58 protein-coding genes and 1 tRNA gene (1 of these 59 cut by a window edge) are annotated in these 56,506 nt (G+C 60.6%); 4 read left to right on the top strand and 55 right to left on the bottom strand.

Annotated elements, in window-relative coordinates:
* The 5 genes from bluB to CIW50_RS15600 all read right to left on the bottom strand — a co-directional run.
* Positions 1-203, bottom strand: the start of a protein-coding gene (bluB, locus tag CIW50_RS15620; RefSeq protein WP_283808842.1) for a 5,6-dimethylbenzimidazole synthase. 478 nt of this gene lie to the left of the window's left edge; 203 of the gene's 681 nt are visible here — the first part of the coding sequence; its start codon is at positions 201-203; its stop codon lies beyond the left edge, outside the window.
* 4 nt (positions 204-207) lie between these two features.
* The gene (locus CIW50_RS15615; RefSeq protein ID WP_149532151.1) at positions 208-1,683 is read right to left on the bottom strand and encodes an RluA family pseudouridine synthase; all 1,476 of its coding nucleotides are present in this window, start codon (positions 1,681-1,683) and stop codon (positions 208-210) included.
* Positions 1,680-3,011 carry a replication-associated recombination protein A gene (locus CIW50_RS15610; protein WP_149532150.1) on the bottom strand — a complete coding sequence of 444 codons (1,332 nt, stop codon included), beginning with the start codon at positions 3,009-3,011 and terminating at the stop codon, positions 1,680-1,682. Before CIW50_RS15610 ends, CIW50_RS15615 begins: the two co-directional genes overlap by 4 nt.
* Entirely contained in the window at positions 3,008-4,420 is a 1,413-nt protein-coding gene (locus tag CIW50_RS15605) for a DegQ family serine endoprotease (protein ID WP_149532149.1), read from the bottom strand. Before CIW50_RS15605 ends, CIW50_RS15610 begins: the two co-directional genes overlap by 4 nt.
* Positions 4,421-4,485: 65 nt before the next feature.
* Positions 4,486-4,890 (bottom strand): winged helix-turn-helix transcriptional regulator, encoded by a 405-nt coding sequence (locus tag CIW50_RS15600; protein ID WP_149532148.1) that lies wholly within the window; start codon positions 4,888-4,890, stop codon positions 4,486-4,488.
* Between the two features lie 119 nt (positions 4,891-5,009).
* On the opposite strand from CIW50_RS15600, the gene CIW50_RS15595 reads away from it, so the two are divergent.
* Together CIW50_RS15595 and CIW50_RS15590 are read left to right on the top strand one after the other, a co-directional pair.
* Positions 5,010-6,023 (top strand): zinc-binding alcohol dehydrogenase family protein, encoded by a 1,014-nt coding sequence (locus CIW50_RS15595; RefSeq protein WP_149532147.1) that lies wholly within the window; start codon positions 5,010-5,012, stop codon positions 6,021-6,023.
* A gap of 365 nt (positions 6,024-6,388) precedes the next feature.
* Complete coding sequence (locus CIW50_RS15590) at positions 6,389-7,834, top strand: OprO/OprP family phosphate-selective porin (RefSeq protein WP_246664287.1); 1,446 nt, start codon at positions 6,389-6,391, stop codon at positions 7,832-7,834.
* 100 nt (positions 7,835-7,934) lie between these two features.
* Here the strand turns inward: CIW50_RS15590 and CIW50_RS15585 are convergent, their stop codons facing one another.
* The 33 genes from CIW50_RS15585 to CIW50_RS15425 all read right to left on the bottom strand — a co-directional run bounded on the left by CIW50_RS15585 (position 7,935) and on the right by CIW50_RS15425 (position 28,977).
* A complete protein-coding gene (locus CIW50_RS15585; RefSeq protein WP_149532146.1) occupies positions 7,935-8,729 on the bottom strand; it encodes an SDR family NAD(P)-dependent oxidoreductase in 795 nt (264 codons plus the stop codon).
* Between the two features lie 136 nt (positions 8,730-8,865).
* The gene (gene rplQ / locus CIW50_RS15580) at positions 8,866-9,282 is read right to left on the bottom strand and encodes a 50S ribosomal protein L17 (RefSeq protein WP_149532145.1); all 417 of its coding nucleotides are present in this window, start codon (positions 9,280-9,282) and stop codon (positions 8,866-8,868) included.
* A gap of 123 nt (positions 9,283-9,405) precedes the next feature.
* A complete protein-coding gene (locus tag CIW50_RS15575) occupies positions 9,406-10,437 on the bottom strand; it encodes a DNA-directed RNA polymerase subunit alpha (RefSeq protein WP_149532144.1) in 1,032 nt (343 codons plus the stop codon).
* Between the two features lie 99 nt (positions 10,438-10,536).
* Positions 10,537-10,926 carry a 30S ribosomal protein S11 gene (gene rpsK / locus CIW50_RS15570; RefSeq protein ID WP_068731453.1) on the bottom strand — a complete coding sequence of 130 codons (390 nt, stop codon included), beginning with the start codon at positions 10,924-10,926 and terminating at the stop codon, positions 10,537-10,539.
* A 108-nt stretch (positions 10,927-11,034) separates the two neighbouring features.
* Positions 11,035-11,403, bottom strand: coding sequence for a 30S ribosomal protein S13 (rpsM, locus tag CIW50_RS15565; protein WP_116661812.1), 369 nt, complete (start codon positions 11,401-11,403; stop codon positions 11,035-11,037).
* Between the two features lie 180 nt (positions 11,404-11,583).
* On the bottom strand, positions 11,584-12,501 hold the full coding sequence (locus CIW50_RS15560; protein WP_149532143.1) for an adenylate kinase: 918 nt from the start codon (positions 12,499-12,501) through the stop codon (positions 11,584-11,586).
* Complete coding sequence (gene secY / locus CIW50_RS15555) at positions 12,498-13,829, bottom strand: preprotein translocase subunit SecY (RefSeq protein ID WP_149532142.1); 1,332 nt, start codon at positions 13,827-13,829, stop codon at positions 12,498-12,500. The genes CIW50_RS15560 and secY overlap by 4 nt, the downstream gene beginning before the upstream one ends.
* Positions 13,830-13,979: 150 nt before the next feature.
* Positions 13,980-14,465 carry a 50S ribosomal protein L15 gene (gene rplO, locus CIW50_RS15550; RefSeq protein ID WP_149532141.1) on the bottom strand — a complete coding sequence of 162 codons (486 nt, stop codon included), beginning with the start codon at positions 14,463-14,465 and terminating at the stop codon, positions 13,980-13,982.
* A 115-nt stretch (positions 14,466-14,580) separates the two neighbouring features.
* Entirely contained in the window at positions 14,581-14,775 is a 195-nt protein-coding gene (rpmD, locus tag CIW50_RS15545) for a 50S ribosomal protein L30 (RefSeq protein ID WP_149532140.1), read from the bottom strand.
* 23 nt (positions 14,776-14,798) lie between these two features.
* Positions 14,799-15,371 (bottom strand): 30S ribosomal protein S5, encoded by a 573-nt coding sequence (gene rpsE, locus CIW50_RS15540; protein WP_068731465.1) that lies wholly within the window; start codon positions 15,369-15,371, stop codon positions 14,799-14,801.
* A gap of 87 nt (positions 15,372-15,458) precedes the next feature.
* A complete protein-coding gene (gene rplR / locus CIW50_RS15535; RefSeq protein WP_149532139.1) occupies positions 15,459-15,821 on the bottom strand; it encodes a 50S ribosomal protein L18 in 363 nt (120 codons plus the stop codon).
* Positions 15,822-15,832: 11 nt separating this feature from the next.
* Positions 15,833-16,366: a 50S ribosomal protein L6 gene (gene rplF, locus CIW50_RS15530; RefSeq protein ID WP_089268177.1), complete on the bottom strand. Its 534-nt coding sequence runs from the start codon at positions 16,364-16,366 to the stop codon at positions 15,833-15,835.
* 13 nt (positions 16,367-16,379) lie between these two features.
* Positions 16,380-16,778: a 30S ribosomal protein S8 gene (gene rpsH, locus CIW50_RS15525; RefSeq protein WP_089268176.1), complete on the bottom strand. Its 399-nt coding sequence runs from the start codon at positions 16,776-16,778 to the stop codon at positions 16,380-16,382.
* A 12-nt stretch (positions 16,779-16,790) separates the two neighbouring features.
* Complete coding sequence (rpsN, locus tag CIW50_RS15520) at positions 16,791-17,096, bottom strand: 30S ribosomal protein S14 (protein WP_149532138.1); 306 nt, start codon at positions 17,094-17,096, stop codon at positions 16,791-16,793.
* A 43-nt stretch (positions 17,097-17,139) separates the two neighbouring features.
* Positions 17,140-17,700, bottom strand: a complete 561-nt coding sequence (gene rplE / locus CIW50_RS15515) for a 50S ribosomal protein L5 (RefSeq protein ID WP_149532137.1) — start codon at positions 17,698-17,700, stop codon at positions 17,140-17,142.
* Positions 17,693-18,007, bottom strand: coding sequence for a 50S ribosomal protein L24 (gene rplX / locus CIW50_RS15510; protein ID WP_068731477.1), 315 nt, complete (start codon positions 18,005-18,007; stop codon positions 17,693-17,695). Before rplX ends, rplE begins: the two co-directional genes overlap by 8 nt.
* Positions 18,007-18,375: a 50S ribosomal protein L14 gene (gene rplN, locus CIW50_RS15505; RefSeq protein ID WP_068731479.1), complete on the bottom strand. Its 369-nt coding sequence runs from the start codon at positions 18,373-18,375 to the stop codon at positions 18,007-18,009. Before rplN ends, rplX begins: the two co-directional genes overlap by 1 nt.
* A gap of 41 nt (positions 18,376-18,416) precedes the next feature.
* Positions 18,417-18,665, bottom strand: a complete 249-nt coding sequence (rpsQ, locus tag CIW50_RS15500) for a 30S ribosomal protein S17 (protein WP_068731481.1) — start codon at positions 18,663-18,665, stop codon at positions 18,417-18,419.
* Positions 18,666-18,675: 10 nt separating this feature from the next.
* The gene (gene rpmC, locus CIW50_RS15495; RefSeq protein ID WP_068731483.1) at positions 18,676-18,885 is read right to left on the bottom strand and encodes a 50S ribosomal protein L29; all 210 of its coding nucleotides are present in this window, start codon (positions 18,883-18,885) and stop codon (positions 18,676-18,678) included.
* A gap of 4 nt (positions 18,886-18,889) precedes the next feature.
* Positions 18,890-19,303 (bottom strand): 50S ribosomal protein L16, encoded by a 414-nt coding sequence (rplP, locus tag CIW50_RS15490; RefSeq protein WP_089268171.1) that lies wholly within the window; start codon positions 19,301-19,303, stop codon positions 18,890-18,892.
* Between the two features lie 32 nt (positions 19,304-19,335).
* Positions 19,336-20,034, bottom strand: a complete 699-nt coding sequence (rpsC, locus tag CIW50_RS15485; protein ID WP_068731624.1) for a 30S ribosomal protein S3 — start codon at positions 20,032-20,034, stop codon at positions 19,336-19,338.
* A 19-nt stretch (positions 20,035-20,053) separates the two neighbouring features.
* Positions 20,054-20,434: a 50S ribosomal protein L22 gene (gene rplV / locus CIW50_RS15480; protein ID WP_149532136.1), complete on the bottom strand. Its 381-nt coding sequence runs from the start codon at positions 20,432-20,434 to the stop codon at positions 20,054-20,056.
* A gap of 5 nt (positions 20,435-20,439) precedes the next feature.
* Positions 20,440-20,718 carry a 30S ribosomal protein S19 gene (gene rpsS, locus CIW50_RS15475; RefSeq protein WP_089268170.1) on the bottom strand — a complete coding sequence of 93 codons (279 nt, stop codon included), beginning with the start codon at positions 20,716-20,718 and terminating at the stop codon, positions 20,440-20,442.
* 12 nt (positions 20,719-20,730) lie between these two features.
* Positions 20,731-21,564, bottom strand: a complete 834-nt coding sequence (gene rplB / locus CIW50_RS15470) for a 50S ribosomal protein L2 (RefSeq protein ID WP_149532135.1) — start codon at positions 21,562-21,564, stop codon at positions 20,731-20,733.
* A gap of 12 nt (positions 21,565-21,576) precedes the next feature.
* Positions 21,577-21,876 (bottom strand): 50S ribosomal protein L23, encoded by a 300-nt coding sequence (locus CIW50_RS15465; RefSeq protein ID WP_068731492.1) that lies wholly within the window; start codon positions 21,874-21,876, stop codon positions 21,577-21,579.
* Positions 21,873-22,493, bottom strand: coding sequence for a 50S ribosomal protein L4 (gene rplD, locus CIW50_RS15460; RefSeq protein WP_149532134.1), 621 nt, complete (start codon positions 22,491-22,493; stop codon positions 21,873-21,875). The genes CIW50_RS15465 and rplD overlap by 4 nt, the downstream gene beginning before the upstream one ends.
* Before the next feature lies 1 nt (position 22,494).
* Entirely contained in the window at positions 22,495-23,217 is a 723-nt protein-coding gene (rplC, locus tag CIW50_RS15455; RefSeq protein ID WP_149532133.1) for a 50S ribosomal protein L3, read from the bottom strand.
* Between the two features lie 52 nt (positions 23,218-23,269).
* A complete protein-coding gene (gene rpsJ, locus CIW50_RS15450; protein WP_013166261.1) occupies positions 23,270-23,578 on the bottom strand; it encodes a 30S ribosomal protein S10 in 309 nt (102 codons plus the stop codon).
* Positions 23,579-23,661: 83 nt separating this feature from the next.
* Positions 23,662-24,852: an elongation factor Tu gene (gene tuf / locus CIW50_RS15445; RefSeq protein ID WP_149532132.1), complete on the bottom strand. Its 1,191-nt coding sequence runs from the start codon at positions 24,850-24,852 to the stop codon at positions 23,662-23,664.
* A gap of 39 nt (positions 24,853-24,891) precedes the next feature.
* The gene (fusA, locus tag CIW50_RS15440) at positions 24,892-26,964 is read right to left on the bottom strand and encodes an elongation factor G (RefSeq protein WP_068731500.1); all 2,073 of its coding nucleotides are present in this window, start codon (positions 26,962-26,964) and stop codon (positions 24,892-24,894) included.
* A 30-nt stretch (positions 26,965-26,994) separates the two neighbouring features.
* The gene (gene rpsG, locus CIW50_RS15435) at positions 26,995-27,465 is read right to left on the bottom strand and encodes a 30S ribosomal protein S7 (protein ID WP_092152014.1); all 471 of its coding nucleotides are present in this window, start codon (positions 27,463-27,465) and stop codon (positions 26,995-26,997) included.
* Positions 27,466-27,480: 15 nt separating this feature from the next.
* A complete protein-coding gene (rpsL, locus tag CIW50_RS15430) occupies positions 27,481-27,852 on the bottom strand; it encodes a 30S ribosomal protein S12 (RefSeq protein ID WP_068731626.1) in 372 nt (123 codons plus the stop codon).
* A gap of 726 nt (positions 27,853-28,578) precedes the next feature.
* Positions 28,579-28,977, bottom strand: a complete 399-nt coding sequence (locus CIW50_RS15425; RefSeq protein ID WP_149532131.1) for a RidA family protein — start codon at positions 28,975-28,977, stop codon at positions 28,579-28,581.
* Between the two features lie 110 nt (positions 28,978-29,087).
* Between CIW50_RS15425 and CIW50_RS15420 the strand changes: the two genes are divergently transcribed.
* Positions 29,088-29,684, top strand: coding sequence for a TetR/AcrR family transcriptional regulator (locus CIW50_RS15420; protein WP_246664286.1), 597 nt, complete (start codon positions 29,088-29,090; stop codon positions 29,682-29,684).
* Positions 29,685-29,709: 25 nt separating this feature from the next.
* Here the strand turns inward: CIW50_RS15420 and CIW50_RS15415 are convergent, their stop codons facing one another.
* From CIW50_RS15415 to CIW50_RS15345, 15 genes are all read right to left on the bottom strand, one after another.
* Positions 29,710-31,743 carry an ABC transporter ATP-binding protein gene (locus CIW50_RS15415; RefSeq protein WP_149532130.1) on the bottom strand — a complete coding sequence of 678 codons (2,034 nt, stop codon included), beginning with the start codon at positions 31,741-31,743 and terminating at the stop codon, positions 29,710-29,712.
* A gap of 125 nt (positions 31,744-31,868) precedes the next feature.
* Positions 31,869-33,923, bottom strand: coding sequence for an FAD-dependent oxidoreductase (locus tag CIW50_RS15410; protein WP_149532129.1), 2,055 nt, complete (start codon positions 33,921-33,923; stop codon positions 31,869-31,871).
* A gap of 258 nt (positions 33,924-34,181) precedes the next feature.
* Positions 34,182-38,381 carry a DNA-directed RNA polymerase subunit beta' gene (rpoC, locus tag CIW50_RS15405; RefSeq protein WP_149532128.1) on the bottom strand — a complete coding sequence of 1,400 codons (4,200 nt, stop codon included), beginning with the start codon at positions 38,379-38,381 and terminating at the stop codon, positions 34,182-34,184.
* Between the two features lie 125 nt (positions 38,382-38,506).
* The gene (gene rpoB / locus CIW50_RS15400) at positions 38,507-42,622 is read right to left on the bottom strand and encodes a DNA-directed RNA polymerase subunit beta (protein WP_149532127.1); all 4,116 of its coding nucleotides are present in this window, start codon (positions 42,620-42,622) and stop codon (positions 38,507-38,509) included.
* Between the two features lie 431 nt (positions 42,623-43,053).
* Complete coding sequence (rplL, locus tag CIW50_RS15395) at positions 43,054-43,431, bottom strand: 50S ribosomal protein L7/L12 (RefSeq protein ID WP_149532126.1); 378 nt, start codon at positions 43,429-43,431, stop codon at positions 43,054-43,056.
* 54 nt (positions 43,432-43,485) lie between these two features.
* Positions 43,486-44,004, bottom strand: coding sequence for a 50S ribosomal protein L10 (gene rplJ, locus CIW50_RS15390; protein WP_116661788.1), 519 nt, complete (start codon positions 44,002-44,004; stop codon positions 43,486-43,488).
* 659 nt (positions 44,005-44,663) lie between these two features.
* Positions 44,664-45,305 carry an Isoquinoline 1-oxidoreductase subunit gene (locus CIW50_RS15385; protein WP_149532125.1) on the bottom strand — a complete coding sequence of 214 codons (642 nt, stop codon included), beginning with the start codon at positions 45,303-45,305 and terminating at the stop codon, positions 44,664-44,666.
* Positions 45,302-47,467: a xanthine dehydrogenase family protein molybdopterin-binding subunit gene (locus CIW50_RS15380; RefSeq protein WP_149532124.1), complete on the bottom strand. Its 2,166-nt coding sequence runs from the start codon at positions 47,465-47,467 to the stop codon at positions 45,302-45,304. Before CIW50_RS15380 ends, CIW50_RS15385 begins: the two co-directional genes overlap by 4 nt.
* Before the next feature lie 3 nt (positions 47,468-47,470).
* On the bottom strand, positions 47,471-47,935 hold the full coding sequence (locus CIW50_RS15375) for a (2Fe-2S)-binding protein (protein ID WP_149532123.1): 465 nt from the start codon (positions 47,933-47,935) through the stop codon (positions 47,471-47,473).
* Between the two features lie 168 nt (positions 47,936-48,103).
* Entirely contained in the window at positions 48,104-49,057 is a 954-nt protein-coding gene (locus tag CIW50_RS15370; RefSeq protein WP_149532122.1) for a 2-hydroxyacid dehydrogenase, read from the bottom strand.
* Between the two features lie 100 nt (positions 49,058-49,157).
* The gene (rplA, locus tag CIW50_RS15365) at positions 49,158-49,850 is read right to left on the bottom strand and encodes a 50S ribosomal protein L1 (protein ID WP_149532121.1); all 693 of its coding nucleotides are present in this window, start codon (positions 49,848-49,850) and stop codon (positions 49,158-49,160) included.
* Positions 49,851-49,856: 6 nt separating this feature from the next.
* Positions 49,857-50,285: a 50S ribosomal protein L11 gene (gene rplK, locus CIW50_RS15360; RefSeq protein WP_068731528.1), complete on the bottom strand. Its 429-nt coding sequence runs from the start codon at positions 50,283-50,285 to the stop codon at positions 49,857-49,859.
* A 125-nt stretch (positions 50,286-50,410) separates the two neighbouring features.
* Positions 50,411-50,941 carry a transcription termination/antitermination protein NusG gene (gene nusG / locus CIW50_RS15355; protein WP_149532120.1) on the bottom strand — a complete coding sequence of 177 codons (531 nt, stop codon included), beginning with the start codon at positions 50,939-50,941 and terminating at the stop codon, positions 50,411-50,413.
* A gap of 12 nt (positions 50,942-50,953) precedes the next feature.
* Positions 50,954-51,145, bottom strand: coding sequence for a preprotein translocase subunit SecE (gene secE / locus CIW50_RS15350; protein WP_116661783.1), 192 nt, complete (start codon positions 51,143-51,145; stop codon positions 50,954-50,956).
* Between the two features lie 248 nt (positions 51,146-51,393).
* A complete protein-coding gene (locus CIW50_RS15345; RefSeq protein WP_149532119.1) occupies positions 51,394-53,535 on the bottom strand; it encodes an SGNH/GDSL hydrolase family protein in 2,142 nt (713 codons plus the stop codon).
* A gap of 332 nt (positions 53,536-53,867) precedes the next feature.
* Here CIW50_RS15345 and CIW50_RS15340 point away from each other — a divergent pair, with 332 nt between their 5' ends.
* On the top strand, positions 53,868-55,019 hold the full coding sequence (locus CIW50_RS15340; RefSeq protein ID WP_149532118.1) for a GGDEF domain-containing protein: 1,152 nt from the start codon (positions 53,868-53,870) through the stop codon (positions 55,017-55,019).
* A gap of 69 nt (positions 55,020-55,088) precedes the next feature.
* Here the strand turns inward: CIW50_RS15340 and CIW50_RS15335 are convergent.
* Positions 55,089-55,164 (bottom strand) — tRNA-Trp (locus CIW50_RS15335).
* Between the two features lie 151 nt (positions 55,165-55,315).
* A complete protein-coding gene (tuf, locus tag CIW50_RS15330) occupies positions 55,316-56,506 on the bottom strand; it encodes an elongation factor Tu (RefSeq protein ID WP_149532117.1) in 1,191 nt (396 codons plus the stop codon).

Genomic DNA, 56,506 nt, shown 5'->3' with positions numbered 1-56,506 from the left:
TGGCTCAGGCCCACCGAAGGCGCGAGGCACGCAGTATCGAGCAGGCGATCGAGAAAGCCCGCAGGCAGTGGATCGGACTTGAAGCGCCTGATATCGCGACGCCACACGAACAGATCATGCAGACGCGCGCGAAACGGGGCGTCGAACTCCGGCGCCTCGGTTGTTGCCGGCGTCGCGCACGGGATGTTGTCGGAGCCCGACAACGCCCTACTCTTCCGGCGCGTTCTCGATCGGATCGAACCGGTCGTGTTCAAGACCGAGCAGATTCCACGACTGCAGCATATGCGGCGGCAGCGGCGCCGTCGCGTCGATCACGCCGCCACGCGGATGCGGGATCACGATGCGGCGCGCCAGCAGATGCAAACGCTTCTGAATGCCGCCCGGCAACTGCCAGTTCTCGATGTTGAAATATTTGGGATCGCCGACGATGGCGTGGCCGATATGCGCCATATGCGCGCGCAACTGATGTGTACGCCCGGTCACCGGCTTGAGCGACACCCAGGCGAGCTTCTGTGCCGAGGTTTCCACGACAGCGTAATACGTCACCGCGTGGCTCGCGCCTTCGTCACCATGCTTGGCGACGCGCATGATGGTGTCTTCCTCGTTCTCTTCCTTGGCGAGATAGGTCGAGATACGGCCCTGCTTCGGCTTCGGCACGCCGGCAACCAGCGCCCAGTAGATTTTCCGCGCGGAGCGTTCACGAAATGCACCAGTGAGCTTGGTCGCAGCAAAACGTGTCTTGGCGATCAGCAGGCAGCCCGACGTTTCCCGGTCGAGACGGTGCACCAGGCGCGGCTTCTGTCCCTTGGCGTCGCGCATCACCTCCAGCATCATGTCGACATGTCGCGTCATGCCCGAGCCGCCCTGCACGGCAAGACCGGCGGGCTTGTTCAGCACCATGACGTCGTCGTCCTCGTAGATCGTCATCTCCTTGAGCGCCTGCAGAGTCTTGTTGGCGGCCTCCGAGAGTTCGCCGACGACTTTCGGCGCATCGAGCTTCAACGGCGGAATACGGACGGTCTGTCCCTCTTCGAGCCGATCCTTGCTGTCGGCGCGCTTGCCGTTCACGCGCAGCTCGCCTTTGCGGACGATGCGCTGGATATGGGAGAATGACAGGCCGGGGAAATGCGCTTCGAGAAAGCGATCGACGCGCATGCCGTTCTCGTCAGGCGTGACGATGACGTTCTGCACGGCGGTAGGCAGCGGCGCCGGCGCCACTTCCGGCTTTGCCGGCTCTTCATCGAGATAGGCCACAGGCGGCCGCGGTTCGCGCAGCGGCGCATTGCCGTAACGTGGCGCGGGCTTGCCGCCCGGACGCGAACCGGACGGACGCGCGCTTGGTGGACGCTTGCTGCCCGATCGCTCGGACCGTTGCGGCGCATCGAAGCGCTCGGCTCGTTCCGCACGCTGAGGGCGTTCGGATCGCTCGATCCGCTCCGGCCGTTCGGACCACTCCGAATGCTCACTGCCGCGTGCGCGCGGCGGACGCGCGCTCATCGGACGATCGCTGCTCACCCGGCCGGCCTTGCCGAACGACGGCCGGGCACCCTTGGACGCCGCGGCCTTGGGGGCAGCCCCCTTCGCGGGCGCGCTTTTGGATGGGCCGCCCTTGCCACGCGGCGCCTTGCTGCGCTCACCACCGGGACCACGTTTGGCGAGAGGCTTCTTGTCGCGACGGCTCATGATTGTCTCTCGTTCCTCAGTCTGGTCCAGTAATCCAGCCGCTTGCGAATCTCGCGTTCGAACCCGCGTTCCGGCGGATCATAGAAGGTCTGCCGCCCCAAGGCTTCCGGGAAATAGTCTTGCCCGGAGAAACCTTCTGGCGTGTCGTGGTCATATTGGTACCCGTCGCCATAGCCCTCGGACTTCATCAGCTTGGTTGGCGAGTTCAGGATGTGTTTTGGCGGCAGCAGCGAGCCGCCCTCCTTCGCCGTCCGCATCGCGGCCTTGTAGGCCATATAGGCGGCGTTCGATTTCGGCGCGGTAGCTATGTAGATCACCGCCTGCGCGATGGCGAGTTCGCCTTCGGGGTGGCCGAGAAAATCATAGGCATCCTTGGCTGCGTTGCAGATCACCAGCGCCTGCGGATCGGCGAGACCAATATCCTCCACTGCCATCCGCACCACGCGGCGCGCCAGGAACAGCGGATCCTCGCCGGCATCGAGCATGCGGCACAGATAATACAGCGCCGCGTCGGGATCGCTGCCGCGCACCGATTTATGCAATGCAGAGATCAGATTGTAATGACCATCGGCCGACTTGTCGTAGATCGGCGCGCGGCGCTGCAGGATGTCCTGCAACTGCGCGGCGCTGAATACTTCGTTGGTCCGCGCGGCGCGCCAGACTTCCTCGACCAGCGTCAGCGCGGCGCGGCCATCGCCATCGGCCATGCGTACCAGCACCGCACGTGCCTCATCATCGAGCGGCAGCGCACGGCCTTCGACCTTCTCCGCATGCGCGAACAGTTTCTCAATCGCAGCAGCGTCTAGCGACTGAAACACCAGCACACGCGCGCGCGACAACAGAGCAGCGTTGAGTTCGAAGGATGGGTTCTCGGTGGTGGCCCCGACCAGCACTACGGTGCCGTCTTCCATTACAGGCAAGAACGAATCCTGCTGCGCCTTGTTGAAGCGATGCACCTCGTCGACGAACAGCAACGTGCCCTTGCCCATCTCGCGGCGCGCGCGCGCGGCTTCGAACACTTTCTTCAGATCGGCGACGCCGGAGAACACCGCAGAGATCTGCTCGAACTGCAGCTCAGTCGCATCGGCCAACAGACGCGCCACGGTGGTCTTGCCGGTGCCGGGCGGTCCCCAGAAGACCAACGAGCCCAATGTGCGTGTTTCCAGCATGCGCGTCAGCGCGCCATCGGGCCCGAGGATATGATCTTGCCCGACCACATCGGACAGCACACGCGGCCGCAGCCGTTCGGGGAGCGGACGCGGCGCGTCCTGCTCCAGCCCGGCTGCGGCAAACAGATTTGCAGAAGGCGTGGGTTGTTTCGGGCTCATCCGCCGAGTGTGACGTTGATCTGCTGACCGCCGCGCACCACCACGATGCGCCACAGCCGCGCGCCTTCGCGCGTCACCTTGTCGAGATCGCTGGTCTTGCCGATCTTGGTACCGTTGACCGCGACGATCAGGTCACCCTTCTGGAAGCCGACGCCAGCCGCCGTGGCGGTGTCCGTCAGCTCGGTGATGACAACACCTTCCGTGCTGGAATCCAGCCGCAACTCGTCGGCAACGGCCGGCGAGATATTGGCGACCTTGGCACCCTGGAATGGCGAACGCGCCGTCAGCGTGATCTCATCGCGGCCGGTGTCGGGTGCAGCTTCGAGCGCAACGGTCAGCTTCACCGGCTTGCCACTGCGTTGTGCATCCAGCTGCGCGGTGCCGCCGAGCGGCCGCGTCGCGAAGCGATATTCGAATGCATTCGGATCCTCGATGGCCTGGCCATCGATGGCGGTTACGAGATCGGAGACCTTGAGACCGGCCTTCGCAGCCGGGCTGTTCGCGGTGACGTTGACGACCAACGCACCCGAAGGCGTCTTCAAGCCGAGCGTTTCGGCAATCTCGGGCGTGATGTTCTGCAGCCGCGCGCCGAGCCACGGGCGCTTCACGGCCTTGCCACCGCTCTTGGCGGAGGCAACGACGACGCGCACCATATTCGCCGGGATCGCAAAGCCGATACCCTGCGAACCGCCGGAGCGCGAGAAGATCGCAGTATTCACACCAACCAGCTTGCCGGTCATATCGACCAGCGCGCCGCCAGAATTGCCGGGATTGATTGCAGCGTCAGTCTGGATGAAGAACTGATAGTCGGTGATGCCGACCTGCGTGCGTGCCAGCGCCGAGATGATACCGTGGGTCACGGTCTGGCCAACGCCGAACGGATTGCCGATCGCGAGCACGACATCGCCGACCAGCAGGTCATCGGAGTTGGAGAAATCCAGCGTCGGGAATTTCTCCTTGCTGTCCTTGATGCGCAGCACGGCCAAATCCGTGCGGCTATCCTTCAGCACGATCTCGGCTTCAAATTCGCGCTTGTCCGCCAGCGAGATCTTGACCTGATCGGCCCCTTCGATGACGTGGTTGTTCGTGACGACGAGGCCCGATGCGTCGACCATCACACCCGAACCGAGCGAACGCTGCATCTGTTCCGGCTGCATACCCTGGCCGCCGAAGAAGCGACGGAACACCGGATCGTCCAGCAGCGGATTGCGGTTCTGCACCGTCTTGGCCGCATAGACGTTCACCACGGCCGGCTGCACCCGCTGCACGATCGGCGCGTAGGACAGCTTCATTTCAGTGGGCGAAGTCGGGACCCGGCGATCCTGTGCAAGAGCCGGCGCGAATGCGGACGACAGGACAATGGCGCACAGAGCGGAAGCGGTCGCAGCATTGCGGAAAAATGGGATCATCGGGGCCTCTTTGAGGAAATCGCGGCGAATATAGGCTGCTGAGCGGGGCAATAGAAGGGCAGGAACTAGCTCGCGTCCGCCGGCACATCCTTCTCCACCGCCGCTTTCTTGCGCGGCTGGGGCGCTGCGGCAGCGACCGACTTCTGGCGCATCTTGTGCGCGTCACCCCACGCCTTGAGGGCATCGATCACCGGGCGCAATCCGAGCCCGGTTTCCGACAGCGCATATTCAACCCGCGGCGGGACCTCGGCATAGACCGTCCGGACGACCAGCCCATCCTCTTCGAGCGCGCGTAGCTGCTTGGTCAGCATGCGCTGGGTGATCCGTGGCATCAGTCTGCGCAGCTCGCCGAAACGCAGCCGCCCCTGCTGCAAATGATACAGGATCACGCCCTTCCATTTGCCATCGATCAGATCGAGCGTCACCTCGACTGGACAGCCCGGCCCATTGCCGAAATCACGCCGCTTCACTGCAAATATCCAATAGTATCCATTCGGTGACTATATCCCTGAAATGACAGTACTTGCAATTATTGTCGCCTCGGGACACGTCTTCGGGACATTCCCGCCAAGAGCATGGAGCGCACCCAATGAAGGCAGTCGGCTATAGCAAATCCCTCCCGATCGACGCAGTTGACGCGCTGGTCGATTTTGAGGCTCCGAAGCCCCAACCGACTGGCCGCGACATCCGCGTGGCCGTGAAGGCGATCTCGGCCAATCCCGTCGATTTCAAGGTGCGCAAGCGCGCGGCGCCGCCGGCCGGCGAAACCAAGATCCTTGGTTTTGACGCCGCCGGTGTCGTCGATGCTGTCGGCCCCGACGTCACGATGTTCAAGCCGGGCGACGAGGTGTTCTATGCCGGCTCAATCCAGCGCCAGGGCACCAATGCCGAGTTCCATCTGGTCGATGAGCGCATTGTCGGCCGCAAGCCCTCCTCGCTCTCCTTCGCACAGTCTGCGGCGTTGCCGCTGACCGCGATCACAGCCTGGGAATTGCTGTTCGATCGGCTTGGCGTCGCACCGGGCAAAAGCCTCGATCCCCGCACGCTGCTGATCATGGGCGGCGCCGGCGGCGTCGGTTCCATCCTGATCCAGCTCGCGCGCCGCCTTACCGGGCTCACGGTTGTAGCGACGGCCTCACGGCCGGAGACGATCAAGTGGTGCCAAGATCTTGGCGCGCATGCTGTGATAGATCACAGCAAGCCGCTGAAGGAGCAGATCGACGCATTGAAGCTGCCGCCGGTCTCACTCGTCGCCAGCCTCACGGGGACGGAGCAGCACTACAAGCCACTCGCTGATCTGATCGCACCGCAGGGCAAGCTCGGACTGATCGACGACCCCGTTGAATTCAACATATCCGCGTTTAAAGGCAAGGCCGTCTCGGTGCACTGGGAATCCATGTTCACGCGATCGTCATTCCAGACGCCCGACATGATCGCGCAGCATTACCTCCTCAACGACGTTGCGGATCTCATCGACAAGGGTGTGTTGCGCACCACGCTCGACAAGACCTTCGGCACCATCAACGCAACGAATCTCAAACGCGCGCATGCGCTGCTCGAATCCGGCAAGTCGCACGGCAAGATCGTACTCGAAGGCTGGTGATCACGAAACTGTCACCACGAAATTCTCGCCTGGAGACACCTATGACAACAGAGCGCATCCATGGATGCGCTCTTCTTATATAATAGCTAATTTAAATAGCTAATTATCTAAATCGCATGTGATCTAAAAACGACAGTACGGGCCTGTTCACTACAATGCGATGCGGGTTTTACAGAACTGTCGCAAAGCTTGCCTAGGTTGCCCGCGAGCTCAACAGTAGCTCGCTTGTAAAAATGAGAGCGGCCACGGGCGAGAGTCTTCGGACGTTCTCTCTCACAAGATCACAAAACACAGATCCATACGCGTCTTCACCTGCGGAGCAATTCGCGGGGCGTGTAGGGTTTTGTCTCCTACAGGGGTACTCTATGTCTTTCACGACACATAAAATCCTGGGCACGCTCGGCGTGATCGGCGCGCTGGCCGCAGGCCCGGCGCATGCGCAGTCATCGAATGATGAGATCGCCGTATTGAAAGCGCAGCTCCGCGCGCTGGAAAAGAAGCTCGATAACGTACAGAAGCAGGCCAACACCACGCAGAAGCAGACGGAATCGGTCAAGCAGAGCTTCGCGAATGCCAACGCTGCCATGCACAAGAAGGCTGTGCCCTTCATCAACGCGAACCTGACGATGCCCGGCAACCGTCCGACCTTCTGCACCGACGACGGTCTGAATTGCATCGCCATCACCGGCCGTCTGCACCTCGACACTGCCGCCTATTCGTTCTCGCCGAAGTCGGCCGGAACCAGCCCACAGAGCGTGAATGACGGCATCAATGCCCGCCGCGCCCGCCTCGGTCTGATCGGCACCTTCAACAAGGATTGGGAATACGGCGTGATCGTCGACGCCGGCGGCACCACGGACGGCGACGTCGTCCTCAACAACGCCTATGTCGCCTATAAGGGCGTCAAGGGCCTGTTGATCCAGGGCGGTTACATCGACGTCCCCTACACGCTGGACGAAGCCACCAGCTCGAACAACATCATGTTCATGGAGCGCGCCGCTTCGCAGGTTCTCGCTACGAACCTTGCCGCAGGCGACAACCGCGCCGCGTTCGGTGGTCAGGTATTCGGCGATCACTACTGGGTCGGCGCTTACGTGACCGGTCCGACCACGGGCCTGAACGTCAATCACAGCCAGCCGCAGCCGCTCGGCGCAACCTTCCGCGCAGTCGGCCTGCCGATCAACAATGAGATCGCAACCGTACTCGTCGGCTTCGACGCCTTGTATCTCGCCCAGACCGGCGGCACGACCAACAATACGTTGGGCATGAGCGATCGCATTGAAGTTCGTGTCGATCCGGCGACCAGTTCGCTGCTGAACACTGGCACCATGAACTCTGTCGACAGCGCCCGCGTGTTGAGCGGTGAAGCCGCTGTAAAGTACGGCAGCTTCATGGCTTCGGGCGAATATTTCGACTACAGCATCCAGCGCAGCAACGGACTCGGCGATCTGAGCTTCAATGGCGGCTATGGCCAGGCCAGCTACGTCATCACCGGCGAACAGCACAAGTACAGCACGTCAGCCGGCGCATTCGGCGGCATCAACCCGGCTCGCCCGGTTAACTTCACGACCGGAGATCTCGGTGCCTGGGAACTCGCCGTGCGCTACAGCTACGCCTCGCTGAACGACCTCAACGTCCGTGGCGGCGAGCTGAAGAACACTACGGTCGGCGTGAACTGGTACGTGAACCAGAACATGCGCTTCATGTTCAACTGGATCCACGGCACCGTCGACAAGTTCGCCCCCGGCAGCACGGTGAACACCGGCGCCGATTACGATGTCTTCGCGATGCGCACCCAAGTGGCCTTCTAAGCGTCAGGCGCTTCGAACCTCCGGGTTCGGGCTACGTGCCTGCGGCTCTTAAGAACAAAGGCGGCGCTTCGGCGCCGCCTTCCTCTTGCGAAGCGTATGCTTACGCAATGGTCTGCACGATCCCGCCTTCGGCACGCAGCGCTGCGCCGTTGGTCACGGATGCCTCCTTCGACGAGACATAGACAACCATGTTCGCGATCTCCTCGACGGTGGCGAAGCGCTGGATCAGCGACGTCGAGCGGTGCTGTTTAACGAAGTTGGAAGCAGCCTCTTCGACCGATTGCCCGTTCTGTTTGGCGAGATCCTTGACGAACGTCTCCACGCCTTCCGACATGGTCGGTCCGGGCAGCACGGAATTGACCGTCACAGCCGTGCCCTTGGTCAGTTCGGCTAGGCCGCGCGAGACCGCGAGCTGCGCGGTCTTCGTCATGCCGTAATGGATCATCTCACCGGGAATGTTCAGTCCGGACTCCGATGAGATGAAAACGATGCGGCCCCAGTTGCGCTTCAACATGCCCTGCATGTAGGCGCGCGACAGACGGATGCCTGACATGACGTTGACCTCAAAGAAGCGCGTCCAGTCCTCATCGGGAATGTCGAAGAAGCCCTTGGGCTCGAAGATGCCGGCATTGTTGATGAGGATATCGACCTCGGGGAGTGCCGAGGCGAGCGCGTTGCAGCCCTCCGCTGTCGACACGTCGGCAGCGACGCCCTTCACCTTGGCCCCGGGCACGGCCTTGGTGATCGCAGCGATTGCTGCGTCCACCTTGCCCTGACTGCGACCGTTCACAACAACCTGAGCGCCAGTGGCGGCCAAACCCTTGGCAATGGCGTGGCCAATGCCCGAGGTCGAGCCCGTCACGAGTGCCGTCTTGCCCGTCAGATCGATTTTCATATGCGTACTCCCGTTTGAATGACGGAGCTGATATCGGAACGCGGATTGAAAGATGCAACTGCATCCAAAAGACGAAAGCACAACAAAAAAGCGGCGCACAAGGCGCCGCTTTTCCGAAATTCTGATGTGAAGTGGCTTACGCCGCTTCGGACGCGCCGCCCTGCACCGGGCCCGAATCCTTGCCCTTGGCGTCTTCGTCGCGATCGACGAACTCGATCAGCGCCATCGGGGCGTTGTCGCCGTAGCGGAAACCGGCCTTGATGATGCGGGTGTAGCCACCCTGACGATCAGCGTAGCGCTTGGCCAGCACGTCGAACAGCTTGCGGACCTGATCCTGGTCCTTCATCTCGCTGATGGCCTGGCGACGCATGTGGAGGCCGCCCTTCTTGCCGAGGGTGACGAGCTTCTCCACGATCGGGCGGAGCTCCTTGGCCTTCGGAAGCGTGGTGACGATCTGCTCGTGCTTGATCAGCGACGCGCACATGTTGGCGAACATCGCCTTGCGATGCTCTGCGGTGCGGTTGAGCTTGCGATGAACCTTGCCGTGACGCATTGGAATATTCCTTGATTTCAGTTTGCCGCGACGGTTCGTCGGACATCATGTTGCAGGTGGGCTGCCTGCGTTCGCCCATAACGCCATGGCCGGGCTAGATCCCGGCCACGTCGCTCGTGATGCTTAGTAGTGGTCTTCGAAGCGCTTGGCCAACTCGTCGATATTCTCCGGCGGCCAACCGGGCACTTCCATGCCGAGGTGCAGACCCATCTGGGCGAGCACTTCCTTGATTTCGTTCAGCGACTTGCGGCCGAAGTTCGGAGTACGGAGCATTTCTGCTTCCGACTTCTGAACGAGATCGCCGATGTAAACGATGTTGTCGTTCTTCAGGCAGTTTGCCGAACGTACCGAGAGCTCGAGCTCGTCGACCTTCTTGAGGAAAGCCGGGTTGAAAGCGAGATCCGGGATGACTTCCTGAGCAACTTCCTTGCGGGGCTCTTCGAAATTCACGAACACGTTGAGCTGGTCCTGCAGGATGCGCGCGGCATAAGCGACCGCATCATCCGGCGTCAACGCGCCGTTGGTCTCAATGGTCATCGTCAGCTTATCGTAATCGAGGATCTGGCCCTCACGGGTGTTCTCGACCTTGTACGACACCTTGCGAACTGGCGAGTACAGGCTGTCGATCGGGATCAGGCCGATCGGCGCGTCTTCCGGACGGTTATGCTCGGCAGCGACATAGCCCTTGCCGCCGGCAACGGTGAATTCCATGCGGATCTCAGCGCCCTCGTCGAGGGTGCAGATCTGCAGGTCGGGGTTGAGAACGGTCACGTCGCCGACAGTCTGAATGTCGCCGGCGGTCACGACGCCCGGGCCCTGCTTCTTCACGACCATGCGCTTCGGGCCTTCGCCCAGCATCTTGATCGAAATGTCCTTCACGTTCAGCACGATGTCAGTGACGTCTTCACGCACGCCGGCGATCGAGGAGAATTCGTGCAGCACGCCGTCGATGTGCAGCGCCTGCACGGCAGCGCCCTGCAGCGAGGACAGCAGGATGCGGCGGAGTGCGTTGCCGAGGGTCTGGCCGAAACCACGCTCAAGTGGTTCGGCAACCAGGGTCGCAAAACGAGAAGGATCGCTGCCAGGGGTTACCTGCAGCTTGTTCGGCCGGATAAGTTCTTGCCAATTTTTCTGGATCGTCACTGTGTCACCCATGCCATCAAACTCACTGGCGTTGGAGATCGCGGATCAGTCCGCGTAAGTCGCATCGCAAAAGCAATCGCGGGCAGCCGAGCCACCCGCGATCAAAAAGTATTAAACGCGCCGACGCTTGCGCGGGCGGCAACCGTTGTGCGGGATCGAGGTCACGTCGCGGATCGAGGTAACCGTGAAGCCCGCGGCCTGCAAAGCGCGGAGAGCCGATTCACGGCCCGAACCCGGACCGCCAACTTCGACTTCCAGCGTGCGCATGCCATGTTCCTGTGCCTTCTTCGACACGTCTTCAGCAGCAACCTGCGCTGCATACGGGGTCGACTTGCGCGAGCCCTTGAAGCCCATCGTGCCAGCCGACGACCAGGCAATCGTGTTGCCCTGCGCGTCGGTGATGGTGATGGTCGTGTTGTTGAACGACGAATTCACGTGCGCGATGCCCGATGCAATGTTCTTGCGCTCGCGACGGCGGATACGTCCGGCTTCCTTTGCCATGTCTAACCTTTCTAGAGATCTCAACGCCGCCGTAATGCCAGCGGCTACACCAAAAATAATCGCAGAAGCGGACGTGACGCCCGCTTCTGCAAATTCGAATTCGAAAGCTTACTTCTTCTTGCCGGCGATCGACTTGGCCGGACCCTTGCGGGTGCGCGCATTGGTATGCGTGCGCTGGCCACGAACCGGCAGACCGCGACGATGACGCAGGCCGCGATAGCAGCCGAGGTCCATCAGACGCTTGATGTTCATGCCCGTCTCACGACGGAGATCGCCTTCCACGAGATAATCGCGGTCGATGACTTCGCGGATCTGCAGAACTTCTGCGTCCGAGAGCTGATTGACGCGACGATCCACGGGGATCTTCACCTTCTCCAGGATGTCGGCAGCATTCTTCTGGCCGATACCATGGATGTACTGCAGCGCGATCAGCGCGCGCTTGTTGGTCGGGATGTTTACACCGGCGATACGGGCCACAAGTTCTCTCCTGTCACCAGTCCATCACGAACCGGCATTATCGTCATTTTGTCGGGCGGGCATTCACAAACGCGAACACGACGCCCGTCCCCTGGATTTCAGTGGGGCCCGGCATCGTTGGAATCTTCCGACTGGATGAGGGCCTTATTAAAGTATTTGACTTCGTTTCGTCAACCGCCTCTAGCGTTTAGACCGCTTTTTAGCGGCCTTCTTGGCTGACTTGACCGCTTTGCCGGCTTTCTTCACCGGCTTTTTGGCCGATGTCTTGGATTTGGCCTTTTTGACAGATTTCGCGGGCTTTTTAACCGCTTTTACCGCCTTTTTGGCCATTTTCTTAACTGCCTTCTTAGTAACCTTCTTGGCTGCCTTGGCCTTCTTGGCGGCCTTTACCGGCGCCTTCTTGGCTTTCTTGGCAGCTTTCTTCGCAGTCTTGGCCGGAGCCGATTCCCGCTTGGTCGCAGCAGCCTTCTTGGCAGGCTTGCGGGCGGGCTTCTTCGCCGATGCATCGGCGGCGAGAATCGCTGCCAAGACGCGGTTGATCTCTGCCGTCACCTCTTCGATGGTCATCATGCCATCGATGGTCACCAGCTTCCGCTTCTCCGAATAGTAATGCACCAGCGGCTCGGTCGAGGTGCGATAGCTCGCCAAGCGCTTCGACAGCACTTCCGGTGTATCGTCGATGCGCACTGTCTCTCCGCGCTCCATCATCTGTGCGACACGAGCTTCGACACGCTGCAGCAATGCACTCTCGTTGACGCGCAGTTCGACGGCGGCATCCAGGTGAAGCCCTTTGGACTTCAGCAACGCATCCAGCGCTTCAGCCTGCGGCACCGTGCGTGGGAAGCCGTCGAGGATGAACCCGTTGGCGGCATCCGGCAGCTCGATACGATCCGAGATGATCCCAATTACGACCTCGTCGGGCACCAGCCCGCCGGCAGCCATAATGTCCTTGGCCTTGAGGCCCACTTCGGTCTCGGCAGCGACAGCAGCGCGCAGCATGTCACCAGTGGACAGCTGAACGATGTTATGACGCTCGACGAGACGCTGTGCCTGAGTTCCCTTGCCCGCCCCCGGCGGCCCGAGAAGAATCAACCTCATTTGCGCCGGCCCCTCAGCTTCGACTTGCGGATCAAACCTTCATACTGGTGCGCCAGCAGATAACCCTGCACCTGGGCCACAGTATCCATGGTGACGCTGACCACGATCAGCAGCGACGTGCCACCAAAGTAGAACGGCACGGACGCGTAGGAGATCAGGATCTCGGGGATCAAGCAGACTACGGCCAGATAGGCCGCGCCGAGCACCGTGATGCGCGAGAGCACGTAGTCGATATATTCCGCGGTGCGCTCACCTGGGCGAATGCCCGGGATGAAGCCGCCATGCTTCTTCAGATTGTCGGCGGTCTCGGTCGGGTTGAACACGATCGCCGTGTAGAAGAACGCGAAGAACACGATCAGCGACACATAGAAGATCAGGAACAGCGGGCGGCCATGTCCGAGCTGCGTGGTGATCCACTGGAACCACTCCGGCCCCTTGCCCGCATTAAAGCTGGCGATGGTGGCTGGTAGCAGCAGCAGCGATGACGCGAAGATCGGCGGGATGACGCCCGAGGTGTTGAGCTTCAGCGGCAGATGTGAGGACTGACCCTCGAACATCTTGTTGCCGACCTGGCGCTTCGGATACTGGATCAGCAGGCGCCGCTGGGCACGCTCCACGAACACGATGAAGGCGATCACGACCACAGCCATCACGATGACGACCAGGATCAGACCGGTCGACAGGGCGCCCTGACGTCCGAGTTCAAGCATGTTGGCGATCGCCGACGGAAGCTCCGCCACGATGCCAGCCAGAATGATCAGCGAGATGCCGTTGCCGATGCCGCGCGAGGTGATCTGCTCACCCAGCCACATCAGGAACATCGTGCCGCCGGTCAGCGTGACCGAGGTCGAGATCAGGAAGAACATGCCAGGTTCGCTGACGACATTGCCGGCGCCCTGCAGACCTGCAGCAATAGCGTAGGACTGGAAAGCGGCCAGGATGACAGTCAGGTACCGGGTGTACTGGTTCAGCGTCTTGCGGCCCGCCTCGCCCTCTTTCTTGAGAGCTTCAAGCTGGGGGGACACGGTCGTCAGGAGCTGAATGATGATCGACGCCGAGATATACGGCATGATGTTAAGCGCAAAAATCGCCATGCGATTGATGCCGCCGCCCGCGAACATATTGAACATGCCAAGGATGCCGCTGGCCTGCTGCTTGAACACCTGTTCCCATGCGGCCGGATCGATACCGGGCAACGGAATATAAGTGCCAAGCCGATAAACAAGCAGCGCACCCAGTGTGAACCAGATGCGCTTCTTCAGTTCATCGGCCTTGCCGAGGGCCGAAAAGTTGAGGTTTGCTGCTAATTGCTCTGCTGCAGAGACCATGTTTGGCTTTCTCCCGCGCCCCTTTCGCCATCATGCTCCGAAAAAGCGGGGCATGCAGCGGAGGCCGGACATTATTTGGTGCTCGGCATTGATAAAATCTACTGCCACATCACGCAAGGCCGCCCGCAGACGCAGGCGATGCCGCAGATGTTACGCAGCTTCGCCGTCGGCCTTCTTCGGCGCGATGATCTTCACCGAACCGCCGGCCTTCTCGATGGCTTCGATCGCCGTCTTGCTGGCGCCGTGCACTTCAATGTTAATCTTGGCCTTGATCTCGCCACGGCCGAGAACGCGCACGCCAGCCTTCGAGCGGCGCAGAACGCCAGCCTTCACCAGCGATTCAGCGTTGATCACGGCCTTGATGTCGATCGCCTTAGCGTCGATTGCATCCTGGAGACGGTCCAGGTTGATCTCGGCGTAATCCACGCGGAAGATGTTGTTGAAGCCGCGCTTCGGCAGGCGACGATGCAACGGCATCTGGCCGCCTTCGAAGCCCTTGATGCGGACGCCCGAACGTGCGGTCTGGCCCTTGCCGCCGCGGCCCGCAGTCTTGCCCTTGCCGGAGCCGATGCCACGGCCGACGCGCATACGCTTCTTACGGGAGCCGGCGTTATCGGCGATATCGCTGAGCTTCATCGTTCTTTTCCCTGTTTCGCCCTGTTTTCCCGAGGCTTACCGGCAAATCCGGACCTCGAAGGTCAACAGTGTCATCCCTGCGGCAACCCAAAGGCCGCAGTGAGACGACGTGAACTTACTTATCCTCGACCACGCGGACGAGGTGCTGCACCTTGGTGATCATGCCGCGAACTTCAGGAGTGTCCTTCAGCTCGCTAACGCGACCGATCTTGTTGAGCTTGAGACCAATCAGCGTTGAACGCTGCGAATGGTGACGGCGAATCGCGCTGGCGATCTGCTCGACCTTGATCATCTTAGCGGCCTGAGCCATCGGATTACTCCAGAAAGAGTTGGTTATTCGGCAACCAGCTCAGCGTCTCCGCCAACGCGGCGCGACTGCAGAGTGGAAACCTTGATATTGCGGCGAGCAGCAACCGACCGCGGCGAATCCTGATGCTTCAGCGCGTCGAAAGTGGCGCGAACCATGTTGTAGGGATTCGACGAACCGATCGACTTGGCCACCACGTCCTGGATGCCCAGCGTTTCGAACACAGCGCGCATCGGACCGCCGGCGATGATACCGGTACCAGCCGGAGCGGCACGCAGATACACGCGACCCGCGCCATGACGGCCGGCGATGTCGTGATGCAGCGTACGACCTTCGCGCAGAGCGACGCGCGTCAGGTTGCGCTTGGCCGATTCAGTTGCCTTGCGGATCGCTTCGGGAACTTCACGGGCCTTACCGTGACCGAACCCAACCCTACCTTTCTGATCGCCAATGACGACCAGAGCTGCAAAGCCAAAGCGCTTACCGCCCTTGACGACCTTCGCCACACGATTGATGTGGACGAGCTTGTCGACGAACTCACTATCACGCTCTTCCCGGGGGCCCCGGTCGCGTCCGCCGCGTTCGCGTTCACCTGCCATGGTGTTTTCCAATCCTTGCGAAGCTTTCGCTTCTAACCCTGTGTTCGTTCAATTCTGCAATCTGCAAATCGACGAAAGTGAAATCGCTCAGAAGCTGAGCCCGCCTTCGCGAGCTGCATCTGCCAGCGCCTTGACACGGCCGTGGTACAAATACTGACCACGATCGAAAATCACTTCCTTGACGCCGTTTTTCACGGCGCGCTCTGCCAGCAACTTGCCGACAGCCTGCGCTGCATCGACGTCCGCGCCGGTCTTGCCACCATCGCGCATCGCCTTCTCCAGCGACGAGGCCGAAGCGAGCGTCTCGCCCTTCAGGTCGTCGATGACCTGCGCGTAGATGTGCTTCGACGAGCGGAAGATCGACAGACGAGGACGACCATTTGCAGTCCGGCGCAGCGCCAGACGAACGCGCTGCTTGCGCCGGGCATTCGTAATCTTGAGTTTCGACATGACCGGCTCCGTTACTTCTTCTTGCCTTCCTTGCGGAAGATAAACTCGTCGGAATAACGTACGCCCTTGCCCTTATAAGGCTCTGGCGGACGATAGCTGCGGATCTCCGCGGCTACCTGACCGACGCGCTGCGAGTCGTTGCCGGCGACGTTGATCTCGGTCGGCTTCGGCACCGTGATGGTGATGCCTTCCGGGATCGCGTAGACGACATCGTGGCTGTAACCGAGAGCCAGCTGCAGGTTCTTGCCCTGCAGGGCCGCACGATAACCGACGCCGGTGATCTCGAGCTTCTTCTCGAAACCCTTGGTTACGCCTTCGAGCAGATTCGCGATCTGCGCGCGAGCGGTACCGTACAGTGCGCGCGCGCGATTGGTTTCGACGCGAGGAGCAACCTTGATTGCGCCCTCTTCCATCTTCACCACCACGTCGTCGTGCACGACGAACTGAAGAGCGCCCTTGGGGCCCTTCATCTTGACGGTCTGGCCTTCGACGGACGCGGTAACTCCCGCGGTCACCGCCACTGGCTTCTTGCCAACTCGTGACATGACTGATCCTTCCTCAGAACACCGTGAAGAGAACTTCGCCGCCCACGTTCGCGTCGCGCGCGTCGTGGTCAGCCATAATTCCCTTGGGCGTCGACAAAACGGAGATACCGAGGCCGTTCTTCACGCGCGGCAGGTTCTTCACCGAGACGTACACACGACGTCCTGGCTTCGAAACACGCTCGATTTCGCGGATGACCGGTTCGCCATCGAAATACTTGAGTTCGATCTCGAGCTCGGAGCGGCCCGACGAATGCTCGACGCTGGCGAAGCCACGGATGTAGCCTTCGTTCTTCAGCACTTCGAGCACGTTCGCGCGCATCTTGGAGCCCGGGGTCGAAACCTTGGACTTGGTACGCATCTGCGCGTTGCGGATGCGGGTGATGAGATCGCTGATTGGATCGTGGGTCGACATGTTCCGCCCCCCTTACCAGCTTGACTTCACGAGCCCGGGAACGAGGCCCTTCGAGCCCAGTTCACGCAGCGCGATACGGCTGAGCTTGTTGATACGATAGACCGAACGCGGACGACCCGTGATTTCGCAACGGTTGCGAATGCGGGTCGCCGAGGAATTGCGCGGAAGCTCGGCGAGCTTCAACGTAGCGGCGAACCGCTCTTCCATCGGCTTGGTCTTGTCGGCGATGATGGCCTTCAGACGCGCGCGCTTCGGCGCAGCGTTTGCGGACATCTTCTTCCGACGGTTGTTCTTCTCGATCGAACTCTTCTTTGCCATGCTTGGCTCCTGGGTTACCGCGTTTGAGAAGCTTTTCAGCTACTCACTGCCGGAACGGGAAATTGAAAGCGGTCAACAAAGCGCGGGCTTCGTCATCGGTGCGCGCAGTCGTGCACACCGTGATGTCCATGCCCAGCGACGTATCCCCGGCTTTATCGAAATCGATTTCCGGGAAAATGATGTGCTCTTTGAGACCGAGCGAATAGTTGCCACGGCCATCGAAGCTCTTCGCATTCAGGCCACGGAAATCTCGCACGCGCGGCAAAGCCACGTTCACCAGACGATCGATGAACTCGTACATCTTCGTCTTGCGGAGAGTCACCTTGGCGCCGATCGGCTGGTTTTCACGCAGCTTGAAGGTCGCGATAGCAACGCGCGAATAAGTCACGATGGCCTTCTGACCGGCGATCAGCGAAAGGTCGGCCGCAGCGGTTTCAGCCTTCTTACGATCGTTGACGGCTTCGCCGACACCCATGTTCAGCACGATCTTGTCGAGGCGCGGAACCTGCATGACGTTTTCGTAGCCGAACTGTTCAGTCAGCTTGGCACGAATTGACTTGTCGTATTCAACGCGCAGGCGCGGAATGTAGACGGTCTCAGACATCGATCTCTGCTCCCGAACGCTTGGCGATGCGCACCTTGGTGCCGTCAGCCTGGATCTTGAAACCAACGCGAGTCGGCTTACCGTCCTTGCCGACGATCGCGATGTTGGACAGTTGGATCGGCGCCTCTTTCGAGATGATGCCGCCTTCCTGTGCCTGGGTCTGCTTCTGGTGACGCTTGACCAGGTTGACGCCGCGAACCAGCGCCTTGCCCTCGGTCGGGCGCACCTCGAACACTTCACCGGTGCGACCCTTGTCGCGACCGTTCAGCACGATGACCTTGTCACCCTTGCGAATTTTGGCAGCCATTACAGCACCTCCGGCGCAAGCGAAATGATCTTCATGTGGTTCTTGGCGCGCAGCTCACGCGGCACGGGCCCGAAAATACGGGTACCGATCGGCTCGGACTGATTGTTGATCAGCACTGCTGCGTTGCGATCGAAGCGGATGACAGAGCCATCCGGGCGGCGAATGTCCTTGCGGACGCGCACGACGACCGCCTTCATGACGTCGCCCTTCTTCACCTTCCCGCGCGGGATGGCTTCCTTGATCGATACGACAATTACGTCGCCAACGGATGCATAACGGCGCTTGGATCCACCAATCACCTTAATGCACATGACACGGCGTGCGCCTGAATTATCGGCCACGTCGAGGTTGGTCTGCATCTGAATCATTGATGCACCTCGTCCTCTGTTTATGCGCTATTGCGCGATTTTTAGGCAGTCTTCTTCTGTTCGCCCCGGACAACCGTCCAGTGCTTCAGCTTCGACATCGGCTTGCTCTCTTCGATCCACACCATGTCGCCCGGCTTGAACTCACTGTTCTCGTCGTGGGCATGGTAGTTTTTCGAACGGCGAATGGTCTTCTTGTAGATCGGGTGCGTGAAGCGACGGTCAACGCGCACAACAACCGTCTTGGTTTGCTTGTCGCTGACGACCACGCCCTGCAGAGTACGTTTTGGCATGTTCGGCCCCTTACTTCGACTTACCGTCGCGCTTCTGCGCGGCGATGGTCTTGATTCGTGCAATATCACGGCGAGCCTCACGGAGTCGCGTGGTATTTTCCAGCTGCCCGGTGGCGCGCTGGAAGCGCAGGTTAAAGCGCTCCTTTTTCAGATTGAGGACAGCGTCATCCATCTGATCGGGGCTCATTGCGCGGATATCGCTGGATTTCATATCGGCCATGGCTCTACTCCGCAATGCGCGTAACGAAACGCGTCTTGATCGGCAGCTTGGCGGCAGCGAGGGTCATCGCTTCCTTGGCAATCTGCGTGGTGACGCCGTCGATCTCGAAGATCACACGGCCTGGCTTGACGCGAGCAACCCACAGTTCCGGGGTACCCTTGCCGGAGCCCATGCGGACTTCAGCGGGCTTCTTCGAAACCGGAAGATCCGGGAATACGCGGATCCAGACGCGGCCGGCACGCTTCATGTGACGGGTCAGCGCGCGGCGGGCGGCTTCGATCTGACGCGCGGTCAGACGTTCCGGCGCCATTGCCTTCAGGCCGAACTGACCGAAAGCCAGCGTGGCGCCCGAAGTCGCAACGCCGTGAATCCGGCCCTTATGCGCCTTCCGGAACTTGGTCTTCTTTGGTTGCATCATGGCTTACGCCCTCAAACCTTCTAATTAAACGCTCAAGCAGCGTCGCGACGCGGCCGGGAATTGTCACCCTCGGCCATCCGCTTGTCCTGAGCCATCGGATCGTGCTCGAGGATTTCGCCCTTGAAGATCCAGACCTTGACGCCGCAGGTGCCGAACGTCGTGAACGCGGTGGCTACGCCGTAATCGATATCCGCACGCAGCGTGTGAAGCGGCACGCGACCTTCGCGATACCATTCCATACGAGCGATTTCCGCACCGCCCAGACGACCCGAGCAATTGATACGAATGCCTTCGGCGCCGAGACGCATGGCCGACTGCACTGCCCGCTTCATCGCGCGGCGGAACGCAACGCGACGCTCGAGCTGCTGTGCGATCGACTCGGCGACCAGCGTCGCGTCGAGCTCCGGCTTGCGGATTTCGACGATGTTGATCACCACGTCCGAAGAGGTGATGTCGGCAACCTTCTTGCGAAGCTTGTCGATGTCGGCGCCCTTCTTGCCGATCACGACACCCGGACGAGCCGACTGGATCGTGACGCGGCACTTCTTGTGCGGGCGCTCGATGATGATCTTGGCGACGGCAGCCTGCTTGAGCTCCTTGTGCAGGATCTCGCGGATCTTGACGTCTTCGTGCAGCAACTTGCCGTATTCGTTCTTGCCGGCATACCAACGTGAATCCCACGTACGGTTGATGCCAAGACGCAGACCGATTGGATTGATCTTCTGACCCATCTTATTCTCCTGCGCCTGCTTACGCTGCTGCTTCTACCTGACGAACGACGATCGTCAGCTGCGCAAACGGTTTAAAGATACGGCCCGAACGGCCACGGCCGCGCGGACTGAAACGCTTCATGACGATGCCCTTGCCGACATGGGCCTCGGAGACGATCAGCGCGTCAACGTCGAGGTCATGGTTGTTCTCGGCGTTTGCGATAGCCGATTCCAGGCACTTCTTCACGTCGACCGCGATCCGCTTGCGCGAAAACTGCAGGTCGGCGAGTGCTGCCGAAGCCTTGCGGCCGCGGATCATCTGCGCAACGAGGTTCAGCTTCTGCGGGCTCACGCGCAGCATGCGGGCGATCGCCTTGGCCTCGTTATCCGGGAGGCTCCGTTCGCGCTTTGGCTTGCTCATAGTCCTTAGCCCTTCTTGGCTTTCTTGTCGCCGGCGTGGCCATGGAAGGTACGGGTCGGCGAGAACTCGCCGAACTTGTGACCGACCATTTCCTCGTTCACAGCGACAGGTACATGCTTCTGGCCGTTGTAAACGCCGAAGGTGAGACCCACGAACTGCGGCAGGATCGTGGAGCGACGGCTCCAGATCTTGATCACATCATGACGACCAGACGAACGAGCGGCATCTGCCTTCTTGAGCAGCGAACCCTCGACGAACGGGCCTTTCCAGACTGAACGAACCATGTCCGGCGATCCTTACTTCTTCCGCTTGTGGCGGCTGATGAGAATGAACTTGTTGGTCGACTTGTTCGACCGGGTCTTCTTACCCTTGGTCGGCTTGCCCCAGGGCGTAACCGGGTGACGACCACCCGAGGTACGACCTTCACCACCACCGTGCGGATGGTCGATCGGGTTCATGACGACGCCGCGGTTATGCGGACGCCAGCCGAGCCAGCGGGTACGACCAGCCTTGCCGATCGAGATGTTCATGTGATCCGGGTTCGACACAGCGCCGATGGTGGCGGTGCAACGACCGTGAACCAGGCGTTGTTCGCCCGAGTTCAAACGGATGATCACGTAATCATGGTCACGACCGACGAGCTGGGCGTAAGTGCCGGCCGAGCGAGCGATCTGGCCGCCCTTCCCGATCTTCATCTCGACGTTGTGGATGATCGTGCCGATCGGCATGTTGCCGAGCGGCATGACATTGCCCGGCTTCACGTCGACATAGCTGCCGGCGATGACGGTGTCGCCAACGGCCAGACGCTGCGGCGCCAGGATGTAGTTCAGTTCGCCATCGGCGTACTTGATCAGCGCGATGAACGCGGTGCGGTTCGGATCGTATTCCAGACGCTCGACCACGGCCGGAACGTCGACCTTGGAGCGCTTGAAATCGACCATACGATAAGTCTTCTTGTGGCCACCGCCACGGAAGCGAACCGTAATACGACCTGTGTTGTTACGACCGCCTGCCGAGTGCTTGCCTTCGGTCAGAGACTTGACCGGCTTGCCCTTGTACAGCGCCGAACGATCAACCATGACCAGCTGACGCTGGCCCGGTGTCGTGGGATTGAATGTCTTAAGTGCCATCGTTGATCGCCCTTACAGTCCGGTCGTGACGTCGATGCGGTGGCCCTCTTCGAGGGTCACGATCGCACGCTTGACGTTCGACTGTGAACCGAGGTTGCCACGGAAGATCTTCGTCTTGCCCTTGCGAACCAGCGTGTTCACGCTCTTTACCTTGACGTCGAACAGCTTTTCGACGGCTTCCTTGATCTGCGGCTTGGTGGCCTTGCCGTCGACCTTGAAAACAACTTTGTTGAATTCAGAAGCGACAGTGGCCTTTTCCGTCACCACGGGGGCGACGATCACGTCATAATGGCGCGGGTCGATATTCTTCATTTGAAGCGCGCCTCCAACGCATCAAGCGCCGCCTTGGTCAGAACCAGCTTCTGACGACGCAGAATGTCATAAACGTTGATGCCCTGGATCGGCAGCACGTCGATGTTCGGAATGTTACGGGCCGCCTGAGCAAAACCGGCATGAACCTCGGCGCCATCGATGATCAGCGCATTGGTCAGGCCGAGACCCGAGAAATGACCGAGCAGAGCCTTGGTCTTGGCGGCTTCCAGGTTGGCGTTCTCGATCACGATCAAGCCACCGTCCTTGGCCTTCGCCGACAGAGCATGCTTCAGCGCGAGTGCACGGACCTTCTTCGGCAGATCGAACGCATGGGAGCGAACAACCGGACCGAATGCACGACCACCGCCGCGGAACTGCGGAACGCGAGCCGAACCGTGACGAGCACCGCCGGTGCCCTTCTGCTTGTACATCTTCTTGCCGGTGCGCCAGATCTCGGCGCGACCCTTGGCCTTGTGGTTGCCCGACTGGCGCTTTGCGAGCTGCCAGTTGACGCAACGCTGGATGATATCGACGCGGGGGTCGAGACCGAAGATCGCATCCGACAGCTCGATCGAGCCGGCGTCCTTGCCCTCAAGCGTGGTGACGGTCAATTTCATCTCACACGCCCTCCTGCTCGGCCGCAGGTGCTTCAGCAGCACCCTCACCTGCCAACTTGAACTTGCCGGGCTTCGGCGCGTCCTTCGGCAGAGCCTTCTTCACTGCATCGCGAACCGAAATCCAGCCGCCCTTGGAGCCGGGAACGGCGCCTTCGACGAGGATCAGGCCGCGCTCGACATCGAGCTGCACAACACGCAGATTCAAGGTCGTGATCTTGTCGACACCCATGTGACCGGGCATCTTCTTGTTCTTGAACGTCTTGCCGGGATCCTGACGACCACCGGTCGAACCGATCGAACGATGCGAAACCGACACACCGTGCGTGGCGCGGAGACCGCCGAAGTTCCAGCGCTTCATGCCGCCGGCGAAGCCCTTACCGACCGAGGTGCCGGTGACATCGACGAACTGGCCAACCACGAAGTGGTCTGCCTGGATTTCAGCGCCGACCGGGATCAGCGCGTCTTCCGACACGCGGAATTCCGCGACCTTCCGCTTGGGTTCAACCTTGGCAACCGCGAACTGGCCGCGTTCAGCCTTGGGCAAATACACGGTCTTGCGCGAGCCCGATCCGAGCTGCAGCGCGACGTAACCGTTCTTCTCGCTGGTGAGGTGGCCAACCACCTGGCAGTTACCCAGCTTGAGCACGGTCACAGGGATATGTTCACCGGCGTCTGTGAAGACCCGGGTCATCCCGACCTTTTGTGCGATCACTCCGGAGCGCATCGGCGTGCTTCCTGTTCTTTCTGTCCGTTTGACCGGACGGGACCTAAAATACTTAGAGCTTGATTTCGACGTCGACACCGGCGGCCAGGTCGAGCTTCATCAAAGCATCGACTGTCTGCGGGGTCGGATCGACGATATCGAGGAGACGCTTGTGAGTGCGCATCTCGAACTGCTCGCGGCTCTTCTTGTCGACGTGCGGCGAACGGTTGACCGTGAACTTCTCGATGCGCGTCGGCAGCGGGATGGGTCCACGGACCTGTGCACCCGTGCGCTTCGCGGTGCTCACGATCTCACGGGTCGATGCATCGAGGATACGATGGTCGAACGCCTTGAGACGAATGCGGATATTCTGGCCGTTCATTGCCGTGTCTTTCTTTGAAAGCGAATGGTTGTTGCGAGTAGCGAGTAGCGAGACCCGCTACTCACGACTTCCTGTTCGCGTCCTTACTCGATGATGCTAGCGACGACGCCTGCACCGACGGTGCGGCCGCCTTCACGGATGGCGAAGCGCAGCTTCTCTTCCATCGCGATCGGCACGATCAGGTGCACTTCCATGGCGATGTTGTCGCCCGGCATCACCATTTCGGTGCCTTCCGGCAGATGCACCACACCGGTCACGTCGGTGGTGCGGAAGTAGAACTGCGGACGGTAGTTGGTGAAGAACGGCGTGTGACGGCCACCCTCTTCCTTGGTCAGAATGTAGGCCTCGGCCTTGAACTTGGTGTGCGGCTTCACCGAACCCGGCTTGCACAGCACCTGGCCGCGCTCGACGTCTTCACGCTTGGTGCCGCGCAGCAGTGCGCCGATGTTGTCGCCGGCCTGGCCCTGATCGAGCAGCTTGCGGAACATTTCAACGCCGGTGCAGATCGTCTTCTGCGTGGCGCGGATACCGACGATTTCGATTTCCTCGCCGACCTTGACGATGCCGCGCTCGACGCGACCGGTCACGACCGTACCACGGCCCGAGATCGAGAACACGTCTTCCACCGGCATCAGGAACGGCTGGTCGATCGGACGCTCCGGCTGCGGGATGTAGGCGTCGACCGCCTTCATCAGTTCGAGGATGGCGTCGTGGCCGAGCTTTTGGTCCGAGTTTTCGAGAGCGGCCAGCGCCGAACCCTTGATGATCGGAATGTCATCGCCCGGGAAGTCGTACTTCGAGAGAAGTTCGCGCACTTCCATCTCGACCAGTTCGAGCAGTTCCGGATCGTCGACCATGTCGCACTTGTTCAGGAACACGACCAGCGCGGGAACGCCGACCTGGCGGGCGAGCAGGATGTGCTCGCGGGTCTGCGGCATCGGACCGTCAGCGGCCGACACGACCAGGATGCCACCGTCCATCTGGGCGGCGCCGGTGATCATGTTCTTCACATAGTCGGCGTGGCCGGGGCAATCGACGTGGGCGTAGTGGCGGTTGGCGGTCTCGTATTCGACGTGCGCCGTCGAAATGGTGATGCCGCGGGCCTTTTCCTCGGGCGCCTTGTCGATCTGGTCGTAAGCGGTGAACGTGGCACCACCCGATTCAGCCAGGATCTTCGTGATCGCCGCCGTCAGCGACGTCTTGCCGTGGTCGACGTGACCGATCGTACCGATATTGCAGTGCGGCTTGTTACGTTCAAATTTTGCTTTGGCCATGACTCTCTCCGTTTAGTCGTCAACTGTCGCTAACGACAATCAGGCAAACTTTTTCTGGACTTCTGCCGACACATTGGCCGGCGCTTCCGCGTAGTGATCGAATGACATCGAGAACGTTGCACGACCCTGGCTCATCGAGCGCAGCGTGTTCACGTAACCGAACATGTTCATGAGCGGCACCATCGCGTTGATGACGTTGGCGTTGCCGCGCATATCCTGACCCTGGATCTGACCGCGCCGCGAGTTCAAGTCGCCGATGACCGAACCGGTGTAGTCTTCCGGGGTCACGCATTCGACCTTCATGATCGGCTCGAGCAGAACGGACTTGCCCTTCTGCAACGCATCGCGAAGTGCGGCGCGCGAAGCAATTTCGAAGGCCAGTGCCGACGAGTCGACGTCATGGTAAGCGCCGTCAACCAGCTGGACATGAACGTCGACCACGGGGAAGCCCGCGACCACGCCAGAGGTCATGACGCTGTTGAGACCCTTTTCGACGCCGGGGATGTATTCCTTCGGAACCGAACCACCGACAACCTTGGATTCGAACACGAAGCCCGAACCCGGCTCGCCCGGCTCGACCACGAACTTGACGCGGGCGAACTGACCGGTACCACCGGTCTGCTTCTTATGGGTGTAATCGACCTCGGCGCGCTTCGTGATCTTCTCACGGAACGCCACCTGCGGTGCGCCGATGTTCGCATCGACCTTGTAGGTACGACGCAGAATGTCGACCTTGATGTCGAGATGGAGTTCGCCCATGCCCTTCAGAATGGTCTGACCGGATTCCACATCGGTGGACACGCGGAACGACGGATCTTCCGCAGCGAGCTTCGCCAGAGCGACGCCCAGCTTTTCCTGGTCGGCTTTGGTCTTCGGCTCGATCGCGATCTCGATGACCGGCTCAGGGAATTCCATCTTTTCCAGGATGACCTGCTTCTGGGGATCGCACAGGGTGTCACCGGTGCGGGCTTCCTTCAGACCAGCCAGCGCAACGATGTCGCCGGCATAGGCTTCCTTGATGTCTTCGCGGTTGTTCGCATGCATCAGCAGCATGCGACCGATACGCTCCTTACGGTCGCGCGTCGAATTGACGACGCCCGTGCCCGAGATCAGCGTGCCGGAATAGATGCGGCAGAACGTGATCGTGCCGACGAACGGATCGTCCATGATCTTGAAAGCGAGCAGCGCAAGCGGCTCAGAGTCATTCGGAAGACGAAGGATTTCGTTGCCTTCATCGTCCATACCCTTGATGGCAGGAACGTCAACGGGCGACGGCAGATAATCGACAACGGCGTCGAGCAAGGGCTGCACGCCCTTGTTCTTGAAGGCCGAACCGCACAGCACGGGATAGAAAGCACCGGTCAGCACGGCCTTGCGGATCATGCGCTTAAGGGTGGCTTCGTCCGGCTCGGTGCCGTCGAGATACGCAGCCATGACGTCATCATCGAGTTCGACGGCGGCTTCGAGCATCTTCTCGCGATATTCCTTAGCCTTCTCAAGAAGGTCAGCCGGAATGTCGACAGTTTCGTATTTCGCGCCGAGCGCTTCGTTGTTCCAGACATACGCCTTCATGATCACGAGGTCGATCATGCCGACGAAGTCATTCTCAGCGCCGATCGGCAGCTGGATCGCAACGGGCTTTGCACCGAGACGGTCGATAATGTCCTGGAGGCACTTGTAGAAGTCAGCGCCGGTCTTATCCATCTTGTTCGCGAAAACGATCCGCGGAACCTTATACTTGTCGCCCTGACGCCAGACGGTCTCGGTCTGCGGCTCAACACCCTGGTTGCCGTCAAGCACGACAACGGCCCCGTCGAGCACGCGCAGCGAACGCTCGACTTCAATCGTGAAGTCAACGTGGCCGGGAGTGTCGATGATGTTCAGGCGCTTGCCGTTCCAGAACGCGGTGGTGGCAGCCGAAGTGATCGTGATGCCACGCTCCTGCTCCTGCTCCATCCAATCCATCGTCGCTGCACCTTCGTGCACTTCGCCGATTTTGTGGCTCTTGCCGGTATAGTACAGGATGCGCTCGGTCGTCGTCGTCTTACCGGCATCGATATGCGCCATGATCCCGAAATTTCGGTAATCTTCGATGGCATGTACGCGGGGCATGGGCTCGTCCTTAAATCCGTTGTTTCGCTGTTACCAGCGATAGTGCGAGAACGCGCGGTTGGCTTCCGCCATCTTGTGCACGTCTTCCCGCTTCTTCACGGCGTTACCACGGTTGTTCGAAGCATCGAGCAGCTCAGCCGAGAGACGCTCGGTCATGGTCTTCTCGTTGCGAGCGCGCGCAGCGGTGATCAGCCAGCGAATGCCCAGCGCCTGGCGCCGAATGCTGCGAACCTCAACTGGCACCTGATAAGTGGCGCCACCGACGCGACGCGAACGAACTTCAATCGTCGGCATCACATTTTCCAGAGCCTGCTCGAACACGCCGAGCGGACCCTGCTTGGTCTTCGCTTCGATCATTTCGAAAGCACCGTAAACGATGGTTTCGGCGGCAGACTTCTTGCCGTCATACATGATCGAATTCATGAACTTGGTGACGATGATGTTTCCGAACTTCGGATCCGGATTAACTTCACGCTTTTCAGCTGAATGGCGACGAGACATCGATCAGACCCCGGCTTACTTCGGACGCTTCGCGCCGTACTTCGAACGACGCTGCTTACGGTTCTTGACGCCCTGGGTATCCAGCACGCCGCGGAGGATGTGGTAACGCACGCCGGGCAAATCCTTGACGCGACCGCCGCGGATCATGACCACGGAGTGCTCCTGAAGGTTATGACCTTCACCCGGAATGTAACCGATGACTTCGAAGCCATTGGTCAAACGCACCTTGGCAACCTTACGAAGCGCCGAGTTCGGCTTCTTCGGAGTCGTCGTATAGACGCGCGTGCAAACGCCGCGCTTCTGCGGCGACTGCTGCAGCGCAGGAACCTTTTTGCGCGACTTCTGAATTGCGCGCGGAGTAGCGATCAGCTGGTTGATCGTCGGCATGTCAGCCTTCACCCTTTAGTTCGCTCGAAGCCGTAACGGCTTCCTCAAAATCACTCGGAGCAACCTGCCCCACGGTTCGCATCACGTGAAAAGCTTCACGCAAAACGAAATCACGCCAACCATTCATTGCTGAACGGAAAGCGCTTAACGCCACAGAGGACCGCGATCACGACCGTCAGACTTGCGCCTTCAGGTCTGCACCGAGGTCATGCATTCGAATTTAATCTCAGGAGAGAAGTCTCTCAGGAGACAAACGTCGTTTTGGCATTGCCTTGATATAGCGACAGCGTTTGAGCTTCTTGGTCGAGGTTGGTGCCCGATTAGCTCCGGAAAGCCGATTGGGTGGTCCGTTCCGACACTGGCGAAGCTCACCGCCTGTCGTTGAATGGCCGGGTTGTATCCGCAGGGGATATCCAAGTCAACAACAAAGCGCGATGAAAGAAACGCTTCTCGCACTGCATCTTCTAGCATGTGGATCATGACAGAACATACGCAATTTCGAGGCCCGCCATGTCATCCACGACAGAATCTGCGACTCGGATTCGTTGCAGTTTGATGAAAGAGAATCGTCTGGGTTGCGAAGATTTTAGGTCTGTCCGCCGGCCCGCAGCTCCTGCGGACCGAACCCCGTCCCGAATCGACACAGCCCCAAAGAATCGTCTGGCATCAAATGTTACCTGGCCGCTTTCACGGAGCGAGGCCGCCCTTCCCGCCCACGCCGGTCAATCAGGCCGCTGCGGGGAGTCGCGCGATGACCTTGATCTCGAAATCGAAGCCCGCCAGCCAGTTGACTCCGACCGCGGTCCAGTTCGGGTAAGGCGCGTCGCCGATCACAGCCAATCGCACGGTGTTAACCGCCGCGAACTGTGTGGCCGGGTCGGTGTGGAACGTGGTCACGTCAACCACGTCGTCGAATGTGCAACCTGCCGCTTTCAGCACGGCCGCGAGGTTATCGAAGGCCAACTGGACCTGTCGTTCGAAATCCGGCTCCGGCGAGCCATCTTCCCGGCTGCCGACCTGGCCGGAGACAAACAGCAGGTCGCCTGAGCGGATCGCCGCCGAATAGCGGTTGATCTCGTAAAGTGCTTGCCGGCCCGCCGGGAAAATCGGGTCGCGTCTGTTCATGGTGTCGGTCCTGTTCAAAGATGATATACGCCCCGTATGTCAAAATAATCAGACATACGCCCCGTATGTCAATATACATACGCCGCGTATATTTCTTGTGGGAGACGGCAGTGGTCGCAACACGGCGTGCGGAGATGGTGAAAGAGACCCGGGCCCGGCTCATCCGGGCGGCCCGGACGGCTTTCGCCGCCAAAGGCTACGCGGCGGCATCGATGGACGATCTGACCGCCGAAGCCGGCCTCACGCGCGGCGCGCTCTATCACAACTTCGGCGACAAGAAGGGTTTGCTGCAGGCCGTCATCGATCAGATTGACGCGGAAATGCTGGCGCGCATGCGCGCTGCCCATGGTCAGGCTGACACCGCATGGGACGGCTTTCTCAACGAAGGCGTCGCCTATATCAAAATGTCTCTCGAGCCGGAGATCCAGCGCATCATGCTGCTGGACGGCCCCGCCGTACTTGGCGATCCCTCACAATGGCCGAACCAGACGGCGTGTCTGCGCACCACGACACAGGCGATCCAGCGGCTGATCGACAATGGAACGGTCAAGCCCGTCGATGCCGAAGCGGCGGCCCGTCTGATCAATGGCACGGCGCTCAACGCCGCCCTCTGGATCGCTGCCGCCGACGATCCCCACGCAGTCCTTACGAAAGCTGTCGAGGCTTTCCGCCAGCTCGCGGCGGGCTTGCTGCGAACGGCGGGATGACCGCCTCACACATCCTCAGATGCGCTCACTCGTCGTCGTCATCCTCGTCATCATCATCGCCGGCAGATGACCTGTGCCGCTGGTCGTCCCAGAGCTGGCGATAGGTACCGTTCAGCGCCAGCAGCTCCTTGTGCGAGCCGCGCTCGATCGCCTTGCCGCCATTGATGACGATGATTTCGTCCATATCCACCACGGCCGCCAGTCGGTGAGTCGACGAAATCAAGGTGCGGCCCTTGGCGAGTTTGAAGAGCGTCTTGTTGAGCGCCGCCTCTGTCGTCTGGTCGAGGGCCGACGTCGCTTCGTCCAACAGCAGCACCGACGGATTGCGGACGACGGCCCGCGCAATGGCGATGCGCTGGCGCTGGCCGCCAGAGAGCGTATCGCCGCGTTCGCCGACCTGGGTGTCGTATTTGTCCGGCAGGCTCATGATGTAGCGATGTATCTCGGCTTTTCGCGCTGCCTGCTCGACTTCCTCGTCGGTCGCGCCCTCCTTGCCGAGCCGGATGTTCTCGCGGATCGACATGTTGAACAGCATGTTCTCCTGGAACACCACGGCCATGTGTCCGCGCAGAGATTCGCGCGTGACCTTGCGGATATCGACGCCGTCGATGGACACCCTGCCCTCGTCCGGCACATAGAGCCGCAGGATCAGGTTGAGCAGCGTGCTCTTTCCGGAACCCGACGGGCCGACAATGGCGACGGTCTTGCCGACATTGATCTTGAGGCTGAGATTGTCGAGCACCGGCTGCCGGCTGTTCTCATACTTGAACGAGACGCGGTCGAACGTGATGTCGTTGACGATGCGCGGCAGCTCCGGCGCACCGGGCTTGTCGGCGCCGCGAGTGGGCTCGTCGAGCATCTCTTCCATGTGCCGCACGGCTGCTGCTGCCTGGATCGACACCGGGATGAAATGCATCACATGGGCGATGTTGTAGGACACCTCCCAGAACGCGCTTTCGAACGTCACGAAAGTGCCGACAGTAATCTGGCCCTTGGTGGCGAGATAGGCGCCGATCGCCAGTACCACCAAATGCAGCAGCAGCACCGAAACGGTGACCGAGCGCTCGACCATGGTCGACAGGAAGGTCGCCGCCGCGATCCTGTCGCGCGTTTCGTTGTTGCGTAGCCGGAACCAGCCCATGGTGCGGCGCTGCAGGCTGAAAGCCTTGATCACCGCCTGTGCGGCGATGTTTTCCTGCACCATGCCGAGTACTGAAGCTTCGCTGAGCTTCTGGTCGTAATTGGCCTGCACCGCCTTCGGCGTCAGAATGCGGGGGCCAATCAGCGTGATCGGGAACACCAGTAGTGCGACGGCAGCCAGCTGCCAGTTCAGATACAGCATCAGCACGATGCCGGCGATCAGTTCAAGGAACGGCAATAATGCACTGTTGGCGAAGCTCTTGATCGCCGTCTCGAAAGACGACAGATCGATCGAGAAACGGGACAGGATTTCGCCGCGCTTAGTGCGGGCGAAATAGGCCGACGGCAGATCCTGCACGTGATCGAATAGACGCGAGCGAACATCCGTGATGACCGAGGCTGCCAGTTTGGCGTCCCAACGCTCATACCAGATCGCGACGATCGACGTGACAATACCGGCGACGGCCAAGACCGACAGGATCTTGAACAGCGCGTCGAAATCTTCCTCGCCGAGCGCGTCGTCGATCAGATATTTGAGGCTGAGCGGCATGATGACGTTGAACAGCGTCTCGACCAGAACGCCGAAGCCAACGAAGCCAAGCAGTTTGCGATACCTGCCGAGCAATGGCCGCGTGAAACGATAGACCGTCCCGAAGGCGCCAGCGGCCTCGCGCGCGGTAAAGACGACCAGTTCCTCGTCATCATCGTCGTCGAGTTCGTCCTCGTCTTCATCCTCATCGTCGTCATCATGGACGGCAGGCTTGGCTTTTGCCGTCTTGTCGACAGCCGGCGGTTTCGTGCTGGGAACCGAAGCAGCGGCAGCGCCGACCGGGAGCGCAAACTTGTCATCGAGCGGCGTGACCGGCTCGGCCGCGTTCTTGTCGTCAGATGGAGGCTTTGGAGGTGGCTTCGACGCCATGGAACGAACCGTTGCTGCACGGTCCTTCGACCGCAAGAATCAATGAAGCGGCCCGTACAGCCACGGCAATGATCCTATGCGATCAGAATGTCCTCGGCAAAGCAACCGAAGGCGGATGCCAAAGATCAATCCTCGGCATCGACCTTGTCGAAGAACGAGTAACGCAGGCTGTCCGCGTCGGCATACCAGTGGCCCGGCCCCTTGCCGGCAGCCAATGTCGCTTCCCACACTGCTTCGGTGCAGTCACGGCGATGCATCGACAGGTCGAAACCGTTGCCGAAGAACAGTTCCGACCACTCCCACCAGGTGCCGAGCTTCTTGACGCCGCGCAGCAGGTCGTAGCGATCGATCACCGCCGGCGCCATGTCCGATGTGACCGAACCGAAGACGAGGCCGGTCTTCACGACGCGGTTGAGCTCCTGCACGGCGGTCACCACCTGCTTGTCGCTGACGTGGCACAAGCTGGTCTCGAACACGAAATCGAACTGCCCGGCCTTGAACGGCAGATCGGTGATCGAGCCGAGCTTGTTGTACTTCTGCAGCGCCTTTGGCGTCTTGCCGTGGATCGCCTTGTTGTTCTCGACACCCCAGGCATCGATGCCCCTGGCGCGCAGCGCGCCGACCAGTTCGCCTGATGCCGAGCCGGCGACCAGCAGCTTGTAGCCCTTGGCGCGGCCCCAGACGATCTTGATGAGATTTGTCAGATACGCAGGGTCGGTGAACTGGCTCCAGACCTCGTTGTAGGGACCGATACCGCGATAGTTTTGGAAATAGTCGCGATCGATCTTGTCGGAGATCGTCGTACCATTCTGACCCTGCACACGACGCAGGCGCATCATCTCGGTGAGGATAATGTCGGTGGCGGCATCGGAGGAGTCGAGCAGACCGTTCAGCGTCGAGTCGAACAGATAATCGCCGACTACGACGAGGCCCGGATGATCCTTCGGCTCCGGCCGGTGATTGGTCATCACGTCGCGCACCGGCATGCCGCCGGGGATCGCGTTGACCGACGAGAGCCAGCGATGAATCTTGCCTTCCAGTAGATGCGCACGCGCATCGCCAAACGAGGCTGGCAACGACTTCAGCGCGGCATCGATCAACTCATCATCTGTGAGATTGGCAAAGGCCAGCGCGTCGGAGCCTGGCACCAGCCAGTTTAGCACACCGTGCTTGCCGACATCGTGACGCGCGCCCTCGTTATAGACACAGCAGCCACCGAAAGCTTCCGACATGAACCAGGCGCCGGGAATCTGATCGCCCCAGAACGGCGTATCGAACAGCAGCGAGATGCGCAGATAGTGCGCCGGGCGGTCGAAGTAAGCGACATGCTTGACCATCGATTTGCGCAGTTGCTCGCCGTCCCAGCGCATGGTCGCCAGCCACGAATGCGGCAGGCACATCACCACGAGATCGAAGTCGCGGGTATCCGACCCCTTGCCGTTCATCATGTCGAGCTGATAACGGCCTTGCTCGGTCTTGCCTACCTTGAGCACACGGTGATTCAGCCGGATGTCGGCATCGACTTCCGACTGCAGGCAGGAGATCAGCTGCTCGTTGCCGTTCTGGATCGAATAGAGGCCGATATAGCCATCGACATCCATCACGAAGTTCTTCAGCGCATTGAGGCCGTTGGTGTTGTGCGTCTCGGTCGCGATGTCGGAGCGTGCCATCACCTTCAGGAAGCGCTTGGCGGTGGGATCGCTGACTTCCTTATCAAGCAGCTCCTCGGCATTTATCCATGCCCAGGGGTGTTCGTTGTCGTGCGAACCGACGCCTTCGTAATATTCGATCGGCGACACCATGCTCGCGCACTTCTTGCGGAAAGCTTCGATGGCGGCTGCGGTCTTGGCGCCGTATTTCTTGCGCATGCCCGGCACGTCGTTGAGCAGCTCGCCGTCCAGCTGCACCTGCTCGGCATCCATCGGAATCGTCTGCAGGCCGAAATGCTGGATCAGTTCGCGCAGCGGATCCGGCCCTGTCATCGAGTAATCGTAGATTTCCGCAACGCCAGCTTCGTACATGGCGGGCGCTGTATCGAACTTGCGCGTGAGAATCTTGCCGCCGACGCGGTCGGACGCCTCGTAGATGGTGACACGACAGAGATCGCCGAGCTTCTTCTTGAGATACCAGGCACTCATCAGGCCGCCTGGACCACCACCAACAATTGCAAGATCAAGCATAGGTTTCTTTCACGCGTCGTGTTTGCCGGCGGCAATATCCGGCAACGGTCGATGTAACGTATTCCCAGCCAAAGCGGAATTCGCTGACGCTGCAAGGCTGGCCCGTCGACTCGCGCTAACCCCCTCCAAGTGAAAACATTTTTCAGCTGAAGGAAAGATGAACAAAAGCATGTAGTGCGCCGCAACACACGTCAGACGCGAAAAAGGCCGGCTTTCGCCGGCCTTTTCCATGGCATTGATGTGATCTGCAGTGACCGATTATTCGCCCGACGGCAGCATCAGCGGTTCTTCTGCCGGAGCCGACGGTACGATCGCCGCCTGCTTCTCGCGCTCGTCGAGGATCATCTTGTCGCGCTTCATTGCGACTTCGCGGATCTTCGCCATCGAGGCGCCGGTACCGGCCGGGATCAGACGGCCGACAATGACGTTTTCCTTGAGGCCTTCGAGCGGGTCCACCTTGCCGTTGACGGCAGCTTCGGTGAGCACGCGCGTGGTCTCCTGGAACGATGCTGCCGAGAAGAACGAACGGGTCTGCAAGCTGGCCTTGGTGATGCCGAGCAGCACAGGGTTTCCGGTCGCGATCTTCTTGCCTTCTTCCTTGGCCTTCAGGTTCAGCGCGTCGAACTCGATCTTGTCGATCTGTTCGCCCGAGATCATGTCGGTCTCGCCCTGATCGGTGATCTCGACCTTCTGCAGCATCTGACGAACAATCACTTCGATGTGCTTGTCGTTGATGAGCACGCCCTGCAACCGGTAAACTTCCTGGATTTCGTTGACCAGATAGGCAGCGAGTTCCTCGATGCCCTTGATCGCCAGAATGTCGTGCGGCGCGGGATTGCCTTCGACGATATAGTCGCCCTTTTCGACGACGTCGCCGTCCTGCAGATGGATCTGCTTGCCTTTCGGAATGAGGTACTCGCGAGTCTCCTCGTTCTTGTCGATCGGCTCGATCGAAATCCGGCGCTTGTTCTTGTAGTCGCGCCCGAAACGGATCGTGCCGCTGATTTCCGCGATGATCGCCGCGTCCTTTGGCTTGCGGGCCTCGAACAGTTCGGCCACCCGCGGCAGACCGCCGGTGATGTCACGCGTCTTCGCGCTTTCCATCGAGACACGGGCGAGAATGTCGCCCGACGTCACCTTGGCATCGACGTCGACCGACAGAATCGCGTCAGGCGACAGCATGTAGCGGGCATCACCGCCACGTGCGAGCTTGAGGATCTTGCCGTCCTTGCCCTTGACGACGATGGCCGGACGCAGATCCGCACCACCACGCGACGAACGCCAGTCGGTGACGACGCGCTTGGCGATACCGGTCGACTCGTCGAGCGTTTCCGTAATCGACTGGCCGTCGATCAGATCCTCGAACCCGATCGTGCCGTCGACTTCGGTCAGCAACGGACGGGAATACGGATCCCATTCCGCGATGCGCTGGCCACGCTTGATGGTGTCGCCGTTGGCCACGTGAACGCGAGCGCCGTACTGAATACGATGCGTTGCGCGCTCGGTACCGTCGGCATCGCTGATCGCGATGACCATGTTGCGCACCATGGCAACCATGTGACCTTCGCCGTTCTTGGCGATGGCCTCGTTCTTGATCGTCACCTTACCGTCGAAGTTCGACTCGATCACCGACTGCTCGTTGAGCTGCGCCGCACCACCGATGTGGAACGTACGCATCGTCAGCTGCGTGCCGGGCTCACCGATCGACTGCGCCGCGATGACGCCGACAGCCTCACCGTGGTTGACAGGCGTACCGCGAGCAAGATCGCGACCGTAGCAAGTACCGCAGATGCCGTTGACCAGTTCGCAAGTGAGAGCCGAACGGATCTTCACTTCCTGGATACCGGCCTGCTGCAGCAGATCCACGTCACGCTCTTCCATCAGCGTGTTACGCTTGATCAGCACCTTGTTGGTGTTCGGATCGCGAATGTCTTCGCAGGCCGAACGACCAAGGATACGCGACGCCAGCGATGCTACCACCGAACCGGAGTCGATGATGGCGCGCATCTTGATGCCAAGATTGGTGCCGCAATCGCTCTGCGTGATGATGCAGTCCTGCGCCACGTCGACGAGACGACGGGTCAGGTAGCCCGAGTTCGCGGTCTTCAACGCGGTGTCCGCGAGGCCCTTACGAGCGCCGTGGGTCGAGTTGAAGTATTCGAGAACCGACAGACCTTCCTTGAAGTTCGAGATGATCGGCGTCTCGATGATTTCACCCGACGGCTTGGCCATCAGGCCGCGCATACCGGCGAGCTGACGCATCTGGGCCGGCGAACCACGGGCACCGGAATGCGCCATCATGTAGATCGAGTTGATCTGGGCTTCTTCACCCTGCGCATTCTTCTTCACCGAGGAGATTTCTTTCATCATCTCCTTGGCGACTTCTTCGCCCGCCTTCGACCAGGCGTCGACGACCTTGTTGTACTTCTCACCGTGGGTGATCAGACCGTCGTTGTACTGCTGTTCGAAGTCCTTCGCGAACGCACGCGTAGCGTCCACGATCTTCCACTTCGAAGCCGGCACCACCATGTCGTCCTTGCCGAACGAGATGCCCGCCTTGAACGCGTTGTAGAAGCCGAGCGCCATGATGCGATCGCAGAAGATCACGGTCTCTTTCTGACCGCAGTGACGGTAGACCTGATCGATGACGCCCGAGATTTCCTTCTTGGTCATCAGCTTGTTGATGACGTCGTAGGGCATCTTCGGCGACTTCGGCAGAACCTGACCGAGCATCGCACGGCCGGCAGTGGTTTCGATCAGACGCGTGACCGGCTTGCCGTCCGCATCGAGGCCCGACCAGCTGTACTTGATCTTGGTGTGGAGGTGGATGACCTTCGCATGCAACGCATGCTCGATCTCCGCCATCTCGCGATACAACTTGTTTTCGCCCGGGAGACCCGCACGCATGGTCGACAGGTAGTACAGACCCAGCACGATGTCCTGCGACGGCACGATGATCGGCTGACCGTTCGCGGGATGCAGGATGTTGTTGGTCGACATCATCAGGACGCGCGCTTCCAGCTGCGCTTCAAGCGACAACGGGACGTGAACGGCCATCTGGTCGCCGTCGAAGTCGGCGTTGAAGGCCGAGCAGACCAGCGGATGCAGCTGGATCGCCTTGCCTTCGATCAGCACCGGCTCGAACGCCTGGATGCCCAAACGATGCAGCGTCGGCGCGCGGTTCAGCAGCACGGGATGCTCGCGAATGACCTCGTCGAGGATGTCCCAGACCTCGGGACGCTCTTTTTCAACGAGCTTCTTCGCCTGCTTCACCGTGGTGGACAGACCCTTGGCGTCGAGACGCGAATAGATGAACGGCTTGAACAGTTCGAGCGCCATCTTCTTCGGCAGGCCGCACTGATGCAGACGCAGTTCCGGACCGACGACGATGACCGAACGGCCCGAATAGTCGACGCGCTTGCCGAGCAGATTCTGACGGAAACGACCCTGCTTGCCCTTCAGCATGTCGGCCAGCGACTTCAGCGGACGCTTGTTGGCGCCGGTGATGACACGGCCACGGCGACCGTTGTCGAACAGTGCGTCGACGGCCTCCTGCAGCATGCGCTTTTCGTTGCGGATGATGATGTCCGGCGCGCGGAGCTCCATCAGACGCTTCAAGCGGTTGTTACGGTTGATGACGCGGCGATAGAGATCGTTCAGATCCGACGTCGCGAAACGGCCACCATCGAGCGGCACCAGCGGACGCAGATCCGGCGGGATCACCGGCACCACCGTGAGGATCATCCATTCCGGCTTGTTGCCGGAATAGCGGAAGGCCTCGACGATTTTCAGGCGCTTCGCGAGCTTCTTGTGCTTGATGTCGGACTCGGTCTCCTTCATCTCGACGCGCAGCTGCTCGTCGAGCTTCTCGAGCTCCAGACCCTTCAACAGTTCGCGGATCGCCTCGGCGCCGATCATGGCGGTGAAGGAATCCTGGCCGTATTCGTCCTGTGCCTTCAGATATTCTTCTTCAGACAGCAGCTGACGGTCCTTGAGCGCGGTGAGACCCGGCTCGAGAACGACGTAATATTCAAAGTACAGAATGCGCTCGAGATCCTTGAGCGTCATGTCCAGCAACTGGCCGATGCGCGACGGCAGCGACTTCAGGAACCAGATGTGCGCAACCGGAGCGGCCAGCTCGATGTGACCCATGCGCTCGCGCCTGACGCGCGACAGGGTCACTTCGACCGAGCACTTCTCGCAGATGATGCCCTTGTACTTCATGCGCTTGTACTTGCCGCACAAGCACTCGTAATCCTTGATGGGCCCGAAGATGCGGGCGCAGAACAGGCCGTCGCGCTCGGGCTTGAAGGTCCGGTAATTGATGGTTTCCGGCTTCTTGATCTCGCCGTAGGACCACGACAGAATCTTCTCCGGGGACGCAATCGAGATCCGGATCTGGTCGAAGACCTGAGCCGGAGTCGTCGGATTGAAGAGATTCATAATTTCTTGGTTCATCGTCTTCTCCTCGCGTGCCGATCGCCATCAGCAGCAAATTCGAAATTCTTTAGAGCCGCACACCCTGCCCCACGTCCCGGCTGGGTGCGGACGCCCGGCCATCAGGCCGGGCGTAACGCTTGTTTTTACTCGGCAGCTTCGGAGGTCGGCCCCGGCAGCTTGGAATTGTGCAGATCGACGTTGAGGCCGAGCGAACGCATTTCCTTGACCAGCACGTTGAACGATTCCGGGATACCGGCCTCGAACGTGTCGTCGCCGCGCACGATCGCTTCGTAGACCTTGGTACGGCCTGCAACGTCGTCCGACTTCACCGTCAGCATTTCCTGGAGCGTGTACGCCGCGCCATAAGCCTCGAGCGCCCACACTTCCATTTCACCGAAGCGCTGACCACCGAACTGCGCCTTACCACCCAGCGGCTGCTGCGTGACGAGCGAGTACGGACCAATCGAACGCGCGTGGATCTTGTCGTCCACGAGATGGTGAAGCTTGAGCATGTAGATGTAGCCCACGGTCACCTTGCGATCGAACTGGTCGCCGGTCCGGCCGTCATAGACGGTGGACTGACCAGACGCATCGAAGCCAGCCATCTTCAACATCTCTTCGATGTCTGCTTCCTTCGCACCGTCGAACACCGGCGTCGCAATCGGCACGCCGGGCTTCAGGTTACGCGCCAGTTCAAGCAGCTCGGTGTCGTTGAGCGACTTGATGACTTCGTCTTCTCCGTAAACCTTCTTCAGGGTGTCGCGCAGCGGCTTCAGATCCTGCTTCTGGTAGTAGGCGTCGATGGTCTGACCGATCTTCTTGCCCATGCCTGCGCAGGCCCAGCCAAGATGCGTCTCCAAGATCTGACCGACGTTCATGCGCGACGGCACGCCGAGCGGGTTCAGCACGATGTCCGCATGCGTACCGTCTTCAAGGAACGGCATGTCTTCGATCGGAACGATCTTCGACACCACGCCCTTGTTACCGTGACGTCCGGCCATCTTGTCGCCGGGCTGAATCTTGCGCTTCACCGCGACGAAGACCTTGACCATCTTCATCACGCCTGGCGGCAATTCGTCGCCACGCTGCAGTTTCTCGACCTTGTCGAGGAAGCGCTGTTCAAGGCCCTTCTTCGACTCGTCGTACTGCTTCCGCATCGCTTCGATTTCGGTCATCAGCTTGTCGTTCGCGGTGGCGAACATCCACCACTGCGACCGCGGATTTTCGTCGAGCACGGCGCGCGTGATCTTGCCGTCCTTCTTGAAGCCCTTCGGACCGGCGATGCCGACCTTGTTCTCCAGAAGATCAGCCAGGCGGCCGTAGACGTTACGATCCAGGATGGCCTGTTCGTCGTCACGGTCCTTGGCAAGACGTTCGATTTCTTCCCGCTCGATCGCCAGAGCGCGTTCGTCCTTGTCGACGCCGTGACGGTTGAACACGCGGACTTCCACGATCGTGCCCTGCACGCCCGGAGGCACGCGGAGCGAGGTGTCGCGAACGTCGGACGCCTTTTCACCGAAGATGGCGCGCAGAAGCTTTTCTTCCGGCGTCATCGGGCTTTCGCCCTTCGGCGTGATCTTGCCGACCAGGATGTCGCCGGCGCGGACTTCAGCACCGATATAGACGATGCCGGCTTCGTCGAGGTTCTTCAGCGCTTCTTCCGACACGTTCGGAATGTCGCGGGTGATTTCCTCAGGGCCGAGCTTGGTGTCGCGGGCCATCACTTCGAATTCCTCGATGTGGATCGAGGTGAAGACGTCTTCCTTCACGATCCGCTCAGAGAGGAGGATCGAGTCTTCGAAGTTGTAGCCATTCCACGGCATGAACGCGACGAGCACGTTGCGGCCGAGTGCGAGTTCGCCGAGATCGGTCGACGGACCGTCGGCAATGATGTCGCCCTTGCGAATGATGTCGCCAACCTTCACCAGCGGACGCTGGTTGATACAGGTCGACTGGTTCGAACGCTGGTACTTCATCAGGCGATAGATATCGACGCCCGACTTGGTCGGATCGAGATCCTCGGTGGCGCGGATAACCACGCGGGTCGCGTCGATCTGGTCGATGACACCCGAACGGCGGGCAGCGATCGCAGCACCGGAGTCACGAGCCACGACGGCTTCCATGCCGGTACCGACGAAGGGAGCTTCAGCGCGCACCAGAGGCACGGCCTGACGCTGCATGTTCGAGCCCATCAGCGCGCGGTTGGCGTCGTCGTTCTCTAGGAACGGGATCAGCGCCGCAGCGACCGAAACGAGCTGCTTCGGCGACACGTCCATGTAGTCGACCTTGTCGGCCGGCAGCGGCAGCACGTCGCCGGCGTGACGGCAGATCACCATCTCGTCGGTGAACTTGCCCTTGGCGTCGAGCGACACGTTCGCTTGTGCGACCGAGTAGCGGCCCTCTTCCATCGCGCTGAGGTACACGACCTCGTCGGTGACGCGGCCGTCCTTGACCTTGCGGTAAGGTGTTTCCACGAAGCCGTACTTGTTGACGCGCGCGAAGGTAGCGAGCGAGTTGATCAGACCGATGTTCGGGCCTTCCGGCGTCTCAATCGGGCAGATACGGCCGTAATGGGTCGGATGCACGTCGCGGACTTCGAAGCCGGCGCGCTCGCGGGTCAGACCGCCCGGTCCAAGCGCCGAGAGACGGCGCTTGTGGGTGATTTCCGAGAGCGGGTTGGTCTGGTCCATGAACTGCGACAGCTGTGACGAACCGAAGAACTCGCGCACCGCGGCAGCCGCGGGCTTCGCGTTGATCAGGTCCTGCGGCATCACGGTGTCGATGTCGACGGACGACATACGTTCCTTGATGGCACGCTCCATGCGCAGCAGGCCGACACGATACTGATTTTCCATCAGTTCGCCGACCGAACGCACACGACGGTTGCCGAGATGGTCGATGTCGTCGATTTCGCCCTTGCCGTCGCGCAGATCCACCAGTGTCTTGATGACGGCAAGGATGTCTTCCTTGCGGAGCGTGCGATGGGTATCCGGCGCATCGAGTTCGAGGCGCATGTTCATCTTCACGCGGCCCACGGCCGAGAGGTCGTAGCGCTCGCTGTCGAAGAACAGCGACTGGAACATGTTCTGCGCGGATTCGAGCGTCGGCGGCTCACCCGGACGCATCACGCGATAGATGTCGAACAGCGCGTCTTCACGCGTCAGGTTCTTGTCTGCATTCAGCGTGTTGCGGATATAGGCGCCAATGTTGACGTGGTCGATGTCGAGCAGCGGGAGTTCCTTGTAGCCCTCCTCGTTCAGCGCCTTCAGCGACTTCTCGGTGATCTCCTCGCCGGCTTCGGCGTAGATTTCACCGGTCTTCACGTTGACGAGGTCCTCGGCGAGGTAGTTGCCGACCAACTCTTCGTCGGTCAGACGCAGCGCCTTGAGGCCCTTCTCGGCGAGCTGACGGGCAGCACGCACGGTGAGCTTCTTGCCGGCTTCGAGCACGACCTTGCCGGTGTCGGCATCGATCAGGTCGTTGACGGTGGAATAGCCACGGAAACGGGTGGCGTCGAACGGAACGCGCCAGCCTTCCTTGATCTTCTTGAACTGGATCTTCTTGTAGAACGTCGAGAGAATCTCTTCGCCATCCAGACCCAGCGCGAACATCAGCGACGTCACCGGAATCTTGCGGCGGCGGTCGATACGCGCGAACACGATGTCCTTGGCGTCGAATTCGATGTCCAGCCAGGAACCGCGATACGGGATCACGCGGGCAGCGAACAGCAGCTTGCCCGACGAATGGGTCTTGCCCTTGTCGTGGTCGAAGAACACGCCCGGCGAACGATGCATCTGCGAGACGATGACGCGCTCGGTGCCGTTGACGACGAAGGTGCCATTCATGGTCATGAGCGGGATATCGCCCATGTAGACGTCCTGCTCCTTGATGTCCTTGACGGACTTGGCGCCGGTTTCTTCGTCGATATCGAACACGATCAGGCGCAGCGTCACCTTCAGCGGCGCAGCATAGGTCATGCCGCGCTGGCGGCACTCATCGACGTCATATTTTGGCGGCTCGAATTCGTAGCGCACGAATTCCAGCATCGAGGTGCCCGAGAAATCCGAGATCGGGAACACCGAACGGAAAACAGCCTGCAGACCTTCGTCGAGGCGACCGCCAGTCGGCTCATCGACCATCAGGAACTGGTCGTAGGACGCCTTCTGAACCTCGATGAGGTTCGGCATCTCTGCGACTTCTTTAATATGACCGAAGAACTTGCGAACGCGCTTGCGACCTGTGAACGTCTGCTGACCCATCGTGGCCTCTCATTGCGTCGCCCGAAAGGGGCGAACCTTCCAGAGCGCGACTGCCATCGCCTCCGGGTTGAATTTCCAAGAACGTTCCAAATTCAGCGCCCAATGTGAGGAACAAAATCCCTCTCCCGAGCATTTGAATCGCAGAACGCAAAACGACGTGCGCGATGCCCGACTGCATCCCGCCCGTCCAAACCGTCTAGCTACGGACCGAAAAGCCCGAAAATTGCCCATCTCCCAACGGCTTAACCGGAAACGTCGCCGTCTCCGCTGTCAGACCGTGTTTTTCGTGCTGCCGTCCCGATATGGGATGGCAATCATGGAGATTCGAGGGTGGTTCCCAGCGCATCCCCACACATTCCTGTGTAGTCCATCGGGTTCCGGCCCAGAGGGCGACCAAATGGCCGCCCTCCAGATGGAACCCATAAAGGGTCTTACTTGAGTTCGACCTTCGCGCCAGCCTTCTCGAGCTGACCCTTGATCTTCTCGGCTTCGTCCTTGGAAACGCCTTCCTTGACGGGCTTCGGCGCGCCTTCGACCAGGTCCTTGGCTTCCTTGAGGCCAAGACCCGTGATCGCACGGACTTCCTTGATGACTTCGATCTTCTTGTCGCCGGCACCAGCCAGAACGACAGTGAACTCGGTCTTTTCTTCAGCAGCAGCGGCACCGCCGCCACCAGCAGCCGGACCAGCAACTGCAACAGCAGCAGCAGCCGAAACGCCCCACTTTTCTTCGAGCATCTTGGCGAGGTCGGCAGCTTCGAGCACGGTCAGGCTCGAGAGATCGTCAACGATTTTCTGTAGGTCAGCCATTGTCTATATCCTTAAGCGTATTTGGTTCGAACCAGGGTTTGAATGCGAAGGGCGTCAGGCCGCTTCGCTCTTTGAGGCATAGGCCTGAACAACACGCGCGAGCTTCGCCGCGGGAGCTGTCGAGAGCTGAGCGATCTTGGTCGCCGGCGCCACAAGGAGGCCGAGGATCTTCGCGCGCAGTTCGTCGAGCGAGGGCAGCGCGGCCAAGGCCTTGACGCTGTCAACGTTCAGGACGGTTGTGCCCATCGAGCCGCCAAGAATGACGAACTTCTCGTTCGCCTTGGCAAATTCGACGGCAACCTTCGGTGCAGCTACCGGATCGTCCGAAGTGGCGATCACAGTCGGGCCCTTCAACAGGGAACCGATGGCAGCAACATCCGTGCCTTCAAGAGCAATTTTGGCGAGACGGTTCTTCGAGACCTTCACCGACGCGCCGGCCAGCTTCATCTGCGAACGCAGATTCTGCATCTGGGCAACGGTGAGGCCGGAATAATGGGCGACGACCGCGACGCTGGTGGTCTTAAAGACCCCGTTCAGCGCTTCGACCGCGTCCTTTTTAGCCGCTCTTTCCACAGCAAGCTCTCTCCGGTTGGCGGCCTCTATCGAGATAGGACCGCCGGGTTACACCCACCGCCCCACCTGAACCTGACCTCAAGACACCGGCCCTTTAAAGAGACCGGGTCCAAAGACACGTCGGGCGAGACGATATGATAGCCTGCCCTCCCGAACCTTCCTGGCGAACCAGCGTTGGCGCGGGGTGTCGAGGTTCGAACCAAATACGCGTCATGTCGCACAAAACGACATTGGCGAAATCCAGTCTTCACCCGTCTATGCTGGCTGCATCAAGTTTTACGATTAAGCCGTTGATGAAACTTGCGTTTATCTAAGGCGCCAGCAGTCTTGGACAGGATTCAGGATCATCGACAAGCCATCATCCGGCCTATTGGTGACCCCTGCCCGCTTCCCTTAAATCCGCGTCGCGCTTCCTGTCCCCTTCGAGCGATCCGTATGGATAGCCTGAAAGGAAAAGTCTCCTGCGATGTGGGTTATCGGAATGCGAACACAGACGCGCCAGCTACCAGCCAGCACGCCCGGAAACGGTTGTTTAACGAGTCTTTTTCGTGTTGCCAAGCGCGAAATGCCGATGTGGCATCTTTTCTGCAAGGGAGCCGTTCAGGGCACCCAGAGCACAAAAGTGGAACCGGCCAAGCCGGCTCCACTTCCCGTATATATCACCCCTTCGGGCAGGCCGCTCCCGCATCGGCCCAGGCCTTGATCAGCTCACCGAACTGCTTCTGGGTGCCTGGCGCCGGGGCGCGATTGCCGCCGGGATGCCAGCCCCAGCCGACCAGCTCGTCTTCGGCCATGTGCTTCACAAGCGCGGCCATGTCCTTGCCGCCGTTGCGTTCCTTGTCCTTGATCTGGGTGCAGATCTGGCCAAGCGTCTTGCCCTGCCAGGCCATCTCGGCCGGAGCCAGAGCCCATTTCGGATTGCCGGGGACGTTGGCGGCATCGAAGTTGTTCTCGTGGTGGCAGGTCGCGCAAGCAAGACCACCGGCGGCGCCGACACCGCCCTCGCCGCGCACGACCAACGGAATATGCGGCCGCATACGGTCGGTCTGGGTCGGACGTTCGGTCGCCGGATGGCAGTTCATGCAACGTGGCGACTGGACGACCTTGCCGGCCTCGGTGAACAGCGCCACCGCGCGCTCGTTCTTGTTCTTGATTTTGGCGAAGGCCGAGACCGACTGCAGCTTGGTCGGATTGCTGACCGCTGCATCGGCCTCCTGGAAGCCCGGCTCCGCGAATGCGAGGAGACCCGCCGCGAGGCCGCCGGCGACCAGCGCCAACATCGAGTTCTTAAACAAGCTCATGCTGAGGCTCCTGGCACGATCGGCAACTGCCGCGGTCTTCCCACTCCGAGTTTCGCCAGCGCGTTGGCAACGGCAGGCCCGAGCGGAGGCACGCCCGGTTCGCCGACGCCTGATGGCTTCTCGGTCGATTTCACGATGACCACCTCGATCTCCGGCATCTCGTTGATGCGCAGCGAACGATAGGTGTCGAAATTGCCGGACACCGGCGCGCCGGCATCCAGCGTCTGTTCCGCATAGAGGATGTGACCGAGGCCGAAGCCGATGCCACCTTCCATCTGTGCGCGGATGATGTCGGGGTTCACGGCGACGCCACAATCCACCGCGCACCACACCTTGTGTACCTTCGGACCATCGTCGGTCATGGACAGTTCGACGACCTGTGCGACGAAGGTGTTGAAGCTCTCGACCACCGCAACGCCTCGCGCACGGCCTGCCGGCACCTTGTAGTTCTTCCAGTCGGCGAGTTCGGCGACGGCCTTCAGCGCGCCCGCATGGCGCGGTTTCTTGCTCAGGAGTGCGAGCCGGCCTTCGATCGGATCCTTGCCGGCGGCCTCGAGCAGCTCATCGACAAAGGCTTCGACGACATAACCGGTGTGAGTGTGGCCCACCGAGCGCCACCACAATACGGGCACGCCGACATCGACCTGATGCATGTCGCAGCGGAAGTTCTCGACGTCGTACGGGATTTCGTTCGAGCCTTCATAGGACGTCGGGTCGAGACCGTCCTTGAACATCATGGACTCGAAGAAGGAACCCTTCATGATCGACTGGCTGACGATGGTGTCGCTCCAGGCTTCGATCTTGCCGTCGCGCACCGTACCGCGCATTCGGTGGATGCAATACGGCCGATAGTAGCCACCGCGCATATCGTCTTCGCGCGTCCACACCAGCTTGACCGGCTTGCCCGGTCCGATCGCTTTCGCGACTTCGGCGAGCTCGATGGCCTGATGCGTGCTCTGCTGGGCGCGGCGGCCGAAGCTGCCGCCGGCAAGAAGAACGTCGATCTTGACCTTCTCGATCGGCAGCCCGAGCACCTTGGAGATCGCCATATGGTCAGGCGTCGGAAACTGGCAGCCATAGCGCGCATAGGCGGTGTCGCCGTCCCATTTCAGATAGGCGTTGAGCGGTTCCATCGCGGCATGGGCCAGATACGGGAAGACGTATTCAACCTCGATCACGCGGCCACCTTTGGCCATCGACTCTTCGAATTTGCCCTCAGCCTTGACGAGTTTGCCGGCCGTCTTCGACAGGCCGCGGAATTGCTGCAGCAGTTCCGCACTGCCACGCTTCTCCGCCTTGCTGTCATCCCAGGTGATCTTCAGCGCATCGCGGCCCATCTTCGCGGGCCAGAAGCCTTTGGCGTAGACAGCGACACCATTCGACACCTGCTTGACGTCGACGACACCCGCCACGGCTTTCGCAGCCGTCGCATCGAAGGACGCGACCTTGCCGCCGAATTTCGGCGAACGCGCCACGACCACCGTGAGCATGTCCGGTTCGTTGATATCGAGCGTGTAGAACGCCTTGCCGTTGGTCTTGTCCGCGCTGTCGAGGCGTTTCACGACGCCTTCCTTGCCGATCAACCTGAACTGCGACGGGTCCTTCAGCTTCGGATCAGCCGGCACCGGCATGGCCATAGCCTTGTCGGCGAATTCGCCGAAACGACCTTCATGGCCTGATGCATGCTTGATCACACCGTTATCGACAGTGATCTCGCCCGCCGGCACCTGCCACGCATCGGCAGCAGCCGCGACCAGCATCTGGCGCGCGGCGGCACCGACCTGTCGCATCTGGATGTAGGAATTGGCGATGGCCGTCGAGCCACCGGTGCCCTGCATGCCGAACGCCAGATTCTTGTAGAGCTGCGGATTCGACGGCGCGTGATCGGCACGCATCTGCGCCCAATCCGCGTCGAGTTCTTCGGCGACCAAAGTCGCCATGCCGGTGAACGGCCCTTGCCCAAATTCGATGCCCTTGCACAGCACCGTCACGGTGTTGTCGGGCTTGATGATCAGGAAAGTGTTCGGCGCGATATTGACCGACGGCTTTGCCGCCGCCTGCGCAAACAACTTGTCGGCGCGCGCAACATAGGCGCCGAGCACGAGGCCGGCACCGCCCTTGAGCATCGTGCGACGGCTGAGCTTGGTGTCATGAACGGTCATGGCTCAACCCTCCAGCGATTTGGCGGCGCCATGAATGGCGGCGCGGATGCGGACATAGGTGGCGCAGCGGCAGATGTTGCCGTTCATCGCCAGATCGATATCGTTGTCGGTGGGGGTCGGATTGATGCTGAGCAGCGCGGTCGCGCTCATCACCTGGCCGGACTGGCAATAGCCGCATTGCGGCACATCGAGCGCGACCCAGGCCGCCTGCACCGCCTTGGCTTCCTTGCTGTCGAGACCTTCGATGGTGGTGATTTCGCTGGTGCCGATCGCCGAGACCGGCATCGAACAGGAGCGGACGGTCTGGCCGTCCACATAAACCGTGCAGGCCCCGCATTGCGCGACGCCGCAGCCATACTTGGTGCCGGTCAGACCGGCTCCATCCCGAATGGCCCAGAGCAGAGGTGTGTTGGGATCGAGGTCGACCTGACGGGCCTGACCGTTAATCTTGAGTGTGAACGCAGCCATCGCTGATGTCCTATGTCGTCGAATGTACGCCTACATTCGAGTTGTTCTAAACAGCCGACATCTACATCCGCATTGCGGAATAACCCATTCAATTATTTTTGTACCGCACGGGAACGAAAGTCATTCTTGTGGAATGCGTTTCGAATCCCCAGTTGATTGGGGTCTTGATCAGACTGCCACAGCGTGAGGCAGTCCGTTGCCCGCATAAAACGCATCGAGATTGGCGATGACGCAGTCCTGCATCGCCATATGCGAGTCGAGCGTGTGGCCGCCGACATGCGGCGTCAGCACGACGTTCGGAAGGGCCGTGAGGGCATCCGGCGCGTGCGGTTCCTTCTCGAACACATCGAGACCTGCGCCCGCAATGGTCTTGTCAACTAGCGCTGCGGTTAGTGCGGCCTGGTCGATCACCGAGCCGCGCGAGATATTCACCACGACGCCGTTCGGCCCGAGCTTCTTCAGCATCGCAGCATCGATGATGTGATGGGTCTCGGCGCCGGCGCGCACGGCGATCATCAGCACGTCGCACCATTCGACCAGCGCTTCGAGGCTCGGCTCATGACGATATGGCAGGTCGTCATATTTCGTGCGGTTGGTGTAGGCGACATCGCATTCGAACGCTGCGACGCGCGACGCGATCTTGCGACCGATCTCGCCCATGCCATAGACGCCCACCTTGCGGCCGGGATTGCCGGGCTGCGGCGACATCAGCGGCGACGGCTTTGCCGACGACCAGCCGCCTTCGCGCAGATACTGATCCGCGGGCAGCAGGCGACGTGTCACCGCGAGCATAAGCGTCAGTGCCAGATCGGCGACCGAGGCCGCATTTGCGCCCGGACTGTTGCCGACCACGATCTTGCGCTCGGCCGCAGCCTTGAAGTCAACACCGTCATAGCCGGTGCCGTAGCAGACGATGGCGCCGAGCGCCGGCATCATGTCCATCACATCGCTCTTCAGCGCCTGTCCACCTGCGGTGATCAGCGCGCGCACATCCTTGAGCTCGTCGCGCGAAAACGTCTCGAGCGGCGGTTTGCCTCCGGCATCGATCAAGTCGTAGCGCTCGCCGATGCGCTTCATCATGGCTTTCGGGAAACGCGAATAGATCAGAACCTTGTCGGCCATCGTGACGATCCTTTTGGGGGCATTCCTGCTGAGGTCAAAAAGAAAAGGGCGGAACCGGTTGCCCGATTCCGCCCTGGTTTCTTGCAAGCCTTGTTCCGGCTTAGCCGAGCACGGTGCCCGTCTCAACCTTGATGCCGGGGCCCATGGTCGAGGACACGGCAACGCGCTGCAGATAGGTGCCCTTCGCGCCAGCCGGCTTCGCCTTGGAGACGGCATCGACCAGAGCCTTGATGTTTTCGACGAGCTTCTCTTCCGAGAAAGATGCCTTGCCGATACCAGCCTGCACGATGCCGGCCTTCTCGACGCGGAACTCGACCGAACCGCCCTTGGCACCCTTGACTGCGCCGGTGACGTCCATGGTCACGGTGCCGATCTTCGGGTTCGGCATCATGCCGCGCGGACCGAGCACCTTACCAAGGCGACCGACCAGCGGCATCATGTCGGGGGTTGCGATACAGCGATCGAAATCGATCTGACCGGCCTGGACCTTCTCGAACAGGTCTTCTGCACCGACGACGTCTGCACCGGCAGCCTTGGCTTCTTCAGCCTTCGGGCCACGGGCGAACACGCCGACGCGCAGGGTGCGGCCGGTGCCGTTCGGCAGGGTGACGACGCCACGGACCATCTGGTCGGCGTGACGTGGATCAACGCCGAGATTCAGCGAAATTTCGATGGTCTCATCGAACTTCGACTTGGCGCGTTCCTTGACCATCTTGATGGCCTCGGCGACCGGATAGAGCTTCTCGCGGTCGATACCCTCGCGGGCGTTCTTCAAACGTTTTCCAATTGCCATGACCGTTTACCCCGCGACCTCGACACCCATCGAACGGGCAGAGCCCTCAACCATCTTCATGGCCGATTCAATGGTGTCGCAATTCAGATCCTTCATCTTCGCTTCGGCGATCTCGCGCACCTGCGCTTTGGTCACCGCGCCGGCCTTGTCACGACCCGGTAGCTTGGAGCCGGAGGTGAGCTTGGCGGCCTTCTTGATGAAGAAGGACATCGGGGGGGTCTTGAGGGCGAAGGTGAACGAACGATCGGCATAGATCGTGATCACCACCGGGATTGGGGTGTTCTTTTCTTCCTTCTGCGTCTGCGCGTTGAACGCTTTGCAGAATTCCATGATGTTCAAACCGCGCTGACCAAGCGCGGGACCGATCGGGGGCGAAGGGTTCGCCGCACCGGCCGGCACCTGAAGCTTCAGGTATCCGGTCACTTTCTTTGCCATGTGTCACTCCTGTTGTGCCGGCAGAGCCGGCTGTTTCAGGTTCGTGGTTCGGTCGACAACGGCTGGCAACCGCTCTCTTCCTCCCACGGCCTTAAGAACGCGAGGCGAACCTCGCGCTATTGCGATCAGACCTTCTCGACCTGACCGAATTCCAGTTCGACCGGCGTTGCGCGGCCGAAGATCGACACGGCGACCTTCACGCGCGAACGTGCCTCGTCGATTTCCTCGACGACACCGGAGAACGATGCGAACGGGCCATCGGCCACGCGCACATTCTCGCCGATCTCGAACGACACCGAGGTCTTCGGACGCTCCACGCCCTCCTGCACCTGGTGCAGAATGCGCATCGCTTCGGCTTCCGAAATCGGCATCGGCTTGTTTTCAGCGCCCAAGAATCCCGTGACCTTCGGGGTATTCTTGATCAGATGAAACGCTTCGTCGGTGAGCTGCATCTTCACCAGCACATAGCCCGGGAAGAACTTGCGCTCAGCATCCATCTTACGGCCGCGGCGCACTTCCGTGACCTTCTCGACCGGAACCAAAATCTGTTCGAACAGGTCTTCCAGGCCACGTTGCTTGGCCTGTTCCTTGATCGACTCCATCACCTTCTTTTCGAAATTCGAATAGGCGTGAACGATGTACCAGCGCATGCTCATAATTCAGTTCCGTCAGTGCATCGTGAGCAAAAAGGCGACGAGGTAGCGGATGATCTGATCCGCCGCGAAAAAGAAGACCGACGACAGCGCCACCATGACGAACACCATGATGGTCGTGATCGTCGTCTCGCGACGCGAGGGCCACGTGACCTTGTTGGTCTCGGTGCGCACTTCCTGCAGGAATTTGAACGGGCTGAACGCCATCGTTATGTGATCCGCATCCGTCGTGAGACGATTGAATTGGTTTCAGGAATCCGAACAGCCCTCTTACGCCCAACCCTTTATTCAAGGATGAGCCGCCAAGCGGGCTCGTTCGTTCGGGGATTTGCCGCGTCGGATATCCGGTAACCGGGCCGACAGCGAGTGCAGCTTCCTACTTCGGACCGGGCCAAAGGTCAAGGTATCCGGGCCGGACCGATGGGACCCCGCCCCGCCCCCTGATACCACCCCGATCAGCGCCCTCCCACCCCCGGCGACGGTTTGCCGACCGCCGCACGGACGTGCCGGACCACGTGATCGGCCACGATGGCGTGGCCCTCCGCGGTCGGGTGCACCGCACCGCTATACATGGCCGCATAGACCGGTTGCAGAATATCGAACTGGGTGAAACCCGGCGAATGGACGTTTGCGGTCAGAAACGCGTCATTCGGGGTCCGGAACAGGCGCCAGCGCGATGCATAGGGCAAATAGGCGGCCGGCGAATACGGCGTGAAGTCCTCCTTGCCGATCCAACGCCGGGGCATCGCCATCGCCTCGCCGTCCGCCTGCGGCCGCTTCGGATCTCGCGCACAGAGCCCGCGTCTGGCGAATTCGGGCTGGTGATCAGTAATGAGCTGGAAGCCGGTTCCGGCGCCGGTCGCCAGCGCCGGACAGCCGCCTGATCGACCGTTGGTGATGCAGGCGGTCCGGGCGAAGAAATCGTTGAGAAAGCTTACCGTCTCGGCCAGCCGTTCGCGCGACAGCGACAGCTTCTTGTGGACATCGAGGCCGAGCGTCGGTTGCGCGCCGCACAGCGCGCCCGTCTCGTCGAACTGGATCGGCTCGTAAGCCGTCTGCAACACCTTCGCGGGCGCCAGGCCAAAGCCGTCGCGCAAGGCATCGCGGAGCGCCACCATGCGCTCGTCGAGCTGCTCCATGTAGGCGCGCGACACATCAGGCGAGAACCGGATCTGCTTGCCGAGCAGATTCGCGATGGGCGCGAGATCGCCGGCGGATTCGGTCATCGCATAGACCATCAGCGGCGAGAAGCCGACATCGTTGCCCCCGATTGACAGCAGCAGTGTGTCGATCGGCCGCTTGCGCTCATTCGGCGCACACCAGGATTTTGTCACCGGCATATTGGCGACCTGCACGCTGCCGCTCGCATAGGTCGGCAGATTGTAGGTCGCACGCTGCGTGCGGCCAGCCGGGCTCTTGCAGATCAGGTCGGCGAGCTGATCGAGCTGCGAACGCACCATCGCGTTGCCGGCGCCCTCACGCGCCTTCTTCTCGAGGAACAGGCCCTCGGTGACCTCCGAGCCCGTGCAGGCCAGGCTGACCAGCGTGACTGACCGGTGCGGGTTCTCCAATGTCAGCTGCAGGCCGACGCGAAACGGATAGCCGTACTGCGAACGGTGGCAATCGGGGCTGAGCCAGCGCGGATTGGCAGCGTTGAACGCCTTGTCGAACTGCGCCGAAGCGAGCGGGAAATAGAGCTCCTGCTCCTCGTCGGCGAGCTTGCGCCGCGGCAGGTTCTTGTAATCGAAACTTCCCGCCGGGGCAGCGGGGGTCAGTTTCTGCAGCGACTTGGCGGTGCTGCGTGTCGCCATCTCCTCACGCATCAGGGTTGGATCGTAGACCATCTCGCGGACGGCGCTGAATGTCACCGGAACGTCCGGATTGCTTTCGCCCGAGGCAAAGGAATCGCCGAGCGCCACGATGAACAGATCCTCGACGACGACCTGCGGGTCGCTCAATGTACGACCGTCAGGCAATCTGACCTGGACCGATGCACCGGACAGGCTTCGATCGACGGCATAAGGCAGGCGCGTGATCTTAAGCGGCGTCGCACAGGATTGCGTTGTGGTCTCGGTCCTGCTGCCCGGTCGCCGCGGCGTCCAGCTCCAGACGCAATCATACGCGCCGGCTTCGGCAATGCGCTCGGGCGACAGCCGGATCAGCACTGTATGCGCATCCGGCAGCACGTAATCTTCCTTGGCCGTGCCCCATGAATAGCGCCGATCGCAACTCGCGAGATAGCGGCCCTGCCGGCTATCGTAGCAGACGGCGTCGATGGTCTGCGACGCCCAGCCCAATCGGGAGCGGTCGTAGCGCGCCCGCGCGGTGTCAGCGCAACTGGTCGGGCTGGTCATGTCGCGGCAATCGGGATCGTTCAGCCGCCGCTCGGTGCGCCAGACCACATCGGCGGGCGGCAGCACCAATTCATTGCGGGCGGCCGGATAGCCGCGCTCATACATCGCGAAGGATGCGGCATTCTTGAAGAAGCGAAATGGACTTTCCACCTGCCAGAGCAGGTCGGCAGCATGAGCGCCATGTCCAAAGGACGACACCAGCAACGTCGTGGCCCCCACGACGAACGTCACAAGCAATTTCATTCTCGACTTCCGGCTGAATTCCCAACCGGTGTGTCGCGCGCGCGGCAAGCCAGGTTCATCGCCGCGACCGCACGCCGCAGGCGGGCCACGCGAAGCAAACCATTGGTTCCGCACAATCCCGCATGATCACCGGAGTTCGGCTGCCACGTCGGACATGGCCATCGGCCTATTGCGCAAATTGCGGCACGTTCCGGTCGGACTCCATTAACCCCGCGGCCAGAGTAAAACGCGAGAAACTACCCGGACACCGTACCGAGTTGATGTATTAGCGGACCTGAATGCTTTGATCGGAAGATAGCTTGTTTGATCGGCAATGCGACGGGCATCAGCGAATGACCAGCATCACCACCCTGTCCGAGGGAACCGACGCCTCCACGAGGGACCTCCCCAAGGATTCGGCATTGCGGATCGCGCGGCGGCGAACCGCCTATATCGCGCAGGCATCGAGCTATCTGATCGATGCCACAATCCTGCTGCTTTACGCCATGATCGGCGTGACCACTGTGGCGACGGGGGTCGTGTATCTGGCTATCAGGCTCGCTGTGGTCGGCATTGCTGCCTATCTCTCGGAGATCCAGGTCAACGACCGTTTCAAGGACCCGTATCTCACGGTCCCCCTCTCCATCGTCAGCATCATCGTCCAGATCGGCGCGATCTATCTCGTGCCGCAGATCGGCTTCTACTTCATCTCCATCATTTTCGTCGTGCTCGGCTTCGCCGCACTCCGCATGAGTGCGCGCCAGACCGGCATCGTCTGGTCCACTGCAACGCTGGGCCTCGCACTGATTTTTCTGATGACCGACAAGCCGATCGGCATTCCCATGGCCACCGCGATAGAGCGCGCTCTGGCACTGGCCTGTTTCGTCAGCGCGCTTGGCCGCTGTGCCAGCGCCGGCCTCTACGGCAGCTCGATGCGCGAACTACTGTATCGTCGCAGCAACGACCTCGCGGCCGCCAACGCGCGGATCGAAGAACTGGCGCAACTCGACGAACTCACCGGCGCATTAAACCGGCGCTACATCATGAAGTGCCTGAATGACGAGATCGCCAAGGCCCAACGCAACGCCACAACCTGCTGCATCGCGATCATCGACCTCGATCACTTCAAGAAGATCAATGATCACTTTGGACATCCGGTGGGCGATGAGGTGCTGCGCGCCTTCGCCATCTCGGTCTTCGCCAATATCCGCACCATCGACCGGTTCGGCCGTCAGGGCGGCGAGGAGTTTCTGCTGATCCTGCCGGATACCGATATCGATCTTGCGATCCAGACGCTGGATCGATTGCGCAGCCTGATCACGGAGCTGAATTGGTCGGCGATTGCGCAGAATCTGACTCTGACGATATCCGCCGGGATCAGCGCCATCAGGCACAACGATACGCCGGAAGACATTTTGGCGCGCGCCGACCTTGCGCTCTACAGAGCCAAGGATACCGGCCGTGACCGCGTGGTGGCAGCGCCGCAAAAGCGGCAGTTCAGCTGACCGGGCAGCAGAACCCTGCTTGAAAAGCGCATTCTGTATAAAATATGTATATAGTTCAAAGGCTTAAAATGGCAGGGGCGGTAGGGCTCGAACCTACGACAACCGGTTTTGGAGACCGGTACTCTACCAACTGAGCTACACCCCTACAGGAAAACGGCGCACCGTCATTTCCGCGCCGTTTGAAGCATAGGCGACGCCTGATTTGCAAGAGGCGAAGCGCCCCCTCCGAAATCAAATCCCGCCGGAATCAAAACGGCGGGCAAGGGAACTGTCCCCTGCCCGCCGTCTTTAATCGATTACTCGATGATCGAGGCCACCACGCCTGCACCGACGGTGCGGCCGCCTTCACGGATGGCGAAGCGCAGCTTCTCTTCCATCGCGATCGGCACGATCAGGTGCACTTCCATGGCGATGTTGTCGCCCGGCATCACCATTTCGGTGCCTTCCGGCAGATGCACCACACCGGTCACGTCGGTGGTGCGGAAGTAGAACTGCGGACGGTAGTTGGTGAAGAACGGCGTGTGACGGCCACCCTCTTCCTTGGTCAGAATGTAGGCCTCGGCCTTGAACTTGGTGTGCGGCTTCACCGAACCCGGCTTGCACAGCACCTGGCCGCGCTCGACGTCTTCACGCTTGGTGCCGCGCAGCAGTGCGCCGATGTTGTCGCCGGCCTGGCCCTGATCGAGCAGCTTGCGGAACATTTCAACGCCGGTGCAGATCGTCTTCTGCGTGGCGCGGATACCGACGATTTCGATTTCCTCGCCGACCTTGACGATGCCGCGCTCGACGCGACCGGTCACGACCGTACCACGGCCCGAGATCGAGAACACGTCTTCCACCGGCATCAGGAACGGCTGGTCGATCGGACGCTCCGGCTGCGGGATGTAGGCGTCGACCGCCTTCATCAGTTCGAGGATGGCGTCGTGGCCGAGCTTTTGGTCCGAGTTTTCGAGAGCGGCCAGCGCCGAACCCTTGATGATCGGAATGTCATCGCCCGGGAAGTCGTACTTCGAGAGAAGTTCGCGCACTTCCATCTCGACCAGTTCGAGCAGTTCCGGATCGTCGACCATGTCGCACTTGTTCAGGAACACGACCAGCGCGGGAACGCCGACCTGGCGGGCGAGCAGGATGTGCTCGCGGGACTGCGGCATCGGACCGTCAGCGGCCGACACGACCAGGATGCCACCGTCCATCTGGGCGGCGCCGGTGATCATGTTCTTCACATAGTCGGCGTGGCCGGGGCAATCGACGTGGGCGTAGTGGCGGTTGGCGGTCTCGTATTCGACGTGCGCCGTCGAAATGGTGATGCCGCGGGCCTTTTCCTCGGGCGCCTTGTCGATCTGGTCGTAAGCGGTGAACGTGGCACCACCCGATTCAGCCAGGATCTTCGTGATCGCCGCCGTCAGCGACGTCTTGCCGTGGTCGACGTGACCGATCGTACCGATATTGCAGTGCGGCTTGTTACGTTCAAATTTTGCTTTGGCCAT

The organism is Tardiphaga sp. P9-11, assembly GCF_008329525.1.
Classification (GTDB): Bacteria; Pseudomonadota; Alphaproteobacteria; order Rhizobiales; family Xanthobacteraceae; genus Tardiphaga.
This window is presented reverse-complemented; position numbering and strand designations above follow the sequence as displayed.

Coding starts and splice junctions, on each gene's coding strand:
- rpsK (WP_068731453.1), bottom strand. CDS start 10,926: ATGGCAAAGGAAGCCGGACGTATCCGCCGTCGCGAGCGCAAGAACATT.
- rpsJ (WP_013166261.1), bottom strand. CDS start 23,578: ATGAACGGCCAGAATATCCGCATTCGTCTCAAGGCGTTCGACCATCGT.
- tuf (WP_149532132.1), bottom strand. CDS start 24,852: ATGGCCAAAGCAAAATTTGAACGTAACAAGCCGCACTGCAATATCGGT.
- rplC (WP_149532133.1), bottom strand. CDS start 23,217: ATGCGCTCCGGAGTGATCGCACAAAAGGTCGGGATGACCCGGGTCTTC.
- rplV (WP_149532136.1), bottom strand. CDS start 20,434: ATGAGCAAGCCAAAGCGCGAACGGAGCCTCCCGGATAACGAGGCCAAG.
- rpsH (WP_089268176.1), bottom strand. CDS start 16,778: ATGTCGACCCACGATCCAATCAGCGATCTCATCACCCGCATCCGCAAC.
- rplB (WP_149532135.1), bottom strand. CDS start 21,564: ATGGCACTTAAGACATTCAATCCCACGACACCGGGCCAGCGTCAGCTG.
- tuf (WP_149532117.1), bottom strand. CDS start 56,506: ATGGCCAAAGCAAAATTTGAACGTAACAAGCCGCACTGCAATATCGGT.
- CIW50_RS15380 (WP_149532124.1), bottom strand. CDS start 47,467: ATGACCGTTCATGACACCAAGCTCAGCCGTCGCACGATGCTCAAGGGC.
- CIW50_RS15615 (WP_149532151.1), bottom strand. CDS start 1,683: ATGAGCCGTCGCGACAAGAAGCCTCTCGCCAAACGTGGTCCCGGTGGT.
- CIW50_RS15415 (WP_149532130.1), bottom strand. CDS start 31,743: ATGGCGTCGAAGCCACCTCCAAAGCCTCCATCTGACGACAAGAACGCG.
- CIW50_RS15610 (WP_149532150.1), bottom strand. CDS start 3,011: ATGAGCCCGAAACAACCCACGCCTTCTGCAAATCTGTTTGCCGCAGCC.
- rpsC (WP_068731624.1), bottom strand. CDS start 20,034: ATGGGTCAGAAGATCAATCCAATCGGTCTGCGTCTTGGCATCAACCGT.
- rplO (WP_149532141.1), bottom strand. CDS start 14,465: ATGAAGCTCAGCGATATCGCCGATAACGCCGGCTCCCGTAAGAAGCGT.
- CIW50_RS15425 (WP_149532131.1), bottom strand. CDS start 28,977: ATGAACAGACGCGACCCGATTTTCCCGGCGGGCCGGCAAGCACTTTAC.
- secY (WP_149532142.1), bottom strand. CDS start 13,829: ATGGTCTCTGCAGCAGAGCAATTAGCAGCAAACCTCAACTTTTCGGCC.
- rpsS (WP_089268170.1), bottom strand. CDS start 20,718: ATGGTTCGTTCAGTCTGGAAAGGCCCGTTCGTCGAGGGTTCGCTGCTC.
- rplR (WP_149532139.1), bottom strand. CDS start 15,821: ATGTCGAAACTCAAGATTACGAATGCCCGGCGCAAGCAGCGCGTTCGT.
- rplQ (WP_149532145.1), bottom strand. CDS start 9,282: ATGCGTCACGGCAAGGTTCATCGCAAGCTCAACCGCACCGCAGAGCAT.
- CIW50_RS15585 (WP_149532146.1), bottom strand. CDS start 8,729: ATGAAAATCGATCTGACGGGCAAGACGGCACTCGTGACGGGCTCGACC.
- rplP (WP_089268171.1), bottom strand. CDS start 19,303: ATGATGCAACCAAAGAAGACCAAGTTCCGGAAGGCGCATAAGGGCCGG.
- rplK (WP_068731528.1), bottom strand. CDS start 50,285: ATGGCAAAGAAAGTGACCGGATACCTGAAGCTTCAGGTGCCGGCCGGT.
- rpsL (WP_068731626.1), bottom strand. CDS start 27,852: ATGCCGACGATCAACCAGCTGATCGCTACTCCGCGCGCAATTCAGAAG.
- CIW50_RS15465 (WP_068731492.1), bottom strand. CDS start 21,876: ATGAAGAATATCGACCCGCGCCATTATGACGTGATCGTCGCCCCCGTG.
- CIW50_RS15560 (WP_149532143.1), bottom strand. CDS start 12,501: ATGAGGTTGATTCTTCTCGGGCCGCCGGGGGCGGGCAAGGGAACTCAG.
- rpsQ (WP_068731481.1), bottom strand. CDS start 18,665: ATGCCAAAACGTACTCTGCAGGGCGTGGTCGTCAGCGACAAGCAAACC.
- CIW50_RS15385 (WP_149532125.1), bottom strand. CDS start 45,305: ATGAGCTTGTTTAAGAACTCGATGTTGGCGCTGGTCGCCGGCGGCCTC.
- CIW50_RS15605 (WP_149532149.1), bottom strand. CDS start 4,420: ATGATCCCATTTTTCCGCAATGCTGCGACCGCTTCCGCTCTGTGCGCC.
- CIW50_RS15345 (WP_149532119.1), bottom strand. CDS start 53,535: ATGAAATTGCTTGTGACGTTCGTCGTGGGGGCCACGACGTTGCTGGTG.
- rplD (WP_149532134.1), bottom strand. CDS start 22,493: ATGAAATTGACCGTCACCACGCTTGAGGGCAAGGACGCCGGCTCGATC.
- nusG (WP_149532120.1), bottom strand. CDS start 50,941: ATGAGCATGCGCTGGTACATCGTTCACGCCTATTCGAATTTCGAAAAG.
- rpsN (WP_149532138.1), bottom strand. CDS start 17,096: ATGGCAAAGAAGAGTTCGATCGAGAAGAACAACCGTCGGAAGAAGATG.
- rpmD (WP_149532140.1), bottom strand. CDS start 14,775: ATGGCTCAGGCCGCTAAGATGATCAAGGTCGAGCAGATCGCCAGCGCG.
- CIW50_RS15595 (WP_149532147.1), top strand. CDS start 5,010: ATGAAGGCAGTCGGCTATAGCAAATCCCTCCCGATCGACGCAGTTGAC.
- secE (WP_116661783.1), bottom strand. CDS start 51,145: ATGGCGTTCAGCCCGTTCAAATTCCTGCAGGAAGTGCGCACCGAGACC.
- rpsG (WP_092152014.1), bottom strand. CDS start 27,465: ATGTCTCGTCGCCATTCAGCTGAAAAGCGTGAAGTTAATCCGGATCCG.
- fusA (WP_068731500.1), bottom strand. CDS start 26,964: ATGCCCCGCGTACATGCCATCGAAGATTACCGAAATTTCGGGATCATG.
- CIW50_RS15410 (WP_149532129.1), bottom strand. CDS start 33,923: ATGCTTGATCTTGCAATTGTTGGTGGTGGTCCAGGCGGCCTGATGAGT.
- rpsE (WP_068731465.1), bottom strand. CDS start 15,371: ATGGCAGGTGAACGCGAACGCGGCGGACGCGACCGGGGCCCCCGGGAA.
- CIW50_RS15370 (WP_149532122.1), bottom strand. CDS start 49,057: ATGGCCGACAAGGTTCTGATCTATTCGCGTTTCCCGAAAGCCATGATG.
- rplL (WP_149532126.1), bottom strand. CDS start 43,431: ATGGCTGACCTACAGAAAATCGTTGACGATCTCTCGAGCCTGACCGTG.
- rpoC (WP_149532128.1), bottom strand. CDS start 38,381: ATGAACCAAGAAATTATGAATCTCTTCAATCCGACGACTCCGGCTCAG.
- rplA (WP_149532121.1), bottom strand. CDS start 49,850: ATGGCAATTGGAAAACGTTTGAAGAACGCCCGCGAGGGTATCGACCGC.
- rplX (WP_068731477.1), bottom strand. CDS start 18,007: ATGGCTGCCAAAATTCGCAAGGGTGACAAGGTCATCGTGCTGAACGGT.
- rpoB (WP_149532127.1), bottom strand. CDS start 42,622: ATGGGTCAGCAGACGTTCACAGGTCGCAAGCGCGTTCGCAAGTTCTTC.
- CIW50_RS15590 (WP_246664287.1), top strand. CDS start 6,389: ATGTCTTTCACGACACATAAAATCCTGGGCACGCTCGGCGTGATCGGC.
- rplE (WP_149532137.1), bottom strand. CDS start 17,700: ATGTCTGAGACCGTCTACATTCCGCGCCTGCGCGTTGAATACGACAAG.
- CIW50_RS15340 (WP_149532118.1), top strand. CDS start 53,868: ATGACCAGCATCACCACCCTGTCCGAGGGAACCGACGCCTCCACGAGG.
- rplF (WP_089268177.1), bottom strand. CDS start 16,366: ATGTCACGAGTTGGCAAGAAGCCAGTGGCGGTGACCGCGGGAGTTACC.
- CIW50_RS15575 (WP_149532144.1), bottom strand. CDS start 10,437: ATGGGTGACACAGTGACGATCCAGAAAAATTGGCAAGAACTTATCCGG.
- rpmC (WP_068731483.1), bottom strand. CDS start 18,885: ATGGCCGATATGAAATCCAGCGATATCCGCGCAATGAGCCCCGATCAG.
- rplN (WP_068731479.1), bottom strand. CDS start 18,375: ATGATTCAGATGCAGACCAACCTCGACGTGGCCGATAATTCAGGCGCA.
- CIW50_RS15375 (WP_149532123.1), bottom strand. CDS start 47,935: ATGGCTGCGTTCACACTCAAGATTAACGGTCAGGCCCGTCAGGTCGAC.